The organism is Streptomyces deserti (genome assembly GCF_054782695.1).
The window spans coordinates 113,391-168,944 of record NZ_BAAGRZ010000005.1 but is presented as its reverse complement, the minus strand read 5'-3'; the positions used below and the strand labels follow the sequence as shown (position 1 = coordinate 168,944).

At 70.3% G+C, this 55,554-nt stretch carries 53 protein-coding genes, 2 tRNA genes and 1 riboswitch (2 of these 56 running past the window's edge); of the genes, 26 read left to right on the top strand and 29 right to left on the bottom strand.

The features are described 5' to 3' along the window. On the bottom strand, positions 1–659 hold the start of the coding sequence (locus ACYVMZ_RS12830; RefSeq protein WP_461078825.1) for a family 2B encapsulin nanocompartment shell protein. Its footprint begins 748 nt before the window's first position; the window shows 659 of its 1,407 coding nt (coding positions 1–659); it begins with the start codon at positions 657–659; its stop codon lies off the left edge, out of view. Positions 660–959: 300 nt separating this feature from the next. Between ACYVMZ_RS12830 and ACYVMZ_RS12825 the strand changes: the two genes are divergently transcribed. Both ACYVMZ_RS12825 and ACYVMZ_RS12820 read left to right on the top strand, forming a co-directional pair. Next, complete coding sequence (locus ACYVMZ_RS12825; RefSeq protein ID WP_461078823.1) at positions 960–1,550, top strand: N-acetylmuramoyl-L-alanine amidase; 591 nt, start codon at positions 960–962, stop codon at positions 1,548–1,550. Between the two features lie 60 nt (positions 1,551–1,610). Beyond that, on the top strand, positions 1,611–2,507 hold the full coding sequence (locus tag ACYVMZ_RS12820; protein ID WP_461078821.1) for a 1-aminocyclopropane-1-carboxylate deaminase/D-cysteine desulfhydrase: 897 nt from the start codon (positions 1,611–1,613) through the stop codon (positions 2,505–2,507). On the opposite strand, the gene fxsT is transcribed toward ACYVMZ_RS12820, so the two are convergent. Together fxsT and ACYVMZ_RS12810 are read right to left on the bottom strand one after the other, a co-directional pair. Beyond that, complete coding sequence (gene fxsT, locus ACYVMZ_RS12815; protein ID WP_461078819.1) at positions 2,508–5,384, bottom strand: FxSxx-COOH system tetratricopeptide repeat protein; 2,877 nt, start codon at positions 5,382–5,384, stop codon at positions 2,508–2,510. Positions 5,385–5,537: 153 nt separating this feature from the next. Beyond that, positions 5,538–7,136 (bottom strand): Na+/H+ antiporter, encoded by a 1,599-nt coding sequence (locus tag ACYVMZ_RS12810; RefSeq protein WP_461078817.1) that lies wholly within the window; start codon positions 7,134–7,136, stop codon positions 5,538–5,540. Positions 7,137–7,198: 62 nt separating this feature from the next. Between ACYVMZ_RS12810 and ACYVMZ_RS12805 the strand changes: the two genes are divergently transcribed. The 3 genes from ACYVMZ_RS12805 (at position 7,199) to ACYVMZ_RS12795 (ending at position 9,368) form a co-directional block, all read left to right on the top strand. Then, positions 7,199–7,459, top strand: a complete 261-nt coding sequence (locus ACYVMZ_RS12805; RefSeq protein ID WP_461078815.1) for a UBP-type zinc finger domain-containing protein — start codon at positions 7,199–7,201, stop codon at positions 7,457–7,459. 332 nt (positions 7,460–7,791) lie between these two features. Continuing rightward, entirely contained in the window at positions 7,792–8,205 is a 414-nt protein-coding gene (locus tag ACYVMZ_RS12800) for an ATP-binding protein (RefSeq protein ID WP_004925829.1), read from the top strand. Between the two features lie 17 nt (positions 8,206–8,222). Then, positions 8,223–9,368 carry a SigB/SigF/SigG family RNA polymerase sigma factor gene (locus ACYVMZ_RS12795; RefSeq protein WP_461078813.1) on the top strand — a complete coding sequence of 382 codons (1,146 nt, stop codon included), beginning with the start codon at positions 8,223–8,225 and terminating at the stop codon, positions 9,366–9,368. 22 nt (positions 9,369–9,390) lie between these two features. Here ACYVMZ_RS12795 and ACYVMZ_RS12790 read toward each other — a convergent pair whose 3' ends face one another. Then, positions 9,391–9,831: a hypothetical protein gene (locus ACYVMZ_RS12790; protein WP_461078811.1), complete on the bottom strand. Its 441-nt coding sequence runs from the start codon at positions 9,829–9,831 to the stop codon at positions 9,391–9,393. Between the two features lie 117 nt (positions 9,832–9,948). Here ACYVMZ_RS12790 and ACYVMZ_RS12785 point away from each other — a divergent pair, with 117 nt between their 5' ends. Together ACYVMZ_RS12785 and ACYVMZ_RS12780 are read left to right on the top strand one after the other, a co-directional pair. Then, entirely contained in the window at positions 9,949–10,917 is a 969-nt protein-coding gene (locus tag ACYVMZ_RS12785; protein ID WP_461078809.1) for a diacylglycerol/lipid kinase family protein, read from the top strand. 321 nt (positions 10,918–11,238) lie between these two features. After that, a complete protein-coding gene (locus ACYVMZ_RS12780) occupies positions 11,239–11,496 on the top strand; it encodes a WhiB family transcriptional regulator (protein ID WP_003992873.1) in 258 nt (85 codons plus the stop codon). Between the two features lie 183 nt (positions 11,497–11,679). Here the strand turns inward: ACYVMZ_RS12780 and ACYVMZ_RS12775 are convergent, their stop codons facing one another. Together ACYVMZ_RS12775 and ACYVMZ_RS12770 are read right to left on the bottom strand one after the other, a co-directional pair. Beyond that, complete coding sequence (locus tag ACYVMZ_RS12775; RefSeq protein WP_461079112.1) at positions 11,680–13,146, bottom strand: sensor histidine kinase; 1,467 nt, start codon at positions 13,144–13,146, stop codon at positions 11,680–11,682. Positions 13,147–13,533: 387 nt separating this feature from the next. Further along, a complete protein-coding gene (locus ACYVMZ_RS12770; RefSeq protein ID WP_461078807.1) occupies positions 13,534–14,196 on the bottom strand; it encodes a TetR/AcrR family transcriptional regulator in 663 nt (220 codons plus the stop codon). A gap of 96 nt (positions 14,197–14,292) precedes the next feature. Here ACYVMZ_RS12770 and ACYVMZ_RS12765 point away from each other — a divergent pair, with 96 nt between their 5' ends. Both ACYVMZ_RS12765 and nagB read left to right on the top strand, forming a co-directional pair. After that, positions 14,293–15,045, top strand: a complete 753-nt coding sequence (locus tag ACYVMZ_RS12765; RefSeq protein WP_461078805.1) for an SDR family oxidoreductase — start codon at positions 14,293–14,295, stop codon at positions 15,043–15,045. A gap of 210 nt (positions 15,046–15,255) precedes the next feature. After that, the gene (gene nagB, locus ACYVMZ_RS12760) at positions 15,256–16,041 is read left to right on the top strand and encodes a glucosamine-6-phosphate deaminase (protein WP_461078803.1); all 786 of its coding nucleotides are present in this window, start codon (positions 15,256–15,258) and stop codon (positions 16,039–16,041) included. 44 nt (positions 16,042–16,085) lie between these two features. Here nagB and ACYVMZ_RS12755 read toward each other — a convergent pair whose 3' ends face one another. The 6 genes from ACYVMZ_RS12755 to ACYVMZ_RS12730 form a co-directional block, all read right to left on the bottom strand. Further along, entirely contained in the window at positions 16,086–16,616 is a 531-nt protein-coding gene (locus ACYVMZ_RS12755; protein ID WP_461078801.1) for a hypothetical protein, read from the bottom strand. Next, positions 16,613–16,861: a helix-turn-helix transcriptional regulator gene (locus ACYVMZ_RS12750; RefSeq protein ID WP_461078799.1), complete on the bottom strand. Its 249-nt coding sequence runs from the start codon at positions 16,859–16,861 to the stop codon at positions 16,613–16,615. The genes ACYVMZ_RS12755 and ACYVMZ_RS12750 overlap by 4 nt, the downstream gene beginning before the upstream one ends. An 80-nt stretch (positions 16,862–16,941) precedes the next feature. Continuing rightward, positions 16,942–18,432 (bottom strand): glycoside hydrolase family 3 protein, encoded by a 1,491-nt coding sequence (locus tag ACYVMZ_RS12745; RefSeq protein WP_461078797.1) that lies wholly within the window; start codon positions 18,430–18,432, stop codon positions 16,942–16,944. Between the two features lie 9 nt (positions 18,433–18,441). Then, entirely contained in the window at positions 18,442–19,272 is an 831-nt protein-coding gene (locus ACYVMZ_RS12740; protein ID WP_461078795.1) for a carbohydrate ABC transporter permease, read from the bottom strand. Continuing rightward, entirely contained in the window at positions 19,269–20,267 is a 999-nt protein-coding gene (locus ACYVMZ_RS12735) for a carbohydrate ABC transporter permease (protein ID WP_461078793.1), read from the bottom strand. The genes ACYVMZ_RS12740 and ACYVMZ_RS12735 overlap by 4 nt, the downstream gene beginning before the upstream one ends. 81 nt (positions 20,268–20,348) lie before the next feature. Beyond that, complete coding sequence (locus ACYVMZ_RS12730; RefSeq protein WP_461078791.1) at positions 20,349–21,626, bottom strand: extracellular solute-binding protein; 1,278 nt, start codon at positions 21,624–21,626, stop codon at positions 20,349–20,351. Between the two features lie 343 nt (positions 21,627–21,969). Here ACYVMZ_RS12730 and ACYVMZ_RS12725 point away from each other — a divergent pair, with 343 nt between their 5' ends. The 8 genes from ACYVMZ_RS12725 to ACYVMZ_RS12690 all read left to right on the top strand — a co-directional run bounded on the left by ACYVMZ_RS12725 (position 21,970) and on the right by ACYVMZ_RS12690 (position 31,438). Continuing rightward, positions 21,970–22,734, top strand: a complete 765-nt coding sequence (locus tag ACYVMZ_RS12725; RefSeq protein WP_461078789.1) for a GntR family transcriptional regulator — start codon at positions 21,970–21,972, stop codon at positions 22,732–22,734. A gap of 91 nt (positions 22,735–22,825) precedes the next feature. After that, complete coding sequence (locus ACYVMZ_RS12720) at positions 22,826–24,967, top strand: carbon starvation CstA family protein (RefSeq protein WP_461078787.1); 2,142 nt, start codon at positions 22,826–22,828, stop codon at positions 24,965–24,967. Further along, complete coding sequence (locus ACYVMZ_RS12715) at positions 24,936–25,136, top strand: YbdD/YjiX family protein (protein ID WP_461078785.1); 201 nt, start codon at positions 24,936–24,938, stop codon at positions 25,134–25,136. Before ACYVMZ_RS12720 ends, ACYVMZ_RS12715 begins: the two co-directional genes overlap by 32 nt. Positions 25,137–25,233: 97 nt before the next feature. Next, positions 25,234–25,500, top strand: coding sequence for a DUF3311 domain-containing protein (locus ACYVMZ_RS12710; protein ID WP_461078783.1), 267 nt, complete (start codon positions 25,234–25,236; stop codon positions 25,498–25,500). Further along, positions 25,497–27,125: a monocarboxylate uptake permease MctP gene (mctP, locus tag ACYVMZ_RS12705; protein WP_461078781.1), complete on the top strand. Its 1,629-nt coding sequence runs from the start codon at positions 25,497–25,499 to the stop codon at positions 27,123–27,125. The genes ACYVMZ_RS12710 and mctP overlap by 4 nt, the downstream gene beginning before the upstream one ends. A gap of 124 nt (positions 27,126–27,249) precedes the next feature. Then, positions 27,250–27,756 carry a GNAT family N-acetyltransferase gene (locus ACYVMZ_RS12700; protein ID WP_461078779.1) on the top strand — a complete coding sequence of 169 codons (507 nt, stop codon included), beginning with the start codon at positions 27,250–27,252 and terminating at the stop codon, positions 27,754–27,756. Between the two features lie 52 nt (positions 27,757–27,808). Continuing rightward, a riboswitch (cobalamin riboswitch) is annotated at positions 27,809–27,932 on the top strand. Positions 27,933–28,058: 126 nt separating this feature from the next. After that, a complete protein-coding gene (locus ACYVMZ_RS12695) occupies positions 28,059–30,425 on the top strand; it encodes a ribonucleoside-diphosphate reductase subunit alpha (protein ID WP_461078777.1) in 2,367 nt (788 codons plus the stop codon). Then, entirely contained in the window at positions 30,425–31,438 is a 1,014-nt protein-coding gene (locus ACYVMZ_RS12690; protein ID WP_461078775.1) for a ribonucleotide-diphosphate reductase subunit beta, read from the top strand. Before ACYVMZ_RS12695 ends, ACYVMZ_RS12690 begins: the two co-directional genes overlap by 1 nt. On the opposite strand, the gene ACYVMZ_RS12685 is transcribed toward ACYVMZ_RS12690, so the two are convergent. After that, on the bottom strand, positions 31,351–31,593 hold the full coding sequence (locus ACYVMZ_RS12685; protein ID WP_461078773.1) for a hypothetical protein: 243 nt from the start codon (positions 31,591–31,593) through the stop codon (positions 31,351–31,353). The genes ACYVMZ_RS12690 and ACYVMZ_RS12685 overlap by 88 nt on opposite strands. 94 nt (positions 31,594–31,687) lie before the next feature. On the opposite strand from ACYVMZ_RS12685, the gene ACYVMZ_RS12680 reads away from it, so the two are divergent. Continuing rightward, positions 31,688–32,653 carry a GlxA family transcriptional regulator gene (locus tag ACYVMZ_RS12680; protein ID WP_461078771.1) on the top strand — a complete coding sequence of 322 codons (966 nt, stop codon included), beginning with the start codon at positions 31,688–31,690 and terminating at the stop codon, positions 32,651–32,653. A 3-nt stretch (positions 32,654–32,656) separates the two neighbouring features. Here the strand turns inward: ACYVMZ_RS12680 and ACYVMZ_RS12675 are convergent, their stop codons facing one another. The 10 genes from ACYVMZ_RS12675 to ACYVMZ_RS12630 all read right to left on the bottom strand — a co-directional run bounded on the left by ACYVMZ_RS12675 (position 32,657) and on the right by ACYVMZ_RS12630 (position 42,842). Beyond that, the gene (locus tag ACYVMZ_RS12675) at positions 32,657–34,027 is read right to left on the bottom strand and encodes a bifunctional albaflavenone monooxygenase/terpene synthase (protein ID WP_461078769.1); all 1,371 of its coding nucleotides are present in this window, start codon (positions 34,025–34,027) and stop codon (positions 32,657–32,659) included. After that, positions 34,024–35,109: an epi-isozizaene synthase gene (gene cyc1, locus ACYVMZ_RS12670; RefSeq protein ID WP_461078767.1), complete on the bottom strand. Its 1,086-nt coding sequence runs from the start codon at positions 35,107–35,109 to the stop codon at positions 34,024–34,026. The genes ACYVMZ_RS12675 and cyc1 overlap by 4 nt, the downstream gene beginning before the upstream one ends. 280 nt (positions 35,110–35,389) lie before the next feature. Then, entirely contained in the window at positions 35,390–36,040 is a 651-nt protein-coding gene (gene def / locus ACYVMZ_RS12665) for a peptide deformylase (RefSeq protein WP_461078765.1), read from the bottom strand. Between the two features lie 150 nt (positions 36,041–36,190). Then, positions 36,191–37,171 carry a tetratricopeptide repeat protein gene (locus ACYVMZ_RS12660; RefSeq protein ID WP_461078763.1) on the bottom strand — a complete coding sequence of 327 codons (981 nt, stop codon included), beginning with the start codon at positions 37,169–37,171 and terminating at the stop codon, positions 36,191–36,193. Between the two features lie 101 nt (positions 37,172–37,272). Beyond that, a complete protein-coding gene (locus ACYVMZ_RS12655) occupies positions 37,273–38,529 on the bottom strand; it encodes an HD-GYP domain-containing protein (protein ID WP_461078761.1) in 1,257 nt (418 codons plus the stop codon). A 32-nt stretch (positions 38,530–38,561) separates the two neighbouring features. After that, positions 38,562–39,896 (bottom strand): HD-GYP domain-containing protein, encoded by a 1,335-nt coding sequence (locus ACYVMZ_RS12650; RefSeq protein ID WP_461078759.1) that lies wholly within the window; start codon positions 39,894–39,896, stop codon positions 38,562–38,564. Positions 39,897–40,056: 160 nt separating this feature from the next. Beyond that, on the bottom strand, positions 40,057–40,386 hold the full coding sequence (rsrA, locus tag ACYVMZ_RS12645) for a mycothiol system anti-sigma-R factor (protein WP_461078757.1): 330 nt from the start codon (positions 40,384–40,386) through the stop codon (positions 40,057–40,059). Then, on the bottom strand, positions 40,383–41,069 hold the full coding sequence (gene sigR / locus ACYVMZ_RS12640) for an RNA polymerase sigma factor SigR (RefSeq protein WP_461079110.1): 687 nt from the start codon (positions 41,067–41,069) through the stop codon (positions 40,383–40,385). Before sigR ends, rsrA begins: the two co-directional genes overlap by 4 nt. Before the next feature lie 278 nt (positions 41,070–41,347). Continuing rightward, a complete protein-coding gene (locus ACYVMZ_RS12635; protein ID WP_461078755.1) occupies positions 41,348–42,025 on the bottom strand; it encodes an alpha/beta hydrolase family protein in 678 nt (225 codons plus the stop codon). 1 nt (position 42,026) lies between these two features. After that, the gene (locus ACYVMZ_RS12630) at positions 42,027–42,842 is read right to left on the bottom strand and encodes an SOS response-associated peptidase (protein ID WP_461078753.1); all 816 of its coding nucleotides are present in this window, start codon (positions 42,840–42,842) and stop codon (positions 42,027–42,029) included. A 50-nt stretch (positions 42,843–42,892) separates the two neighbouring features. Here ACYVMZ_RS12630 and ACYVMZ_RS12625 point away from each other — a divergent pair, with 50 nt between their 5' ends. From ACYVMZ_RS12625 to ACYVMZ_RS12610, 4 genes are all read left to right on the top strand, one after another. Next, entirely contained in the window at positions 42,893–43,615 is a 723-nt protein-coding gene (locus ACYVMZ_RS12625) for a M50 family metallopeptidase (RefSeq protein WP_461078751.1), read from the top strand. 134 nt (positions 43,616–43,749) lie between these two features. Beyond that, positions 43,750–45,090, top strand: coding sequence for a 3-phosphoshikimate 1-carboxyvinyltransferase (gene aroA, locus ACYVMZ_RS12620; protein WP_461078749.1), 1,341 nt, complete (start codon positions 43,750–43,752; stop codon positions 45,088–45,090). Positions 45,091–45,107: 17 nt separating this feature from the next. Next, positions 45,108–46,118, top strand: a complete 1,011-nt coding sequence (gene rsgA / locus ACYVMZ_RS12615) for a ribosome small subunit-dependent GTPase A (protein WP_461078747.1) — start codon at positions 45,108–45,110, stop codon at positions 46,116–46,118. A gap of 120 nt (positions 46,119–46,238) precedes the next feature. Then, positions 46,239–46,562, top strand: a complete 324-nt coding sequence (locus ACYVMZ_RS12610) for a DMT family transporter (RefSeq protein ID WP_184987901.1) — start codon at positions 46,239–46,241, stop codon at positions 46,560–46,562. A gap of 5 nt (positions 46,563–46,567) precedes the next feature. On the opposite strand, the gene ACYVMZ_RS12605 is transcribed toward ACYVMZ_RS12610, so the two are convergent. Further along, the gene (locus tag ACYVMZ_RS12605) at positions 46,568–47,176 is read right to left on the bottom strand and encodes a TetR/AcrR family transcriptional regulator (protein WP_461078744.1); all 609 of its coding nucleotides are present in this window, start codon (positions 47,174–47,176) and stop codon (positions 46,568–46,570) included. A gap of 240 nt (positions 47,177–47,416) precedes the next feature. On the opposite strand from ACYVMZ_RS12605, the gene hisN reads away from it, so the two are divergent. Continuing rightward, complete coding sequence (hisN, locus tag ACYVMZ_RS12600) at positions 47,417–48,217, top strand: histidinol-phosphatase (protein WP_461078742.1); 801 nt, start codon at positions 47,417–47,419, stop codon at positions 48,215–48,217. 111 nt (positions 48,218–48,328) lie between these two features. Then, on the top strand, positions 48,329–48,721 hold the full coding sequence (locus tag ACYVMZ_RS12595) for a CBS domain-containing protein (RefSeq protein ID WP_461078740.1): 393 nt from the start codon (positions 48,329–48,331) through the stop codon (positions 48,719–48,721). 70 nt (positions 48,722–48,791) lie between these two features. Here the strand turns inward: ACYVMZ_RS12595 and ACYVMZ_RS12590 are convergent, their stop codons facing one another. Then, positions 48,792–50,246 carry a catalase gene (locus ACYVMZ_RS12590; protein ID WP_461078738.1) on the bottom strand — a complete coding sequence of 485 codons (1,455 nt, stop codon included), beginning with the start codon at positions 50,244–50,246 and terminating at the stop codon, positions 48,792–48,794. Between the two features lie 155 nt (positions 50,247–50,401). Here ACYVMZ_RS12590 and ACYVMZ_RS12585 point away from each other — a divergent pair, with 155 nt between their 5' ends. Continuing rightward, positions 50,402–50,818, top strand: coding sequence for a Fur family transcriptional regulator (locus tag ACYVMZ_RS12585; protein ID WP_461078736.1), 417 nt, complete (start codon positions 50,402–50,404; stop codon positions 50,816–50,818). Positions 50,819–50,948: 130 nt separating this feature from the next. Here the strand turns inward: ACYVMZ_RS12585 and ACYVMZ_RS12580 are convergent. Beyond that, positions 50,949–51,022: transfer RNA gene (locus tag ACYVMZ_RS12580), tRNA-Met, on the bottom strand. Positions 51,023–51,326: 304 nt separating this feature from the next. Here ACYVMZ_RS12580 and ACYVMZ_RS12575 point away from each other — a divergent pair. Further along, a complete protein-coding gene (locus ACYVMZ_RS12575; RefSeq protein ID WP_461078734.1) occupies positions 51,327–51,986 on the top strand; it encodes a DUF1707 SHOCT-like domain-containing protein in 660 nt (219 codons plus the stop codon). 206 nt (positions 51,987–52,192) lie between these two features. On the opposite strand, the gene ACYVMZ_RS12570 is transcribed toward ACYVMZ_RS12575, so the two are convergent. From ACYVMZ_RS12570 to ACYVMZ_RS12560, 3 genes are all read right to left on the bottom strand, one after another. Next, positions 52,193–54,010, bottom strand: coding sequence for a tetratricopeptide repeat protein (locus ACYVMZ_RS12570; RefSeq protein ID WP_461078732.1), 1,818 nt, complete (start codon positions 54,008–54,010; stop codon positions 52,193–52,195). A gap of 206 nt (positions 54,011–54,216) precedes the next feature. Further along, positions 54,217–54,290, bottom strand: a tRNA-Met gene (locus ACYVMZ_RS12565). Between the two features lie 57 nt (positions 54,291–54,347). Then, positions 54,348–55,554: the final stretch of a UPF0182 family membrane protein gene (locus ACYVMZ_RS12560; RefSeq protein ID WP_461079108.1), read on the bottom strand. 1,709 nt of this gene lie beyond the right edge of the window; the window shows 1,207 of its 2,916 coding nt (coding positions 1,710–2,916); its start codon lies off the right edge, out of view; its stop codon occupies positions 54,348–54,350.

Here is a 55,554-nt window from a genome sequence, read left to right as displayed (position 1 = left end):
GTGGGCTGCTCGGGGGCCGAGCGGCGCTGTTCGAGCTGCTCGCGCAGGGAGTCGGAGCGCTCCGCGACCTGCTCGACGTGGTCGCGGGACAGCACGAGCACCGTGCAGGCGGTGAGCGCGCGGGCCGTGTACTCCCAGATGGCGTCCTCGTCGAGGAGCGCCCGGTCGCCGAAGTAGGCGCCGTCGGCGAGGACTCCGAGGGACTCGTCGTCCCCGTAGGGTCCCGTGCCGATCTTCTCCACCCTGCCGTGCGCCAGCAGATACACCTCGTCGTTCTGGCTGCCGAACGAGGCGATCAGCTCCCCCGGGGCGAACCAGCGCTGCTCGCAGCGCCGGGCCAGTTCCGAGAGCACCTCCTCGTCCTCGTACGACCGCAGCGCCGGCAGCTCCCCCAGCTCGCCGGGGATGATCTCGACGCGGTCGCCGGTCTTCACGAACGTCATCCGTCCGTCGCCCACGGCGTACGTCAGCCGTCGGTTCACCCGGTACGTACCGCCCTGGATGTCCACCCAGGGCAGCATGCGCAGCAGCCAGCGCGAGCTGATCTCCTGCATCTGCGGCACGGACTTGGTCGTGGTGGCCAGGTTCCGCGCGGCCTCCGTGCCGAGGCTCTGCTGCGGCCTGGCCTCCTCCGTGCGGACCTCTTCGCCTACCGACATAGAGAATTGCCCTCCCAGTCATGCCCCGCGCCATCTGCGTCGGGCATCGATGTGCACGCACAAGCCTTTCTCACGCGGCGTGCTCGTGCTATTACCCGAAAGGGCGGGAATGGATCTTCGACGGGTTGGGCACACATGGGCATCCCGTCCGGCCGCGTCCGCGCGTACGGGCCTCGTGCGGACCTTGTCCGGATCGCATCGCACACGGCCCGAACGAGTAGTTCAAGGGGCTCCGATTCGGTACAAGCAGCGGTACGAGGCGGCTGCGACGGGCGGCCGCGCAGTACGAAGGAGGCGGTCATGGCCTCACCCATGTCCGCGAACGCATTCCTGAAGGCGCTGAGGGCGGAGGACCTCACCGTCGTCGAGGTCGGCGACTGGCGTAATCACAACCGCAACCACAAGGGACCGTGGGGCCCGGTCCACGGCGTGATGATCCACCACACCGTGACCAAGGGCAGCGCCCGGACCGTGGAGATCTGCCGCAAGGGCTACGCGGACCTGCCCGGGCCGCTGTGCCACGGGGTCATCACCAAGGACGGCAGAGTCCACCTCGTCGGCTACGGCCGCGCCAACCACGCCGGGCTCGGTGACGACGACGTGCTGCGCGCGGTGATCGCGGAGAAGCGGCTGCCGTCCGACAACGAGAAGAACACCGACGGCAACCGGCACTTCTACGGCTTAGAGTGCGAGAACCTGGGCGACGGCCTGGACCCTTGGCCCGCGGTCCAGCTGGAGGCGATCGAGAGAGCGGCCGCCGCGGTCTGCCGCCACCACGGCTGGACGGAGCGGTCGGTGATCGGGCACCTGGAGTGGCAGCCGGGAAAGGTCGACCCGCGCGGGTTCACGATGGCGGCGATGCGGGAGCGGATCCGCGACCGGCTGAGGTGACCGGTCGGCCTGGCCGGTCGCGTGACCGGCTGAAGTGACCGGTTGTTCGACAATGGGGCCGTGACCAGCCTGGACGCCCTCCGCCCCCGCCTGCCCTCCCCGCTGCAGGAGGTGCGGGACGACCGCTTCGAGCGGCGCGGGGTCCGCCTGCTGCTGAAGCGGGACGACCTGATCCACCCGGAGCTGATCGGCAACAAGTGGCGCAAGCTGGCGCCCAACCTCTCGGCGGCCGCCGGGCGCCCGGTCGTCACCTTCGGCGGCGCGTACTCCGACCATTTGCGCGCCACGGCCGCCGCCGGCCGCCTCCTCGGCCTGCCCACGATCGGCGTGGTGCGTGGTGAGGAGCTGGCGGACCGCCCCCTGAACCCCTCCCTGGCCCGCTGCGTCGCCGACGGCATGCGGCTGCACTTCGTCGACCGGGCGACGTACCGCAGGAAGGCGGAGCCGCAGACCCGGGCGGTGGTACTGCGGGCGGCGGGCGCGGAGGACGCGTACGTCGTGCCCGAGGGCGGCAGCAATGCGCCGGCTGTACGGGGATGCCGTGCGCTTGGTGAGGAGTTGCGCGGGCGCGCGGATGTCGTCGCTGTCCCCTGCGGAACGGGTGGGACGTTGGCGGGGCTGGCAGCCGGACTGGGGCCGGGGCAGCGGGTCTTGGGTGTACCGGTACTCAAAGGGGGCTTCCTGGAGGCCGAGATACGCCGGCTCCAAGAGGCCGCCTTCGGCGGACCGCGCGGTGCGTGGGCCCTCGACGAACGGTTCCACTTCGGCGGGTACGGCCGTACGACGCCCGAACTCCATTCCTTCGCCGAGGACTTCGAGGCTCGGCATGGGCTGGGGGTCGAACGTCTCTATGTGGCCAAGATGTTGTTCGGGCTTGTGGCCCTGGTGGAGGAAGGGGCGTTCGCGAAGGGGGCGACGGTGGCTGCCGTGATCACCGGAGCGCCCTTTACCGGGTGATCAGCGGGTCTTGCGGCCGAACTTGCGCTTGGGCTTGTTCTTGGCAAGGAGCTTCTGGGCCTTGAACTTCTTGCCCATGGCTGTGTACGCGGCGGCGAGTGAGCGGGTCGTGAGCAGCGTGTCGGGGTGGTCGTCGCCCAGGACGCGGCGCTGGCGGCTCAGGGTGTCTTCCAGAAGTTGGGCGGCCTGCGCATGGGCACGGAGTCCGCCCAAGGTGACGGCGAGGCCGTGGGCAGACCTGAGCGTGCCTTGATGATCGTCGCCGAGAATGCGGCGCCGACGCTCCAGCGTGTCCTCGAGCAGGGGGCGCGACTCGCTGAAGCGGCCCAACACACGCAGATCCGCGGCGAGGTTGTGGGCGGACATGAGCGTGTCGGGATGATCGTCGCCGAGAATGCGGCGCCGACGCTCGAGCGTGTCCTCATGCAAGGCGCGTGACTCGCTGAAGCGGCCCAACGCATGCAGATTGGTGGCAAGGTTGTGGGCGGACGTGAGCGCGTCGGGATGATCGTCGCCGAACAGTCGGCGCAGACGCTCCAGCGTGTTCTCGTCCAGTCGACGCGCCTCCTCGTGCGCACCCATTTCGTACAGCACGGCGGCCAAACCGTGTGCAGCATCCAACGTGTCGGGATGCTCGTCGCCGAGTACACGACGACTGCGCTCCAGAGTTCCCTCGGCCAGTCTGCGCGCCGCCGCAGCCTCACCGAGCCTCGCCAGGACATTCGCCACGGTGATGGATGTTCTCAAGGTGGTGGGGTGGTCATCCCCGAGCACACCGCGGCAGCGTGCGAGGGCGTCCTCACCTACGGTGCGGGCCCTGGTGAGTTCCCCCACCGCCATCAGTCCAGCGGCCAGGTTGTGAGCGGAAAGCAGGGTGTCCGGGTGATCCTCCCCGAGCTTGCGGCAGCGGCGCGCCAGAATGTCCTCCTGAATACGCAACGATTCCGCGAATTGGCCGAGCCGACCGAGAATCGCCCCGAGATCGTTCGCGGAGTGAAGCGTGTCGGGGTGGTCGTCCCCGAGAATGCGGCGGCGGCGCGCAAGAGCGTCCTCGATGATGGGCCAGGCACCCAGAACATCACCACAGTCGGATGTCGCATGGCCGAGATACTGCATGCACGTCAGGACATCGGGATGGTCGGGCCCCAGCTGACCGGTCCACTCCTCGCGCAAAACGGAGGCAAGCTCCACGGCGTTCCTGGGCCGGCCGCTGCGAATGAGAAAGTGCACCGCACCCACCAGCGTCCTCCGCAGCTCAGGAAGACCGGCGAGGTCGAGATGCGGCGCCGTCAGGTGGGACGCAAGGCTTGCCCAGACAGGCCAGTTGGCCGGATTCTGCGGTTCCCCCGGCGTCACCCCGGCCAGCACAGCCGCCACGTCGTCATGGATCGCCCGCACCCGCCCCGGCTCCGTATGGTCCCGCAACACCGCCTGAGTCAGCCGATGCACCTGGAACGCCTCATGGTCGATCCGGGCCAGCCCGAAGCGGCTCAGCTGCTTCAGCGCGGCCTGGGCCCACATCAGGTCGTCGGGATCGCCGGGCAGCGTCCCCAGGCGCGGACGCGCATCCTCCAGCCAGGCCGTGGGGATCGGTTCCGGCCCCAGGAACGCCGCCAGCCGCAGCAGCGCCACCGCTTCGGGGTGGTCGTCGCCCAGGCGCTCCGTGGCGATGGTGACGCTGGCCGCCAGCGGGGCCGGATAGCCCGGCGCCTCCCCTTCCTGCAGGATCCGTGCCGTGCTGTCGCTCAGCAGCCGCCGGTACCGCTCGACCGTCATGCCGTTGCCGATGACCCCGGCCGCCTGCGCGAGGGCCAGCGGAAGATCCCCCAGGTCCTTCGCCAGCACCTCCGCCTGCTCCAGGGCGATGCCGTGCTCGCCGAGGTAGGCGAGGGAGTCGGCCCGGGTGAACACGTCGAGGCCCATCGTGCGGGCGGTGCCCCGCCAGTTGGGATTGCGGGAGGTGATCAGCACGTGGCCGGGGCCCTCCGGCAGCCAGCGCTCCAGCTGCTCCGGCTCCTCCGCGTTGTCGAGGATGATCAGCCACCGGGACCGGGTGCGCAGGTGCTGCAGCAGCGTACGGGCGTTGTGCTCGGCGCTCGCCTCGGCGCTCGCGAGGCCGAGGCGGTCGGCCAGCTCGGTGTAGTGGACCGGGAGCTGGTCCGTCTGCTCCGCGTCGATCCACCACACCAGGTCGTACTGGCCCGCGAAGCGGTGGGCGTACTCCAGCGCGATCTGGGTCTTGCCGATGCCGCCCATGCCGTGCAGCGCGTACACCACACTGTGCCGGCCGGCGAGCAGGTTCTCCCGGAGGGAGACGATCACCGCCTCGCGGCCCGAGAAGTCGGCGTTCCGCCGTCGTACGTTCCACATCTCGGGCCGCTCGGTCGTTCCGGGCAGCCGGGGCCCCTCGTCGCCGGGCACCGGCGGCGCCGTGGGCGCGTCCCCCGGGAACGGTGGCGGGGCGTCCGGGCGTACCCCGCCGTTCACCGCCTTCCGCAGGGCCGCCAGCGCGGCCGGCTCGGCCAGCCCGTGGAGGTCCGTGCGCACCTTGGCGGCGAGCAGGGGTGGCAGGTCGGTGTTGGCGAGGGGTTCCAGCGCGAGCGGGATGATGTGGTCCCGGCGGGCGAGGGTGGCGGTCCGCTCCTCGGCCGTCCACCGCCCGGGTTCGAAGTACGACGTGGACAGCAGCGCGACGACCGCGTCCGCCTCGGCCAGCCCCTGGTCCATGCGCGCCACGAAGTCGTCGCCCGCGCGCCAGTCCCACACGTCGAGCAGGGCACGGTGACCCGCCTGTTCGAGATGCCAGGCCACCCACTCCGCCCAGGGGCGGTCCGGGCCCGCGTAACTGATGAAGAACCGTTGTGCGGCGTCGGCCACCGGACCCCCCGAGCTACCAAGTCTCTTGCGTAACAGGTCAATGATCCCCCGTCGGGCGCCCCCACGGACCCGAACGTCTCGCACCCGATCGCCTCGCACCCGATCGCCTCGGACTCGACCGTCTCGGAGTCGATCGCCTCGGGCCCGAACGCCTCACCCGGCCTCCCGGTACGCCGCCGCCTCCTCCAGGTCCAGCCTGCGCAGCAGGGTGCGCAGCATCTCGTCGTCGATGTAGCGGGCGTCCCGGAGCTTGACGAACACCTCGCGTTCCGCGCTGATCACCTCGCGCGACAGCCGCCGGTAGGTGTCGTCGACGGTTTCCCCGGTGACTGGGTTGGCCTGGCCGAGGCGTTCCCAGACGGCGTTGCGGCGGCGTTCCACGACGGTGCGCAGGCGGTCGGCGAGCGGGGAGGGGAGGGCGTTGCGCTCGTCGGAGAGGAGCTCGTCCAGGCGCTGCTCGGCGGCCCGGGAGGCCTGGGCCTGGGCGTTGGCCTCCGCGAGCGTCTCGGTCTGGGTGTCGTGCGCGGGGAACTTCAGCAGGCGGATCAGCGGGGGCAGGGTGAGGCCCTGCACGACCAGCGTGCCGATGACCGTCGTGAAGGTCAGGAAGAGGAGCAGGTTGCGCTGGGGAAACGGCTCGTCGCCGTCGTGCAGGGTGAGCGGGATCGAGAAGGCGATGGCCAGGGAGACCACGCCGCGCATCCCGGCCCAGCCGATGACGAACGGTCCCTTCCAGGTCGGGTTCGCCTCGCGTGCCCTGATCCTGGCCGAGACCATCCGCGGCAGGAAGGTCGCCGGGTACACCCACACGAACCGGGCCGCGACGACCACCAGGAACACGGCCAGCGCGTACCAGGCGGCGTCGGCGCCCTCGTACTCCCCGAGACCCCTGAGGACGATCGGCAGTTGCAGTCCGATCAGCGCGAACACGGCTGATTCCAGGACAAAGGCGACCATCTTCCACACGGCCCCCTCCTGGAGGCGGGTGGCGAAGTCGACCTCCCACGCGCGGTGTCCGAGGTACAGGGCGACGACCACGACCGCGAGGACGCCGGAGGCGTGCACCTGCTCGGCGACGGCGTACGCGGCGAACGGGATCAGCAGCGAAAGCGTGTTCTGCAGCAGGGCTTCCTTGACGTGCGTGCGCAGCCAGTGGAGCGGCACCATGAGCACCAGCCCGACCCCGACCCCGCCGATCGCCGCGATCAGGAACTCGGCGACTCCCCCGGCCCAGGTGGCGCCCTCGCCGACCGCGGCCGCCAGGGCCACCTTGTAGGCGGTGATCGCGGTGGCGTCGTTGAACAGGGACTCGCCCTGCAGGATCGTCGTGACCCGCGACGGCAGCCCGAGCCGGCGCGCCACGGCCGTCGCCGCGACCGCGTCCGGCGGCGCCACCACCGCGCCGAACACCAGCGCCGCGGTCAGCGGCAGGTCCGGCACGATCACGTACAGCGCCCAGCCGACGGCGAAGGTCGCGAACAGCACGTACCCCACCGACAGCAGTGCGACGGGCCGAAGTTGCGCGCGCAGGTCGAGGTAGGAGCTGTCGGTGGCCGCCGTGTACAGCAGCGGAGGCAGCAGGAGCGGCAGGACGATGTGCGGGTCGAGGGTGTAGTCGGGCACCCCGGGGACGTAGCTGATCACCAGGCCCGCCGCGACCAGCAGCAGCGGCGCCGGCACCGGGGTGCGTCGCGCCGCCGCGGCGATCGCGGCACTGCCCGCTGCCAGCAACAGCAGCGGCATCACATCCATCGCCCTCGCCCGCCCCTCTTTTTCCGCGCGGCCATCCGCACGCCCGTCGTAACCTGGCAATCATGAAACAGTGCACGCACGCCGAGGCGCTGCCGCATCCGGAACCCGAGCCGCTCAGCGAGAGCTGTCCGGAGTGTCTGCGGGACGGCACGGACCCGGTGCAGCTGCGGCTCTGCCTCAGCTGCGGTCGCGTCGGCTGCTGCGACTCCTCGCCGGGACGGCACGCCACGGAGCACCACAAGGAATCCGGTCACCCGGTGATGCGGACCTTCGAGCCCGGTGAGACCTGGCGCTGGTGCTTCGTCGACCACGTCCTCGTGTGACGCCGTGCGACCCTGGTTCCGGACGAACCGTGCGACCCTGGATCCGGACGGCGGTGCGACCCTGGATCCGGACGGCGGTGCGACCCTGGATCCGGACGGTTCGACGGCCTGACGTCTGGGTACGTCAACCCGGCGCCCCCTCTTCCCATTTGGTCTCGCAGACCCCCTAGACACGGAGCGTGTCCGGAGTTTTACTGTGAGTGACGACAAGGGGTCGGGGTCCCGGGGACAGGAACGCTGAGAGCGCGATAGCGTCACCGCTGAACCACGTATCGCGTTACCCCGGGGGCGACCCCCGGCCCTGAAACGCTTGTACCACCATGGAGGTGAGGGTGTCCCAGATCGCAGGCGAGCCCGCGACCCAGGACTTCGTCGAAGTCCGGCTGCCGGCCGCGGGTGCCTACCTGTCGGTGCTGCGTACGGCCACGGCCGGCCTCGCGGCCCGTTTGGACTTCACCCTCGACGAGATCGAGGACCTGCGCATCGCGGTGGACGAGGCCTGCGCGATCCTGCTCCAGCAGGCCGTGCCCGGCTCGGTGCTCAGCTGCGTCTTCCGGCTCGTCGACGACTCACTCGAGGTCACCGTCTCGGCGCCGACCACGGATGGTCACGCCCCCTCGCGGGACACCTTCGCCTGGACCGTCCTGTCCGCCCTGGCGGGCAAGGTCTCCTCCGCCGTGGACGAGGACAAAACCGTTTCGATCAGCCTCTACAAGCAGCGCGGCGCGGGACCCGGGCCGGCGTGAGGAACGGGGACGGGCCGGTGCGGGACGAAGAGCGCGGCACACGGGAGCTGCCGGCAGACGGCACGGGCGCGAGCGCGAGCGCAAGCGGCCCGGGCGGATCCCGGCACATGGCGGACGGCATCGACGGCATCCCCGAGCAGGCCCGGCCGCATCCGGAGGACGACCCCACACAGGCCGTCCCGGGCGGCGGGCAGCGGAATCGGACGGACGCCGTGCGCAACGCGCCTCCGGGAGGGCGTACCGAGGTCTCCCCCGTCCAGGGGGGTCCCCCCACTCACGCGCAGCCGAGGGTGGCGGAGGAGGCGAGGGCTCGGGGAAGGGCGACGGGCGGGACGATGAGCGAGCACGAGCGACACTCCGAGGACGAGGCGCTGAGGGCGCACAGTGCGCAGAACACGTCGCACGGCCCTCAGGACCGCAGCGAGGCACGCGCCATGTTCCTCAAGCTGCGCCAGCTGGAGCAGGGCAGCCCGGAGTACGCGGAGCTGCGCAACCAGCTGGTCCGTATGCACCTGCCGCTCGTCGAGCACCTCGCGCGCCGCTTCCGCAACCGCGGCGAGCCGCTGGACGACCTCACCCAGGTCGCCACCATCGGGCTGATCAAGTCCGTCGACCGCTTCGACCCGGACCGCGGCGTGGAGTTCTCGACGTACGCGACCCCGACGGTCGTCGGCGAGATCAAGCGGCACTTCCGCGACAAGGGCTGGGCGGTACGGGTGCCCAGGCGCCTGCAGGAGCTGCGCCTGTCGCTGACGACGGCCACGGCGGAGCTCTCGCAGCTGCACGGCCGCTCCCCCACGGTCCACGAACTCGCCGAGAAGCTCGCCATCTCGGAGGAGGAGGTCCTGGAGGGCCTGGAGTCCGCCAACGCGTACTCCACGCTGTCCCTGGACGTCCCCGACACCGACGACGAGTCCCCGGCGGTCGCGGACACCCTCGGCGCCGAGGACGAGGCGCTGGAGGGCGTGGAGTACCGGGAGTCGCTCAAGCCCCTGCTGGAGGACCTGCCGCCGCGCGAGAAGCGGATCCTGCTGCTGCGGTTCTTCGGCAACATGACCCAGTCGCAGATCGCGCAGGAGGTCGGCATCTCGCAGATGCACGTCTCGCGGCTGCTGGCCCGGACGCTGGCCCAGCTGCGGGAGAAGCTGCTGGTCGAGGAGTGACCCCTCCGGTAACCCCCAGAGGCTACTTCTGCGCGTTGCCGGGTCCTCGGATCCCGAGGGCCCGGGTCGTCTCGCCGTTGATGAGCAGGACGAGCGCCGTGACGGCCACGACGGCGAGCCCGATCCCCGCCGGGATCGAGATGCTGTCGGCCCGCAGCAGGTTGTAGGCCACCGGCAGCGCCATGAGCTGCGTGATGACGGCCGGGCCGCGGCTCCAGCTGCGGCGGGCCAGCAGCCCGCGCGCGGCGAGCAGCGGCAGCAGCGCCAGCACGATCAGTGTGATGCCCCCGGTCACGGCCTGCTGCCGGTCGTCCGGATGACCCGTGACACCGAGGACGAGCATCCACACCCCGCCGGCCACCAGCGCGAGCCCCTCCAGGGCGGCGAGTGCCGCCGCGTACGTCAGGCGCCGCGGGCGGGGGCCGGTGGTGTCCGGGGTGGCGGGGGTCTGCTCACTGCTCACTCCTGCAGGGTAGCCCTCCCCCCGTACGCTCCCCGTGTCGAGGTTCACCCCGTGATCTCTTACCGGATCCCTACCTCGCCCTGTGCCCGGTACCGCCCAGTAGGTACTCTGCAACCCATGCGTGCACTTCTCGTGGTCAATCCGGCGGCAACCACCACAAGTGCGCGCACGCGCGACGTTTTGATCCACGCGCTGGCGAGCGAGATGAAGCTCGAGGCGGTCACCACCGAGTACCGCGGCCACGCCCGCGACCTTGGCCGGCACGCGGCGGACAGCGCGGACATCGACCTGGTGGTGGCCCTCGGCGGCGACGGCACGGTCAACGAGGTGGTCAACGGTCTGCTGCACGCCGGCCCCGACCCGGAACGCCTGCCCCGTCTCGCCGTGGTCCCCGGCGGCTCCACCAACGTCTTCGCCCGCGCCCTGGGCCTGCCCAACGACGCCGTGGAGGCCACCGGCGCCCTGCTGGACGCCCTGCGCGAGGGCGGCGAACGCACCGTCGGCCTGGGCCTCGCCGCCGGAACACCGGGCTCCGAGGACGAGGCGGTCCCCGCCCGCTGGTTCACCTTCAACGCGGGCCTCGGCTTCGACGCCGGCGTGGTCGGCCGCGTCGAGCAGCACCGCGAGCGCGGCAAGAAGTCCACACACGCTCTTTACATACGCCAGGTGGTACGCCAGCTCCTCGGCGAACCGAACCGCCGGCACGGCACGATCACGCTGGAGCAGCCGGGCGAGGAACCGGCCACCGATCTGGTGCTCTCCATAGTCTCGAACACCTCTCCGTGGACGTTTCTGGGCAATCGCCCGATCTACGCGTCACCTAAGGCCTCGTTCGATACCGGCCTCGATCTCTTCGGCCTCAGCCGCCTGTCCACGGCCGCGGTTGCCCGGTATGGCACCCAGTTGCTCACTTCGTCCCCCGAGCGCGGACCCCATGGCAAGCACGCGGTCTCGCTGCACGACATGGACCAGTTCACCTTGCATTCGAAGGTGCCGCTACCCCTCCAGATGGACGGTGACCACCTGGGGCTGCGTACGAGCGTGACGTTCACAGGCGTACGCCGTGCACTGCGTGTGATTGTGTGAGCAGAAGGGGCCAAAGTCCTTTCACTCGAACGTTTAGGCCAGGATCCACCCCATGGAAGTACGGCTGTGACCTAGTCGACACCGAAGAATCAAAAAAAACTTTCCGGAAGGGGTTGTATCCGCCGCTGAGGTTTGCGAGTCTCTACGTGGCGATCGGGACGGCCCGCAACACCGGCCTCCACAGATCACCGGAACCCCTCTTCAAATCACAGGACCACGCCGGGTTACCCGGTGGTCGGCCCTTCACTTGTTGAGGGATTCGTGAAAGCGTTCACATTCACAAGCAAGCCCTGCACGTAATACCAAGGAGAGGTAGCAGCCATGGACTGGCGTCACAACGCCGTTTGCCGCGAGGAAGACCCCGAGCTCTTCTTCCCCATCGGCAACACCGGTCCTGCGCTGCTGCAGATCGAGGAAGCCAAGGCCGTCTGCCGTCGCTGCCCGGTGATCGAGCAGTGTCTGCAGTGGGCGCTCGAGTCCGGCCAGGACTCCGGCGTCTGGGGTGGTCTCAGCGAGGACGAGCGCCGCGCCATGAAGCGTCGCGCCGCCCGCAACCGGGCCCGTCAGGCCTCCGCCTGACAACCCACCCCTGCTGACAGCCTGAGCTTGGCGGCGCGTACAGCGAGTACGCATCTCCCGCCCCCGAGCCGCAGCGCGCAGTTCCCCCGATGCGCTTAACAGCAGCAACGAGCTTTAAGCCCCGGGCCACTTGGTGGCCCGGGGCTCAATGCTTTGCACGGCCCGCCCGCAGCAGGCCGTCTCCTACTTCTGCGCCCGCACCGGGATGTCCAGGATCACCCGGGTCCCCCGCTCCGGCGCCGGGACCATGTCGAAGGTGCCGCCCAACTCGCCCTCGACGAGGGTCCGTACGATCTGCAGGCCGAGGTTGCCCGCGGTCTGCGGGTCGAAGCCCTCCGGCAGTCCGACGCCGTCGTCCTGGACGGTGACCAGCAGGCGGGCCTCCTTGGTCGTGCCGCCGCGCACCGCCGACACCTCGACCGTGCCGGTGTCGCCCTCGCGGAAGCCGTGCTCCAGGGCGTTCTGCAGGATCTCGGTGAGCACCATGGACAGCGGGGTGGCGACCTCGGCGTCGAGTATGCCGAAGCGGCCGCTGCGCCGGCCGGTGACCTTGCCCGGGGAGATCTCGGCGACCATGGCGAGGACGCGGTCGGCGATCTCGTCGAACTCCACGCGCTCGTCCAGGTTCTGGGAGAGCGTCTCGTGCACGATCGCAATCGACCCGACCCGCCGCACGGCCTCTTCGAGGGCCTCGCGGCCGCGGTCGGACTCGATGCGCCGGGCCTGGAGGCGGAGCAGGGCGGCCACCGTCTGGAGGTTGTTCTTGACGCGGTGGTGGATCTCCCGGATGGTCGCGTCCTTGGTGATCAACTCGCGTTCACGGCGCCGGAGTTCGGTGACGTCCCGGAGCAGGACCAGCGAACCGATGCGGGTGCCCTTGGGCTTGAGCGGGATCGCCCGGAACTGGATGACGCCGTCGTGGGCCTCGATCTCGAACTCGCGCGGCGCCCAGCCGCTGGCGACCTTGGCGAGCGCCTCGTCCACCGGCCTGCGGGACGGGGCGAGTTCGGCGGTGGTCTGGCCCAGGTGCTGGCCGACCAGGTCGGAGGCGAGGCCCATGCGGTGATAGGCGGACAGCGCGTTCGGGGAGGCGTACTGGACGATGCCGTCCGCGTCGAGGCGGATCAGGCCGTCGCCGACGCGCGGCGCGGCGTCCATGTCCTTCTGCTGGTTCGCGAACGGGAAGGAACCGGCCGCGATCATCTGCGCGAGGTCCGAGGCGCTCTGCAGGTAGGTGAGCTCCAGGCGGCTCGGGGTGCGCACGGTGAGCAGGTTGGTGTTGCGCGCGATGACGCCGAGGACGCGCCCCTCACGCCGTACGGGGATCGACTCGACCCGGACCGGGACCTCCTCGCGCCACTCCGGGTCGCCCTCGCGCACGATCCGGCCCTCGTCCAGGGCGGCGTCCAGCAGGGGGCGGCGGCCGCGCGGGACGAGGTGGCCGACCATGTCGTCCTGGTAGGAGGTCGGGCCGGTGTTGGGGCGCATCTGGGCGACCGAGACGTACCGGGTGCCGTCGCGGGTGGGGACCCACAGGACCAGGTCGGCGAAGGAGAGGTCGGAGAGCAGCTGCCACTCCGAGACCAGCAGGTGGAGCCACTCGAGGTCGGTGTCGTCGAGGGCGGTGTGCTGGCGTACGAGTTCGTTCATGGAGGGCACGTCAGCGAGCGTACCTGGGGGTTTGTACGGCCCTGAAATGTACGGGAGTGGACGGCCCCGGAGACACCCGCGGGCCGCGGCGCCTGGGAGGGACCCTCAACCCTCCCGGCACCGCAGCCCGGAGCAATATCGGCCGTGGGGTGTGCGGTCCCGGTCGGCCGAAGGATGAGGAGCCGGGGCAGTCAGGGCAGAGAGCTCCGGATCCTCGGTCCGCCTTCCTGTGCGGGGAAGACGGAGGCCTGTGCGTGCCTCTCAGTGGTTCTGAGTGGCTCTCGTTCGCATTGTGGACTAGACCACTGCGGGGTGTCCATGCGTCGGAGGCTGTTCGTTGTTGTTATTTCTCCGACTGCTCGGAGGCCCTGGAAACCACAACGCAGCCTAACCCGTGTGGGTTCCTGTGCGGGGCCAGATGGCCATGGCAATTTCCGCGAGTGCCTCCAGTTCCTCCCGGCTCGCCCCGTCCCGCGCCTGTTGTGACATGCCCTGGATCATCGCGCCGGCGTGCCGGGCGAGCGCGGCGGCGTCGGCGTCCGCGGGGAGCACGCCGGCGGCGATGTCGGCACGTATCCGGCTCTCGATCGCGGCGATGTTGGCGTTGCGCCGCTCCCGCAGGGACTGCTCGACCTCGGGGGTCGAGCAGTTGGCGGCGGCGTGGACGACGAGGCAGCCGTGCGGGTGGCCGGGTTCCGTGTAGGCGGTGGCGGCCTCGCGCAGCATGCGTTCGACGGCCGCCCGGGCGGTGGGTTCCTCGGCGAGGGCACGGCCGGTGAAGGAGCCGTACCGCGTGCCGTACTCGCGCACGACCTCCTCGAAGAGGGACCGCTTGTCGCCGAAGGCGGCGTAGAGGCTCGGGGCGCCGATGTCCATGACGCGCGTGAGGTCCGCGACCGACGTGGCCTCGTAGCCGTGCTCCCAGAAGGCCATGAGCGCCTTCTCCAGCGCGGTCGCGCGATCGAAGGAGCGGGGGCGGCCCCGGGGCCTGCCCTTCGCCCTGGCCTGCGCGACCTTCCCGGTCTCCTCGCTCTGCTCGCTGCTCACCATGGAGTGCATTTTATAGCGGGCACTAGATAAATGTCGGCGGGCTGGGGTACGGTCTTTCTGTAGCGACCGCTAGAGAAATATGGAGGGGGCGCCGACATGGGCGTGCTCACGGGCAGGACGGCACTGGTCACCGGGGCGAGCAGGGGGATCGGGCGAGGGATCGCCGAGCGGCTGGCGCGCGACGGAGCGCGGGTCGCGGTGCACTACGGAAGGAACGAGACGGCGGCGAAGGAGACGGTCGCCGCGATCGCGGCGGCCGGCGGCTCCGCGTTCGCGATCGGCGTGGAGCTCGGGACACCCGGAGACGCCGAGGCGCTGTGGGAGGAGTTCGACCGGCACGCGGACGGGCTGGACATCCTGGTGAACAACGCCGGGATCGGGACCGCGCACCCGATCGAGGAGATCGACGAGCGGCATTACGACCGGGTCTTCGCGGTGAACGTGAAGGCGCCGTTCTTCCTCGTCAAGCACGGCCTGGACCGGCTGCAGGACGGAGGCCGGGTCATCAACGTCTCGTCGGGGCTGGCCCGCACGGCGGTGTTCCCGCACCTCATGGCGTACGCGATGACGAAGGGTGCGCTGGACGTCTTCTCCCGGGACCTGTCGAAGGTGCTGGGCCCCCGGGGCATCACGGTGAACTCGGTGGCGCCGGGGATCATCGACACCGACAACACGGCCGACCTGCTGTACGGGACCGAGGACGGCTGGGCGCGGGCCGCCGCGATATCGGCGCTGGGCCGGGTGGGCGAGACCGCCGACGTGGCGGACGTGGTGGCGTTCCTCGCCTCGGACGCGGGTCGGTGGGTGACGGGGAGCTGGGTGGACGCGACGGGGGGTTCGCTGACGTAGGCACCGCGGGTTGGCGGGGCGGGCCGGAATGGTATGGCAGGCCGGAATGGGCACGGCAGCTTGGAAGGGCACGGGCACGGGCACGGCAGCCCGGGATCGGCAGTGCGGCTCGGGAGGCCCCTTCGGAGGCCTCTCTGCTAGATTGGTCTAAACCACACATGCCCTTCCGGGTCCAATCAGAGCCCCTCTTCTCAGATCGGCAGGCCCAGCGTGGAAGTTGTCATCGTTCCGGACGCCAAGGCGGGCGGCGAGCTCATCGCCGAGGCCATGGCTCAGCTGCTCCGGCGCAAGCCCGACGCCCTGCTCGGCGTGGCCACCGGCTCGACGCCGCTGCCCGTGTACGAGGCGCTGGCGGCCAAGGTGCGCTCCGGTGCCGTGGACACCGCACGGGCCCGGATCGCCCAGCTCGACGAGTACGTGGGGCTGCCCGCCGACCACCCGGAGTCGTACCGTTCGGTGCTGCGCCGCGAGGTGCTGGAGCCGCTCGGGATAGGGATGGACCAGTTCATGGGGCCCGACGGCACGGCGGAGGACGTCCAGGGGGCGTGCGAGGCGTACGACCAGGCCCTCACGGACGCCGGCGGGGTGGACCTGCAGCTGCTCGGGATCGGGACCGACGGGCACATCGGGTTCAACGAGCCCTGCTCCTCGCTCGCCTCGCGCACCCGGATCAAGACGCTGACCCAGCAGACCCGGATCGACAACGCCCGCTTCTTCGACGGCGACATCGACCAGGTGCCGCACCACGTGATCACCCAGGGCATCGGCACGATCCTGGAGGCCCGGCACCTGGTGCTGCTCGCCACCGGCGAGGGCAAGGCGGACGCGGTCGCCGCGACCGTCGAGGGACCGGTCGCGGCGATCTGCCCGGCTTCCGCGCTCCAGTTGCACCCGCACGCCACCGTGGTCGTCGACGAGGCCGCCGCGAGCAAGCTGAAGCTCGCCGACTACTTCCGGCACACCTACGCCAACAAGCCGGAGTGGCAGGGAATTTAGGGCTGCCCCCGCAGGGCTTCCACGGGGTCCTCGTCGCAGCCGTCCTAGACCGCGGCTGCCTCGTCCTCCGTCGGCTCGTCCCGGGCCGTCAGGCCGGCCACCCACAGCGGCATCAGCAAGTGCACGACCAGGACGGCGATGAGCACGGGCGCCGCGTAGGCCTGCACGGCGTCACGCTCGGTCACACCCCCCGCGAGCAGGCCGACCACGGCCACTCCCAGCAGCACGGCCATCACCCGGTGGGCCCGGGCCACGACCCGGCTGCGTTCGGCCGACTGCCGCTCGTCCAGGACGTGCCGGCGCAGTTCCAGCAGGCCGCGGATGGCGCTGTTGATCACCCCGGTGGCGATCACCCAGGGCAGCAGGAGCAGCACCACGGCGACGGCGGCCCAGGTCGGCTCCGCCTCCTCGTACCAGAAATGGGTGATCAGTCCCCCGATGGCCACGGTGAGGGCGACATGCGCGGACACGGCCAGGCGGCGACGCGCGGCCGTGGCGTGCAGCGCACGCCCTCGGGGGTCGTTCATCACCCGCAGCATGGTCCGGTCGTAGTGGGTCATCCGCGTCGTCGTCATGGCTGTTTCCTCCCGTAGACCTCGTCCGTGAGCGGCCGGAACGGTTCGAGGGAGAACAGCGCCTCGACCGGCAGACCGAAGAACTTCGCGATCTTCAATGCCAGGTCGAGGCTCGGGTTGTACTGCCCCCGCTCGATGTAGCCGATGGTCTGGTAGTGGACTCCCACTGCCTCGGCCAGGCTTTGGCGCGACACCTTCCGCTCGGCGCGCACCATCGCCAATCTGTTGTGCACCTGCTCGCTCATGTATAAGAAGTACTACATTCACGAGCAGGTCTGCAACCGGCTTCCTGCATGGGCGGCTTTCTGACGAGGCATCGGCGGTCCTAGGCCCCCGCGATGACCTCCGCCGCCGCACGGCCGCAGACGCGGGCCGCGCCGTGGGTGGCGATGTGCAGGGCGCCGCAGGGCGGGGCCTGGGGGACGCCCATCTCCACCACGATCGTGTCGGGGCGGGCGGCCAGCAGGGTGTCGAGGGCGGATGCCATCCAGGGATGCCGGTGCACGTCGCGGACGACGGCCACGATGCGGCGCGGGCCGGCCGCTTCCAGCGCCGCGCGCCCGGCCTGCGCCCCGTTCTGCCCGGCGAAGCTGCCCGTCTGCGTGCCGGGGAGGAGGTGGCAGAGCTCCGCGGCCACGCCCCACGGGGTCTCGTCGCCCACCGCGATGTTCGCGACCGGGGTGAAGGCGGCGACGTAGGGCGGTTCGGTGAGCGGGGTGAAGCCGTCCGCGCCGGTCACCGTCAGGGCGCTGCGGGCGGCCCGCAGGCCGATCTCGCCGTCGGAGACAGCCCGTGGAGCGGTGTTCGCGGTGGCCCAGCGGGCGAGCCTGCGGACGCGTTCCGCCGCGTCCGCCAGGCGCTCCTCGGGCAGTTCGCCCGAGCGCACCGCTGTGACCAGGGCGTCCCGCAGGCGCCGTACGGTCTCGTCGTCGGCGAGGCCGCCGCCCACGCAGATCGCGTCGGCGCCGGCCGCGACGGCCAGGACGCTGCCGCGTTCGATGCCGTAGGTGTCGGCGACGGCCCGCATCTCCATGCCGTCGGTGACGATCAGGCCGTCGTAGCCGAGTTCGTCGCGCAGCAGGTCCGTGAGGATGCGCCGGGAGAGGGTCGCCGGGCGGTCCGGGTCCAGGGCGGGGACGAGGATGTGCGCGCTCATCACGGCCCGGGTGCCGGCCTCGATGGCCGCGCGGAACGGGGCCAGCTCACGGTCGGTGAGCACCGCGGTCTCCGCGTCGATGCGGGGCAGGGCGAGGTGGGAGTCGACGGCGGTGTCGCCGTGCCCGGGGAAGTGCTTGGTGCAGGCCGCGACGCCCGCCGATTGCAGGCCGGTGACGTAGGCGGCGGTGTGCCGGGCGACCAGGTGGGGGTCGGCGCCGAAGGAGCGGACCCCGATGACCGGGTTGCCGTGGTTGGAGTTCACGTCGGCCGACGGGGCCCAGTTGAAGTTGACTCCGCAGACCGCGAGCCGGCGGCCCAGTTCGGCGGCCACCTCCCGCGTCAGCTCCACGTCGTCCACCGCGCCCAGCGCGTGGTTGCCGGGGAAGGAGGAGCCGGTGCGCACCTCCAGGCGGGTGACGTCACCGCCCTCCTCGTCGACGGCGACCAGGACGTCGTCGCGCTCGGCCCGCAACTGGGCGGTCAGGGCGGCCAGTTGGCCGGGCGAGGCGATGTTGCGGCCGAACAGGCCCACCGACGCCAGGCCCTCGCCGAGCCGGCGCAGCAGCCAGTCGGGGGCGGTGGTGCCGGTGAAGCCGGGCTGGAGAACCGTCAGCGCGTCGCGCGTGAGGGTGTCTGTGCCGCTGGCGAATGTCGTCATCGGGTGGCGTTATCCCTTCACGGCGCCGGCGGTCAGGCCGCCGACGGCCCTGCGCTGGAGGAAGACGAAGAGGATCAGGACGGGGATCGCGAAAAGGGAGGACGCGGCCATGGTCGCACCCCAGTCGTTGCCGAACACGGTCTGGAAGCGGGTCAGCCACAGCGGCAGGGTCTGTGCCTCCTCGTCCTTGTTCAGCACCAGGACGAGGGCGAACTCGTTCCAGGCGGTGATGAATCCGAACATCGAGGTGGACATCAGGCCCGGCGCGAGCAGCGGCAGGATGACCCGGCGGAACGCCGTCACGCGGGTGCAGCCGTCGACCATCGCGGCCTCCTCCAGTTCCCGGGGCACGGCGGCGACGAAGCCGCGCAGCGTCAGGATGGTGAAGGGCAGGATCATCATCATGTAGAAGACCGTCAGCGGCACGAGGCTGTTCAGCATCGACGCGTCCCGCACGATCATGTACATCGCGATGATCATGACTTCCCAGGGCGCCATCTGGGCGAGCATGAAGCCCACGACGAAGCCCCGCCGCCCCTTGAAGCGCATCCGCGCCAGGGCGAAGGCGCCGGCCAGCGCGATGATCAGCGAGAAGACGACCGCGAGGACGGTCACGGTCAGCGAGTTGGTGACGAACGTCCAGAAGTGGTCGACGTCGGTCGCGGTCCCGAAGTGCTCGAAGGTGATGTCGGTCGGGAACCAGACCGGGTCCTCGGAGACGATGTCGCCGGTCGGTTTGAAGGCCGTGGCGAACATCCAGTACACGGGGAAGACGAAGCCGACGAACAGGACGACGGCCGTGACGTTGGGCCACAGGCGGCCGAAGAGTGAGCGCTTCACAGCTCGTCCTCCTCTTGCTTGAGCACGATCCTGAGGTAGTAGGCGGTCAGGCCGAGCAGGATCAGGATGGTCAGGACGGCGATCGCCGCGCCCATGCCGTAGTGCTGGTTGCCGACGCCCTCGATGTAGGCGTAGACGGGCAGCGTCTCGGTGAGCCGGTCGGGGCCGCCGCCGTTGATGGTGAAGACCTGCACGAACGCCTTGAAGACCCAGATGATCTCCAGGAACGTGGTCGCGTAGAGGAACGGCCTGAGGAACGGCAGGGTGACGGTCGTGAAGCTGCGCCAGGCGCCCGCGCCGTCCAGGGCGGCGGCCTCGTACAGCTCGCCCGGGATCGTGGTCGTCGCCGCGTACAGGTTGATCGCGACGAACGGAATGGACATCCACACGATGAGCACGGTGACGACGAAGAACGTCGACATCTGGCCGCTGGTCCAGCTGTAGTCGGCCATGGAGTGCCAGCCGAGCTTGTCGAGCACCCAGTTGACGACGCCGAAGCGCTGCGCGAACAGCCACTGGTAGACGGTGGTCGCGGCGACCACGGGCATCGCCCACGCCAGCACGAGCCCGATCATCAGGGTGACCCGCATCCGCTTGCCGAGGCGGGCCAGCAGCAGGCCGACCAGGGCGCCCAGGATCATGATCAGGACGACGTTGACCGCCGTGAACAGGATCGAGCGGACGGTGACGCGCCAGAAGTCCTCGCCGGTGAGGACCTCCTTGTAGTTGTCGATGCCGTTCCACTCCGTGACGTGCTGGATCAGCTGTGCCATGTTGAGGTTCTGGAACGACAGCAGCACGTCCTTCAGCAGCGGCCAGCCGAGCAGCAGCACGGTGGCCACGCAGGCGGGCAGCAGCAGGAGGTACGGGGCGAGCGCGCCGGCGCGCGACGCGGCTCGCGGGGTGGTCCGGCCGGGTCCTGAACCGTCCGGCTTGCGGACGTCCGAAGGACCTTCCGCCGGGCCGGAGGGAGTCCGTTCGGTCTGCACGGTCATGCTCGCGCTCTCTCTTCTCGACCTGCGTACGGTCGCCGGGGCGGGACCACGGCAAGGCGATCCCGCCCCGGCCCGGCGTCCTCAGCTCTGCTGCGCCAGGCGCTTGTTGAACTCGTCCTCGACCTGCTTCGCGGCCGCGGCCGGGGACTTGCCGTTCAGGACGGCGGTCATGTACGTCTTGATCGGGTTGGGCGCGTTCTCCACCGCGGCCCACTCCGGGATCAGCGGCGTGGTGCCGCCACCCGCGGCGGCCGGTGCGGCGGCCTCGGCGGCGGGGTTGCCCTTCAGGTTGCTCTGCAGCGACTCCTTGTTCGGGATCACGCCGTTGAGCTTGGCCAGCCGGCCCTCGTGCTGGTCGGACAGGGCGATCTTCAGGAACTCCTTGGCGAGCTCCTGCTTCTCGCTGCCCGCGGCGACGGCGAGGTTGGAGCCGCCGAGGAAGACGCCCTCGGGCTTGTCGGCCGTGGCCCCGGGGATGGTGAAGTAGCCGATGTCCTTCTCCAGCTTCGGGTTGGCCTTGGTGGCGATGCCGGCCTCCCAGCCCATGCCGATGAAGGCGCCGACGTCGCCCTCGGCGAAGACCTCGCCCTGCTGCGGGGTGGCCTCGTCCTTGTCCTTCGGGGCCTTGGACAGCGCCTGGAACTTCTTGTACGTCTCCATGGCGGCGGCGACCTTCGGGTCGTCGAGGTTGGAGACGTACGTGTCGCCGTCCTTCCTGACGAGCTCTGCGCCCTCGCCGATCACCAGGCCGACGAAGTGGTACCAGTTCTGGCCGGGGAGGTAGATCGGCTCGGCGTCGGTCTTCTCACCGATGGTCTTGAGGTCGGCGTAGAACTCGTCCCGGGTCTTCGGGGTGTCCTTGATGCCGGCCTCGGCCCAGATCTTCTTGTTGTAGAGGACGACGCGGTTGGCGAAGTACCAGGGCGCCGCGTACTGCTTGCCCTCGTAGATCGAGGACTCGTTGAGCGACTCGGTCCAGTCGGCGCCGATCTCGGCCTTCAGGTCGGCGAGGTCGGCCAGGCCCCCGGTCTTGGCGTAGGCCGGGGTCTGGGTGTTGCCGATCTCGAAGACGTCCGGCGGGTTCTCCTCCGACAGGGCGGTGGTCAGCTTCTGCTGGATGCCGTTCCACTGCTGGACCTCGAACTTCACCTTCGCCTTGGTCTTCTTCTCGAAGGCGGCGGCCACGTCCTTCTGCCACTGGTCCGGGGAGGAGCCGTCCATCACCCACACCGTGAGGGTCTGGCCGGCGTAGCCGTCCGCCCCGGCCTTGCCGTCGCCGCTCCCGTCGTCGCCCCCGCACGCCGCGATGGAGAACATCATGCCCGCGACACCGATCGCGGATATCAGCTTGCGCTTCACGCCACCCTCCTCAGGGATGCCACCCCCCTGCCCATGGGCCGGGACCTGGACCAATGGTGTAGACCAGTACGGGGAGCTTGGACCAGACCAGGGAGGGTGTCAAGGGTGCTCGAATAGCCTCTGACCAGCCGTTATGGGACCTACATATGCAGGAACCTTTAAGTAAGAAGCCATCGAAAACACCGGGCGAGCGAGGCACACTGCCACTGGACCACTCAAGATATGGACTAGACCAGAAGAGAAGGCGCCGGTATACAGAAGGGGTCACGGAGCGTACAGAGAACATCCCGGTACGCTGCCGTGCCACGATGTGAGCCGCATAGGGAGCCTGGGAAGGCGGAGCATGAGCACCGATGTCAGCAGTGCGGAGAACGAGAACGGGGCGACTGTCCGTACCGCACGCGTGCCCAAGTACTACCGCCTGAAGAAGCACCTCCTCGACATGACGGAGACGCAGGCGCCGGGCACACCGGTCCCGCCCGAACGCACGCTGGCCGCGGAGTTCGACACCTCCCGCACGACCGTGCGCCAGGCCCTTCAGGAACTGGTCGTCGAGGGCCGTCTGGAGCGCATCCAGGGCAAGGGCACCTTCGTCGCCAAGCCGAAGGTCTCCCAGGCGCTGCAACTCACCTCGTACACCGAGGACATGCGCGCCCAGGGCCTCGAACCCACCTCGCAGTTGCTGGACATCGGCTACATCACCGCCGACGACCGCCTCGCCGAGCTCCTCGACATCGCGCCCGGCGGACGCGTCCTGCGCATCGAGCGGCTGCGCATGGCCAACGGTGAGCCGATGGCCATCGAGACGACCCACCTGAGCGCGAAGCGCTTCCCGGCCCTGCGGCGTTCGCTCGTGAAGTACACGTCCCTGTACACCGCGCTCGCCGAGGTGTACGACGTCCATCTCGCGGAGGCCGAGGAGACCATCGAGACGTCCCTGGCCACCCCGCGCGAGGCCGGCCTGCTCGGCACCGACGTGGGCCTGCCGATGCTGATGCTCTCCCGGCACTCGATCGACCGGGAGGGGCAGCCGGTGGAGTGGGTGCGGTCCGTCTACCGGGGGGACCGCTACAAGTTCGTGGCCCGGCTCAAGCGCCCTCAGGAGTAACCAGGGGCGCACGCGGTGTAGCGGAACGCCTGTTCCTGCTCTACGGTCCATCCCGTCGCCGTGTTGACGGTAGGGACGGGAGGACCGCCCGGTGCGTACCGCGAACGTCCGAACCATCGTCGTCTGGAGTCTTGTCGCGCTGGTCGGCACGGTGGGCTGGGCGGTGCTCGCGCTGTCCCGGGGCGAGGAGGTGTCCGCCGCCTGGATGGTGGCGGCCGCCCTGGGCAGTTACGCGATCGCCTACCGCTTCTACGCGAAGTTCATCGCGTACAAGGTCCTCAAGGTCGACAAGACCCGGGCCACCCCGGCCGAACGGCTCGACAACGGCATCGACTTCCACCCCACCGACCGGCGCGTCCTGCTCGGTCACCACTTCGCGGCGATCGCGGGCGCGGGACCGCTGGTCGGGCCGGTGCTGGCCGCCCAGATGGGCTATCTGCCCGGCACCATCTGGATCATCGCGGGCGTCATCTTCGCGGGCGCGGTCCAGGACATGGTGGTGTTGTTCTTCTCCACGCGCAGGGACGGGCGGTCGCTGGGCCAGATGGCGCGGGAGGAGATCGGCCCGTTCGGCGGCGCGGCGGCCCTCATCGCCGCGTTCGCCATCATGATCATCCTGCTCGGGGTGCTGGCCCTGGTCATCGTCAACGCCCTCGCGGCCTCGCCCTGGGGCACCTTCTCCATCGGCATGACCGTCCCGATCGCCCTGCTGATGGGCTTCTACCTGCGGGTGCTGCGGCCGGGCCGGGTCGTCGAGGTGTCGCTGATCGGCGTGGCGCTGCTGCTGTTCGCGCTGGTCGCCGGGCGGTGGGTCGCCGAGTCGTCGTGGGCCGACACCTTCACGCTCGCGCCCTCCACGCTGGTCATCTGGCTGGTGGCGTACGGCTTCATCGCCTCGATCCTGCCGGTGTGGATGCTGCTGGCGCCCCGCGACTACCTGTCCACCTTCATGAAGATCGGCACGATCGTCCTGCTCGCGCTCGGCGTGGTCATCGCCCTGCCGACGCTGAAGATGGACGCGGTGACGGACTTCGCCTCACGCGGCGACGGGCCGGTCTTCGCGGGTTCGCTCTTCCCCTTCGTCTTCATCACCATCGCCTGCGGCGCGCTGTCCGGCTTCCACTCGCTCATCTCGTCCGGCACCACGCCGAAGATGATCCAGAAGGAGACGCAGGTCCGGATGATCGGCTACGGCTCCATGCTGATGGAGTCGTCGGTCGCCGTGATGGCGCTGGTCGCGGCGAGCATCATCGACCCGGGTCTGTACTTCGCGATGAACGCGCCGGCCGGGGTCATCGGCACGACGGTGGAGAACGCCTCGCAGGTGGTGAGCGGTTGGGGGTACCAGATCTCCCCCGAGGACCTCGCCCAGGCGGCGAAGAGCGTCGAGGAGTCGACCCTGCTGTCGCGTACCGGCGGCGCGCCCACCCTCGCCGTCGGTGTCTCCGAGATCTTCTCGCAGGTCACGGGCGGGAGCCTGAAGGCCTTCTGGTACCACTTCGCCATCATGTTCGAGGCGCTGTTCATCCTGACCGCGCTGGACGCCGGCACGCGCGTGGGCCGGTTCATGCTCCAGGACATGCTGGGCAACGCCTACCGGCCCTTCAGGAACGTGAGTTGGAAGCCGGGCCTCGTCATCACCAGCGCGATCGTGTGCGGGCTGTGGGGATACTTCCTGTGGGTCGGCGTCCACGAACCCCTCGGCGGCATCAACCAGCTGTTCCCCATCTTCGGCATCTCCAACCAGCTGCTGGCGGCCGTCGCCCTCGCGGTGTGCACCACGCTGCTGGTGAAGTCGGGACGCCTCAAGTGGGCCTGGATCACCGGGGTCCCGCTCGCCTGGGACGCGACGGTGACGCTGACGGCGAGCTGGCAGAAGGTCTTCTCCAGCGACCCCAAGGTCGGCTTCTTCAAGCAGCGCGAGGTGTTCCAGGACGCCATCGACCGCGGCGAGGTCCTGCCGCCCGCCAAGACCATGGACGACATGCACACCGTGGTCACCAACTCCACGGTGGACGGCGTCCTTTCGGCGATCCTGGCCCTCCTGATCGTCGTGGTGATCGTCGACGCGGCCCGCGTGTGCGTCCGGCACATCCGCCGCCCGGCGCTGTCGTCACTGAGCGAGGCACCGTACGTCGAGTCGAAGATCGTCGCTCCGGCCGGGCTGATCCCGACGAAGGAGGAGAAGGAGGAGGCGCGCGATGCCGTCGGCACTCAGGCGGGTGTTCCGTAGCGTGCGCTGGTACCTGCGCGAGCTGACCGACGAGTCGGCGTACGACCGCTATGTCGCGCATCTGCGCCGCGAGCACCCGGACGCCCAGGTGCCGTCACGGCGCGCGTTCGAGCGGATGCGCACCGAGCGGCAGGAGGCCGACCCGCGGCAGGGCTTCCGCTGCTGCTGACGACCGATATACGGACGAGGGGTTCCGTTTTCGCCATGTCCTGACCTAGATTTCCTGCGCATTGCACAGGTGATCAGTGAGGGGACGGAGCCACCCGATGTCGCAAGCCCCAGAAGTCAGCAGCGGGCCGGTGGTGACGCCTGTGCGCGTCGTCATCGCCTTCTGCCTCATAGCGCCTTTCGTGGCCATGCTGTGGGTCGGTTCCTACGCCAAGACCGACCCGGTCTTCATCGGCATCCCGTTCTTCTACTGGTACCAGATGGCCTGGGTGCTGATCTCCACGGTGCTGACCGGCATCGCGTACAAGCTCTGGCAGCGTGACCAGCGCGCCCGCTCGTCCGCCAAGGGGGGTGCGGCCAAGTGAAGGACGGCGTGAACGGCGTGGCACTCGCCGTCTTCATCTTCTTCTTCCTGCTCGTCACCGTCATGGGCTTCCTGGCCGCCCGCTGGCGCAAGGCCGAGAACGAGCACAGCCTCGACGAATGGGGCCTGGGCGGGCGGTCGTTCGGCACCTGGATCACCTGGTTCCTGCTCGGCGGCGACCTCTACACGGCGTACACCTTCGTCGCCGTACCGGCGGCGATCTACGCGGCGGGCGCGGCCGGCTTCTTCGCGGTGCCGTACACGATCCTGGTGTACCCGCTGATCTTCACCTTCCTTCCCCGCCTGTGGTCGGTCTCCCACAAGCACGGCTACGTGACGACGTCCGACTTCGTGCGCGGCCGGTTCGGCTCGAAGGGCCTGTCGCTGGCGGTGGCGCTCACCGGCATCCTCGCGACCATGCCGTACATCGCGCTCCAACTCGTCGGCATCCAGGCCGTGCTGGACGTGATGGGCATCGGCGGCGGCGAGAACACCCACTGGTTCATCAAGGACCTGCCGCTGCTGATCGCCTTCGGTGTGCTCGCGGCGTACACGTACTCGTCGGGTCTGCGGGCCCCGGCGCTCATCGCCTTCGTCAAGGACACCCTCATCTACATCGTCATCGCGGTGGCGATCATCTACATCCCGATCAAGCTGGGCGGCTTCGACGACATCTTCAAGGCGGCGGGCGAGGCGTTCGGCCAAACCAACCCGGCGACGGGCGCGCCACGCGGTGCGCTGGTCCCGGCGGAGGCGGGCCAGTGGACGTACGCCACGCTGGCGTTGGGCTCGGCGCTCGCGCTGTTCATGTACCCGCACTCGATCACGGCGACCCTGTCCTCGCGCAGCCGTGACGTGATCCGCCGCAACACCACGATCCTGCCGCTGTACTCGCTGATGCTGGGCCTGCTGGCGCTGCTCGGCTTCATGGCGATCGCGGCCGGGGTCAAGGTCACCAACGCGCAGCTGGCGATCCCGCAGCTGTTCGAGACGATGTTCCCGGACTGGTTCGCGGGCGTGGCCTTCGCGGCGATCGGCATCGGCGCGCTGGTGCCCGCGGCGATCATGTCGATCGCGGCGGCGAACCTGTTCACCCGCAACATCTACAAGGACTTCATCAAGCCGGACGCGACGCCGGAGCAGGAGACCAAGGTCTCCAAGCTGGTGTCGCTGCTGGTGAAGGTGGGCGCGCTGGCCTTCGTCCTGACGATGGACAAGACGGTCGCCATCAACTTCCAGCTGCTCGGCGGCATCTGGATCCTGCAGACCTTCCCGGCCCTGGTCGGCGGCCTGTTCACCCGCTGGTTCCACCGCTGGGCACTGCTCGCCGGCTGGGCGGTCGGCATGATCTACGGCACGGTCGCCGCGTACGGGGTCGCCTCGCCGACGCAGAAGCACTTCGGCGGCTCGGCGAAGGAGATCCCGGGCATCGGCGAGATCGGGTACATCGGCCTCACGGCGTTCGTGCTGAACGTCGTCGTGACCGTGGTCCTGACCTTCGTCCTGAAGGCGCTGAAGGCTCCGGAGGGCGTCGACGAGACGAAGCCGGAGGACTACACGGCCGACGCGGGCGACCCGGGCGTGCAGGTGGAGCTGCCGCCGGCCACGGCCGGATCGGCGCACTAGGCCCCGTCGTCAAACGCCGCGGAGCAGGCGGGAGTTTGACGACAGGGCCTGGGGGTCCTGCGTCGACGGGCCGCCGGAGAGATCCGGCGGCCCGTTGTCGTACCCGTCCGGCACACTCGGCCTCATGGACATCGTGATCAGGCAGGCGACCCCTGACGAGTACGACACCCTCGGCGAGATCACCGCCCAGGCCTACCTCCAGGACGGCCTCCTCGACTTCGGCGAGAGCGACGAGTACCTCGGCGAACTCAAGGACGTGGCCAAGCGGGCGGCCGCCGCGGACGTGCTGGTCGCTGTCGGTAGCGGGCAGTTGCTGGGCGGCGTGACCTTCGTACCTAGCGGCGGCCCCATGGCCGACATAGCCCGGCCCGGTGAGGCCGAGATCCGCATGCTCGCCGTCGCCCGCGCCGCCCGCGGCCGGGGCACCGGCGAGGCCCTGGTCCGCGCCTGCATCGACCGGGCCCGCGCCACGCCCGGCTGTGTCCGCATCGTGCTGTCGACCCAGCGCACCATGCGCTCCGCCCACCGCATCTACGCACGCCTGGGCTTCACCCGCACCCCCGAGCGCGACTGGAACCCGATCCCGCACCTGGACGACATCACGCTCCTCACCTACGAGTTGCCCCTCTGAAACCAGCACGACACAACATCTGGGGGTGCCACCGGAACCCGGCACAAGATGTATGCTCATGCTCGCTGTCGCCGCAGGGGAATCCGGTGCGAATCCGGAACTGTCCCGCAACGGTGTACTTGCGTGTATCTGCACGCTTGTTCAGTCCGAGGACCTGCCGACAGCGCGCCCGGCCGCCCGGTCCGGGTGCCCCTGACGTCCGGGCCTCGTGGAATGGGCCGGTGGACGCGACGCCGCGTGCGCTCGTGTGCCGCCCCCTGCCCTCGGCGAGGCCCCCGTGCCCGAGCGAGGGAGAGCCCCACGTGACCATCGCGCCAGCCGAACCGGCTTCAGCAGCCGCCGCAGCGGACCACGACGGTCCCGGTGCCGCGCTGCTGCGGACCCTGACCGAGCTGACCGCCGACCTCCCCGACGCCGACCCCGGCCGGGTCGCCGCCGCCGCGCTGCGCGGCCGGTCGGCGCAGGCGGACGAGACGGAGTTGCGCGAGCTGGCCACGGAGGCGGCGGCCGGCCTGATCTCCGAGGACCCCGCCTACTCGAAGCTGGCCGCCCGGCTGCTGACGATCTCCATCCGCGCCGAGGCCGCCTCGCAGGGCGTCACGTCCTTCACCGAGTCCGTCGCCGTCGGGCACCGCGAGGGACTCATCGCCGACCGGACCGCCGAGTTCGTGCGCCTGCACGCCGAGCGCCTGGACGCGCTGATCGACACCCGGGCCGACGACCGCTTCGGCTACTTCGGCCTGCGCACCCTGCACAGCCGTTACCTGCTCCGGCACCCGATCACCCGCAAGGCCGTCGAGACGCCCCAGCACTTCCTGCTGCGCGTCGCCGCCGGCCTGGCGGAGGACGACACCCACCGGTCCGTCGACGAAGTCGCCGCGCTCTACCGGCTGATGAGCCGCCTCGACTACCTCCCCTCCTCCCCCACCCTGTTCAACTCCGGCACCCGGCACCCCCAGATGTCGTCCTGCTACCTCCTCGACTCCCCCAAGGACGAGCTGGACTCCATCTACGACCGTTACCACCAGGTCGCCCGCCTCTCGAAGCACGCCGGCGGCATCGGCATCGCCTACTCCCGCATCCGCTCCCGCGGTTCGCTCATCCGCGGCACCAACGGGCACTCCAACGGCATCGTCCCGTTCCTGAAGACCCTCGACGCCTCGGTCGCCGCCGTGAACCAGGGCGGCCGGCGCAAGGGCGCGGCCGCGGTCTACCTGGAGACCTGGCACTCCGACATCGAGGAGTTCCTGGAGCTGCGCGACAACACCGGTGAGGACGCCCGGCGGACCCACAACCTGAACCTCGCGCACTGGGTGCCGGACGAGTTCATGCGCCGGGTCAACGCCGACGAGCAGTGGTCGCTGTTCTCGCCGTCGGACGTGCCCGAGCTGGTCGACCTGTGGGGCGAGGAGTTCGACGCGGCATATCGCAAGGCCGAAGCGGCAGGGCTCGCCAAGAAGACCCTCCCGGCCCGCGAGCTGTACGGCCGCATGATGCGCACCCTCGCGCAGACCGGCAACGGCTGGATGACCTTCAAGGACGCCGCCAACCGCTCCGCCAACCAGACCGCCGAACCCGGCCACGTCGTCCACTCCTCCAACCTCTGCACGGAGATCCTGGAGGTCACCAGCGACGGGGAGACGGCGGTCTGCAACCTGGGGTCGGTCAACCTCGCCGCCTTTGTCGACCCGGCCTCTCAGGACATCGACTGGGAGCGGCTCGACGAGACCGTCCGCACGGCCGTCACCTTCCTCGACCGCGTCGTCGACATCAACTTCTACCCGACCGAGCAGGCGGGCCGCTCCAACGCCAAGTGGCGCCCGGTGGGCCTGGGCGTGATGGGCCTGCAGGACGTCTTCTTCAAGCTGCGTCTGCCCTTCGACTCCCCCGAGGCCAAGCAGCTGTCCACGCGCATCGCCGAGCGCATCATGCTCGCCGCGTACGAGGCCTCCGCCGACCTGGCCGAGCGCAACGGCCCGCTGCCGGCCTGGGAGAAGACCCGTACGGCCCGGGGCATCCTGCACCCCGACCACTACGACGTCGAGCCGGCCTGGCCGGAGCGCTGGGCGGCCCTGCGCGAACGCATCGCGGCCGTCGGCATGCGCAACTCCCTGCTCCTCGCGATCGCGCCGACCGCCACCATCGCCTCCATCGCGGGCGTGTACGAGTGCATCGAGCCGCAGGTGTCCAACCTGTTCAAGCGCGAGACGCTGTCCGGCGAGTTCCTCCAGGTCAACTCCTACCTGGTGCAGGACCTGAAGGACCTCGGCGTCTGGGACGCCCGCACCCGCGAGGCGCTGCGCGAGGCGAACGGCTCGGTGCAGGACTTCACCTGGATCCCGGAGGACGTACGACGGCTCTACCGCACGGCGTGGGAGATCCCGCAGCGCGGCCTGATCGACATGGCCGCCGCCCGTACGCCGTTCCTGGACCAGTCCCAGTCCCTGAACCTGTTCATGGAGACGCCGACCATCGGCAAGCTCTCCTCGATGTACGCCTACGCCTGGAAGTCCGGGCTGAAGACGACGTACTACCTGCGCTCGCGCCCGGCGACGAGGATCGCCCGCGCGGCCCAGGCGCAAGCCACCGTCCCCGTTCAGCAGCCGGCTCCCGACGAAGCCGTCGCCTGCTCCCTGGAGAACCCCGAGTCCTGCGAGGCCTGCCAGTGATGACCGCCCGAACCCAGAACCTCCTCGACCCCGGCTTCGAGCTGACTCTGCGCCCCATGCGCTACCCCGACTTCTACGAGCGCTACCGGGACGCCATCAAGAACACCTGGACCGTGGAGGAGGTCGACCTCCACTCGGACGTCGCCGACCTGGCGAAGCTGACCCCGGGTGAGCAGCACCTGATCGGCCGTCTGGTGGCGTTCTTCGCGACGGGCGACTCGATCGTGGCGAACAACCTCGTGCTGACCCTGTACAAGCACATCAACTCCCCCGAGGCGCGCCTGTACCTGAGCAGGCAGCTGTTCGAGGAGGCCGTCCACGTCCAGTTCTATCTGACGCTCCTGGACACCTACCTGCCCGACCCGGACGACCGGGCGGCGGCCTTCGCGGCCGTCGAGAACATCCCCTCCATCCGCGAGAAGGCCGAGTTCTGCTTCAGGTGGATGGACTCGGTGGAGGAGATCGACCGGCTTCAGACCAAGGCCGACCGCCGCCGGTTCCTGCTCAACCTGATCTGCTTCGCCGCGTGCATCGAGGGCCTGTTCTTCTACGGCGCCTTCGCCTACGTGTACTGGTTCCGCAGCCGGGGCCTGCTGCACGGCCTGGCGACCGGCACCAACTGGGTGTTCCGCGACGAGACGATGCACATGTCCTTCGCGTTCGACGTCGTCGACACCGTCCGCAAGGAGGAGCCGGAGCTCATCGACGACGACCTCCAGCAGCAGGTCACCGACATGCTGCGGGAGGCCGTCGAGGCCGAGCTGCAGTTCGCGCGCGACCTGTGCGGGGACGGCCTCCCGGGCATGAACACCGACTCGATGCGGCAGTACCTGGAGTGCGTCGCCGACCAGCGCCTCACGCGCCTCGGCTTCGCGCCGGTGTACGGCTCCGAGAACCCCTTCTCCTTCATGGAGCTGCAGGGGGTTCAGGAGCTGACCAACTTCTTCGAGCGGCGTCCGTCCGCGTACCAGGTGGCGGTGGAGGGCACCGTCGACCTGGACGAGGACTTCTGACGATCCTCGGGCCCGCGGTTCTCCTGGGCCTGCCTGATCTGGCGGTCGATGCGCCGGTCGCGCACGATGCCGACCACCGAGGGCAGGACCAGGAGGACCAGCATGCCGAGGACGGTGATCATGGCCATCAGTGCCTCCGCGTATGTCGTATCCATGGACACCACTGTCACGCCGTTTACTCCTTACTGACAGTGGCAGGACTGCCGTAGACCCTCGAATTACTGCCACCGATGGGGCACACTGGGGGGCATGCTGAAAAACGTGGCCGCTGTCCTGCTGGACGGCGTGCATCCCTTTGAACTGGGCGTCGTCTGCGAAGTGTTCGGCATCGACCGCAGTGACGAGGGCCTGCCGGTCTACGACTTCGCGGTCGTCTCGGCGGAAGGGCCCACGCTCAGTACCCACATCAAGGGGTTGATGGTGTCCACCGCCTACGGCCTCGACCGGCTGGAAGAGGCCGACCTGATCGCGGTGCCGGCCGGGGACAACTACATCGGGCGGGAGTATCCGCCCGAGCTGCTCGCCGCCCTGGTCCGGGCCGTCGACCGGGGCGCGCGGGTCCTGAGCGTCTGCTCCGGGGTCTTCGCCCTGGGCGCGGCAGGGCTGCTGGACGGGCGGCGCTGCAGCGTGCACTGGCGGCAGGCGGAGGAGCTCGCCCGGCGTCATCCGCGGGCGATCGTCGAGCCGGACGTACTCTACGTCGACGAGGAGCCGGTGATCACCTCGGCCGGCACGGCGGCCGGGATCGATGCCTGTCTGCACATCGTGCGCAAGGAGCAGGGGCCGGAGATCGCCAACAAGATCGCCCGGCGGATGATCGTGCCGCCGCACCGGGACGGCGGCCAGGCCCAGTACATCGAGCGGCCGCTGCCGGCCTCCGAGGGCGACACGATCAGCGAGGTGCTCGTGTGGATGGAGCGGCATCTCGACGAGGAGGTCACCGTCGAGCAGCTCGCCGCCCGCGCCCACATGTCGCCGCGCACCTTCGCCCGCCGCTTCCACCAGGAGACCGGCACCACGCCCTACCGCTGGATCCTGCGACAGCGCGTGCTGCTGGCCCAGCACCTGCTGGAAGCGACGGACGAGACGGTGGACGCGATCGCGGGCCGAACGGGGTTCGGCACAGCGGCCGCGCTGCGCCACCACTTCGTACGGGCGGTGGGCACCACCCCGAACGCCTACCGGCGGACGTTCAGGGGCCCGGAGGCCGCCTGAGCGTCACCTGGGCACCGGCGTCAGCAACAGCCTGTGCGGACGCAGCGTGATGCCGACCCGGGTGCCGTCGTTGGAGCCGGGCACCTGCTCGAAGCGGTACTTGGTGGCCACCGCCGCCGTGATCAGCGTCAGCTGCGCCATCGAGAAGTGGTCGCTCGGGCACTTCCGGTTGCCCACGCTGAACGGGTTCATGGCGTATTTCGGCACCTCCTTGACGCGCTCCGGAAGCCACCGGTCGGGGTCGAACTGGAGGTGGTTCCCGTACGACTTCGGATCGCGCTGGATCGCGTACGGGCTGTAGACGATGTCGGCCCCGGCCGGAATCCGATACCCGCCGAGTTCCGTGTCGGTCACCGCCCGCCGCGTCAGAATCCATACGGCGGGGCGCAAACGCATGGCCTCGACGACGACATTGTTGGTGTGCGTGAGCTTGCGGACGTCCTCGAATGCCACCGGACGCCCACCGGTAACGGCCTGGACTTCGTCACGCACCTTGTCCGCGTGTTCCGGGTGCTCGGCGAGCACCTGCAGCAGCCACATGATCGTGGAGGCGACGGTTTCGCTGCCGGGGGTGAGGATCGCGACGACCTGGTCGTGGATCTCCTGTTCACCTATGGGGTCGCCATTCTCGTCCTTGGCCTCCAGCAATGCCGTCAGCAAATCGTCCGGCTTTTGACCGGATGCGCGCCGCTCGGCGACGATCTCGTCGACGAGGAGATGTAAATCGGCCAGCGCACGGTTGAATGCGCGGTTGGCCGGAAGCGGCAGCTTGTAGAGCGGCCCGAGCGGCACCACCATCCGCCGGTACATGCCCTGGAAGACGACGGCGAGCGCGTTGCACAGCCGCTCCGCCCGCTCGTCCATGTACTCGCCGCGCAGCAGGCAGCGGGCCGCGATGCGCACGGCGACACGGAAGGACTCCGAGGTGCAGTCGATGGTGTGCCCCGGCTGCCAGCGCTCGGTCAGCGCGTGGGCCTCCTCCTCCATGATCGGGCCGTAGGCGGGGATGGCGGCGAGCCGGAAGGCGGGCTGGATGGTGCGCCGCTGGCGGCGGTGGCGCGGGCCGTTCGCGGTGGCCACGCCCTCCTTGCCGAGGAGGCCCTCCAGGGACTCCCACAGCAGCCCGTCGATCTTGTAGTCGGGGCTGAGGGCCAGGGCGCCGGTGAGAGCCGGCGTGGTGACCGCGTACACGGTCTTCGGTCCCAGTTCGAGGCGTACGACGTCGCCGTGGTCCCGCAGCCGGGACATGAAGGCCAGCGGGTCGCGGACCAGCTTCCAGCCGTGGCCGAGGACGGGGACCGCACCACCCGCCAGGGGCGGCTCACGCAGCTGAGCTGTCAGAGGGGCTTCGGGTTCGACTGACTCGACGGTCATTTCTCACCTGCCGCTTCGTTGGTGACGTACGGGGGCGTGGACCGGTCGTCCCAGCTGTCGACCATGTACCGGCCGGACTCGTGGTGGAACCAGTAGACGGAGCTGAACCAGTTCCGCATATTGCCGACACAGGCGCGTACGGCGGCGCTCAGTTCCTTTCCCCGCACGGTGCCGTCGGCGAGGTCGTCGGCGAACCGCAGGGCGTCCTCTTCGACGTCGAGGAATTCCGTGATGCATTCCTCGACGCGCCGCCGGACTTCGCCGATCGCCTCTTCCAGCGTCAGTCCCTCATGGGTGATGAGACTGATGCCGAGATTGTGCACCTCGTCGCCCGCAATTTCCTTCGGCAGCGAGCAGAGGTCGTTGTACCAGGCGGCGAATTCCTGGCTCAGCAGCGCCGCCCGCCGGTACGCCGGGTGTTTCCGTACGGCGTCCGGGAGTTCGCAGCCCGCGCTCGGCTCCAGCAGATCGGTCCAGATCCAGTGCGCGAACGTGAGCCGGCGCAGTTCGAGGTATTCCCCGACGGTCGGGATGATGCCCTCGGTGCGGTTTCGGAACTCCCGGTCGTACGCCTCGATCACCCTGTGGAAGTGCCGGGCGAACCGGGCGTTCCACGTCTGCGGCAGGAACGAGTACAGCCGCAGCACGCTGTCGGCGAGCCCGGCGACCACGGGGTCCTCGTGGTGCAGGTGGTCCCGGGGGGAGTCGAGTGCCGTGTGCAGCCGGTCCCGCAGCCGCCGCCAGGCGGCCGGCCGGCCGTGGACGATGTCGCGGTCGTGCCGGTCGTCCCAGACGAAGAACCACGCGCTGTAGTCCCCTATCGCCTGCAGGACGTCGTCCGGCGCGCCCACGTAGTAGCCCGCCATCAGGTCGGTGTAGCACAGGCCGTCGGCATGTTCCTCCACCTTGTCCGCCGGCATGAGCCGCTTTTCCAGGAGCCATGCACGGGTCTTCTCCTGGAGCCTTGGCCAATACGGGTGGAGTTGCCGCGGAAACGCCGCCTCGATCACCGGCAGTGCGAGCGACGGTGGAACTGCGATCGTGGTCGGTGACGATGTGGTGCCGTGTGACAAAGCATGCACGAACAAACCCCTCTCAGCCGCCAGTTGGCCCACGCCCCTTCCGCCGTGCCGGGCGTGCGCCGTTGCGTAGCCCCGCTCATCCCATTCAGCACTACAACTGACCGTCCTGGGAACGGATTTGCTCCATCCGCAACCCTGGGTGCCAAGAACCTCCCCTTGCGTGACTGGATGTGGATCACTGGAGGAGCGGAGGGGATCGAACGTGCGACGGACAGACGAACGGCGCCTGGTCAGGAGGGGAATCCTGACCAGACGCCGTGCGTGAGGGGGCTGTGAGATCTCAGTCGTTGGCGACCACGGGGTACCGGGGCTCGTTCTCGGCCATCTGCCGCAGCGCGTCCTTGCGTTCGCGCTTGGAGAGCCGGTCGATGTAGAGGTAGCCGTACAGGTGGTCGGTCTCGTGCTGCAAACACCGTGCGAAGTAGCCGGTGCCGCGCACCTTGATCGGGTTGCCCTTCTCGTCCTGCCCGGTGACCTCGGCGTAGTCGGGCCGGGCGAGCGGCGCGTACGCGGTGGGCACCGACAGGCAGCCCTCGTTGCTGTCGTCCAGGCGGCGCTTGTCGGCGGGCAGGTCGACGAGCCTGGGGTTGCAGACCACGCCGACGTGCCGGACGCCCTCGTCGTCCGGGCAGTCGTAGACGAAGACCTTCAGGTCGACACCGATCTGGTTGGCGGCCAGGCCCACGCCCTCGGCGGTGCGCTGGCTGGCGAACATGTCGGCGACCAGCTGCTGGAGCTCCTCGCCGAAGTCGGTGACGTCCTTGCACTCCTTGTGCAGCACCGGGTTCCCGACCACCGTGATCGGCCGCGAGGTGCCCTTCTCCCGCCAGGCCGACTCGCGCTCCTCGCAGTCCTCCGTGTCGATGACGTACCCCTCGTCGTCGACGGGGAGCACGCCCGCGTGCTGCTGATCGGTGTCCTGCTGCGCCATGACCGACGTACGCCTTCCTCGCAAAACTGGGATTGATGCTGATACAGGGTACGGGGGAACGCGCTCCTGTAGGGGCGCGGGACTGTGTCCGTATGCGGCTGTGCCGCGGGGCGCGACCAGCCACAACCAGCCCGCACTGGGCAACGGCGACTAGCAGACCTCTTCCAGATCCCGCCAGTCACGAGAATCCGGACTGTCCGCGACCCACCCGTCCAGCAACCCCCTCACCAGCGAAGCCGGCGCAGCCACCCCGCACTCCCGCTCCGGCATCCACAGCTGCCCGTCGGTCCGGTGCCCCAGCGGCCCGGGATGCCCCGGCTCGCTGTGATCATGCGGGTCGAGATGCTCCCCGTCCCCCTCGTCCGACGGCATCCGCGACTCGGAACACATCCGGCACAGCAACCGCACCGACGACGACCAGTCCTCCGCGGCGAACCCGGCGTCGGCGGCCAGCTGCTCCAGGGCGTCCCGGTCGGCCTCCGTCTCGGCCTCCAGCAGCACGACCCAGGTGGGCACGGGCGAGGGCGCCCACAGCTCGATCTCGTCGAAGACGGGGTAGGTGTGCCCGGCGGCCGTGGTGCGCTCGCCGTGCGGGACGCCGTCGTGCAGCACGACCTCGCCCCAGCGCCGCCCCGAGGAGGGCAGCGGGATCGACAGCACCTCGATCCGGGCGGGGTCGAGGCGTCGCCCCCACACGACTTCCGCCTCCCCCTCCGGGGACAGCCGTACGGCCGCGCTGCCGAGGTCCATGCCGACGGGCTCGCCGGAGTCGGTGGCACCGCCCGGCATCCGCAGTCCGTAGGCCTGCCAGGCCCGGCGGGCCAGCGGCCAGTCCTGCAGGGCGGTCGCGGCGATGCCGACGTTCCACCAGTCGGGCGCCCCGGTGTCGCGGTCGAGCAGGGCCACGGCCCGCAGGCCCGCCGCGCGCGCCTGCTCCCAGTCGTGGCGGAACTTGTGCAGCAGGGCCAGGTTGAACCAGGACTCCGACAGCCAGGGCTCCAGATCGGCGGCCCGCGTCAGCAGCGCGCCCGCGTCCTCGTACCGCCCGTCGCCGATCAGCGTGAACGCGCGGTCTGTGGCCTGCCGCCAGGAGGCGGAGGGCCGATGTCGTCCCTTGCCGAAGATCCTCACGATTCCCGCCTGCCAGTTCCGTGTGGTGGGCTGGCTGTGCCTTTCCGCCCCCGGACACCCTCTCCTTCGCATCCAACCACGTACGGCCGGAAGGGCGCTCATTACCCATGGGTTACCCAGCGTCGGGCGGGGTCAGACCCCCGGGCGAGCACCCGGACGAGGGACTCGACCACCTCGGGCGCGTACTCCCCGCCGGTGGCCAGCCGCAGCTCCTCCAGCGCCGTCAGGGGCCCGCCGGGACCGCGGTCCCGGGCCTTCTCGTCGTACGCGTTGACCGCCCGCACGATGCGTGCGGCGAGCGGTTGCTCCGGGTACGGGTCGGCCTGGCGTTCGACGACCATGGCCACCCGCGGGTCGACTCCGGTCTGGCGTACGACGGCCCCGCCGAGCAGGGCGATCCGGCGCTGCTCGGCGGCGGGCAGGCCGGCGGTGGCCCCGGCGGGCACCGGGTCGACGAGGCTCAGCTGCCCGATGTCGTGCATGAGGGCGGCGTACTCCAGCACGGTCAGCTCGGGCTCGGTCAGCCCCAGGTCCCGCCCGACCGCCTGGCTGAGCGCGGCGACGCGCCGGGCGTGCCCGGACGGGGTGTACCCGGCGATCTCGGTGGCCCGCGCGAGGGAGGCGATGGTCTGCCGGTAGGTGGCGCGGACGGCGGCGTACCGCCGGAAGGACAGCTGGGCGAGCAGCAGGGGCGCGGAGAAGACGGGCAGTGCCCACAGCCCCACCACGGCGACCGCGAGCGACATCACCGCCCCGGTCGCGATGACGGCCGTCCCGATGCCGGGCACCGCCCGCAACTCGTCCCGCAGCACCGGCGCGAAGGGCCACCCGGTGCGGGCGTGGGCCAGCGCGGCGGCGAGCACGGCGTCGCACAGCGCGGTCAGGGACAGCAGCGCGAGCAGCAGCAGCGCGTAGGCGGGGCCGATCCAGTCGTCGAACGTCCCGAGGTTGTACAGCGGCTGGAAGCACACGGCGACGAACCCGACGGTGAGCACGCGGCGCGCCAGGTGGTCGAGGGTGGGCCCCTGCCCGCGCGCGATGTGCGGCACGGACCCCAGGAGCGACGCGGCCAGGACGACGACGAGGACCTGGGTGGCCCCGTGCTGGGTCGACCGCCCGGCGTTCTCCCCCAGCAGGGCGTACGACAGGGCCCCGGCGGCGGCGAGCGGCGCGGCCTCCCGGACGCCGGCACCGGTGCGCCGGGTCAGCTCTCCGACGGCGACGAGTGCGCCGAAGGCGAGGGCGACCTGACGTTCCCGCAGGCCCGTCCAGAGGGTCAGGACGAGGCAGACGGCGGCGAGGAGGGCGGCGCAGGCGTGCACGAGGGTGAGGAGGAAGCGGGGGCGGGGAGAACTCATCGGCGCGCCCCGGGCGGGCCGGCGGGGAGAACTCATCGGCGCGCCCCCGGCGGGCTGGAAACGGGCGGACCGGGCGGCAGAACGCGAGGGGCGTGGACGTCGTCGGCGGTCACGGCCGGACGCCAGCCGCCGCCCCGCCCCAGGGCCCGCACCAGCGCCGCGACCATCCGCGGATCGAACTGGCTCCCCGCACAGCGCTGAAGCTCCTCCAAGGCGGCCGCGACAGGCCGCCCCCTGCGGTAACACCGGGTGGAGGTCATCGCGTCGAACGCGTCGGCCACGGCCACCACCCGGGCCGACTCCGGGATCTGGCGCCCCACCAGCCCGTACGGATACCCGCTGCCGTCCAGTCGCTCGTGGTGGTGCAGCACCGCCGCCCGGGCCTCCCCGAGGAAGGAGATGCCCCGCACCATCTCGTGCCCGTACTCGGGATGCAGCTCGATCACCCGCCGCTCCTGGGGAGTCAGCGGCCCGTCCTTCGTGAGCAGCCGGGTGGGCACCCCCAACTTGCCCACGTCGTGCAGGATTCCGGCGAACCGGATGACCTCGACCCGTTCGTCGTCCATGCCGAGCTCACGGGCGATCATCATCGAGGCCTGCCCGACCCGCTCACTGTGCCCGCGCGTGTACCCGTCCTTGATGTCGACGGCCTGCACGAGCGCCCGGATCGTCGCCTGATGGGCGGCCCGCTCCCGGTGGTACTGCGCGAACGCCCACCAGGACACGCACATCGGCAGCAGCACGAGCAGCGCGGCGACGGGCCCGTACGGGCTGCGCCACAGGACGGCCATCATCAGCCCGGCGAGCCCGTGCACGGCGATCGGGGCGAGCGACCGGGCGATCAGACCCCGCCAGGCCCGCCGCACCGGCACCCGCTCGGCCAGCGCGAGGATCCCGCCGTCCAGCAGCGTGAGCACCAGGCAGAACGCCAGCACCGCGGCCCCGGCCGGCCCGAGCGCGTACGGCACGTCGCCCGCCGCGACCGCGCCCCGCCCGCCGAGCGCCCCGTGCACCCGGGACGCGGCCCACACACCGAGGGCCAGCTGGGCGGCGCGCCAGATACGGCGCAGCAGGACGGGCCGCTGCTCGACGTGCGACAGCAGCGCTCCCGGCAGGGCGACGAGCGCGGCGGCGGGCGCCGGCAGCAGGAAGGCCCCGGCGAGCAGGACCGGGTAGAAGGTGCCCGCCGGGGAGGAGATCCCGACGAACCGGGACCGGGCGAGGCGCTCGCAGCCGGCGTACAGCACGGCGAGCAGCGCGGCCGCCGACCAGGGCGTGCGGACCGCCGGCAGCGGCAGCAGGCAGAGCACGGCGGCGACGACGACGCAGACGATGTACGTACGGGCGCGTGACGGTACCGCCTCCATGAGCCCCTCCCCGACCGTGCCTGCCGGATACGACCTGCCTGTCAGGCTCCGGAGCCTAGGGCGGCGGCGGGGGGCTGCGTGGGCCGATAACCCGCGGATTAGCACGTTCGAGTGACGACTACCCGGCCGGGGGCCGGGTAGGAGGGGAGAGGCCGGAGTCTCAGGACTCCTGGGGTGCGGCAGGCGTCGCACCGGGCGCGGGCGCGGCCGTGACGTCCTGGTCGGGCACGGCCTGGCCGGAGCGGATCAGCTCGATCCGCCCCATGACCTTGTCGCGCAGGTCGCGCGGCACGTCGTCATGCCCGCAGCACCGCTTGACCAGCTTCTTCACGGCCTGTTCGAGCCCGTACTTCTCCAGGCACGGCGAGCATTCCTCGAAGTGGTGCTCGAACTTCACGCAGTCCGCATCCGGCATCTCACGGTCGAGGAACTCGTAGAGATGATCGAGGATTTCGCTGCAATCCGTCTCGTGCGGCTCTCCGCAGCTCATGACCCCGAGCCTTTCGCTTCGTTCGACTCTCCGGCGCCGGCCGGGACCAGCCCACGCTCGCGGGCGTAGTCCTCGAGCATGCCGCGCAGTTGACGGCGGCCCCGGTGCAGCCGGGACATCACCGTACCGATGGGTGTCCCCATGATGTCGGCGATCTCCTTGTAGGCAAAGCCCTCAACGTCCGCGAGGTACACGGCGATGCGGAACTCCTCGGGGATCGCCTGGAGCGCTTCCTTCACGTCCGAGTCGGGCAGGTGGTCGAGCGCCTGCGACTCGGCGGAGCGCAGACCCGTCGACATGTGCGACTCGGCGCGGGCGAGCTGCCAGTCCTCGATCTCCTCGGCCGCGCTGCGCTGCGGTTCACGCTGCTTCTTGCGGTACGAGTTGATGAAGGTGTTGGTGAGGATCCGGTACAGCCACGCCTTGAGGTTGGTGCCTTCGCGGAACTGGTGGAAGGACGCGTACGCCTTGGCATACGTCTCCTGCACCAGGTCCTCGGCGTCGGCCGGGTTGCGCGTCATGCGCAGCGCGGCCGAGTACATCTGGTCGAGGAACTCGAGCGCGTCCCGCTCGAAGCGCGCGCTGCGCTCGGCGGTCGTCTCCGCGCCCACGCCGCCCCGGCCCTCGGGCTGCTCCGCCTGGCCGTGTTCGGTCCCTGCGTCGGTACCGGGAACCGGACCCACCTCCTCAAGATTTTTTGCGGGGCCGAAACCGGTCCCACCCGAATCGGAGGATAGACGACGATCCGGCCCGCCCGCCGCCCGAATAGGGGCGGTCTTCGCCGCATGCAGCACCGTCCAGTCCAGGTCGGCGCGGCTGCTGCGGCTCGGGCAGTAGATCGAACCCATGCGGCGGACTTCCTCTCCTACGGCGTCGTCGCTGGTGGCCGACGCGGTCGCGGCCGGCTGCCAGCACATACGTCCGCCACAACAGCGGTCGGTGCCCCGACATTCCCGAAGCTTTACCCCAGTGACCCGGTCCACTTCACGACCGCGTCCGTGATCACCGCTAGGGCCTCGTCCTGCGTGATCTCGGCGCGTTTGGGCACGGCGAAGCCGTGGTCGCCGTACGGCACCTCGACCAGGTCGTAGGGCCCCTCGGGGAACTCATCGGGCCCGCCGAACGGGTCGTTCCCGCCCTGGACGACGAGAGTGGGCACCCCGGCCCCGAGCAGCTCCTCGGCGCGGGACTTCTCCGGCTTGCCCGGCGGGTGCAGCGGGAAGCTGAGGGCGAGGACGGCGTGCGCGCCGAGTTCGGCGGCGGTACGGCAGGCCACCCGGGCCCCGGCGCTGCGCCCGCCCGAGATCACCGGCAGCCCCGGCTCGGCGAGCGCGGGCCACACTCCGCGCCAGCCGGTGTCGAGTGTCTTCGGCGCGGGCGCGACCTTCTTCCCCGCCACCCGCCAGGGCTGCTCCACGAGGGCGACGGTCACGCCGTGGGCGGGCAGGACGGCGGCCAGGGCCTGAAGGTCGCGTGCCTGGATGCCGCCGCCGGCGCCGTGGCCCGCGGCCAGGACGAGCCGTGCCTTCTTCTTCGCCCGGTGCCAGGTGATGCGGGCGGCGCCGGCGTCCGTCTCGATCGTCTGGGTCTTCTGGGTCGTCTGGGTCGTCTCGCTGGTCACATCGGTCACATCGCTCACATCAGAAGAGTGTGCTCTCTTCCGGGGCGGCCAGCTCCTTCAGCAGCTCCGGCCCGTTGTTGCGGACGTCGCTGACCGCCGTCGGCACGGGGTACGCCCGCATCAGCCCGGGCGGCGGCGGGGCGAGCAGCTCGCGCAGGTCGTCGGGGTCCGTGCGGGACGGGTCGAGCCAGGCGTCCCAGCGGTCGGGGGTGAGCATCAGCGGCATCCGGGGGTGGATGTCGGCCAGCGCGCGCGGCCCCTCGGCGGGGGCCACGGCCAGCGGGGTCCTCTCCGCCTCGGTGGTGATGACGGAGCACGTGACCCACCAGGCCTGCGGGTGGTCGTCGGGCAGCGTCTTGTCCCGCCAGAACTCGTACAGCCCGGCCATCGCGAAGACGGACCCGTCGGCGGGCAGCACGAAGTACGGCTGCTTGCGCGGCCGCTTCTTCTTCCCCTCGACCTCCAGGTCCCGCTCCTGCTTGCCGGTGACCCACTCGTAGTAGCCGTCGGCGGGCAGGATGCAGCGCCGGGTGGCGAAGGCGCGGCGGTACGACGGCTTCTCGTGGACGGTCTCCGCGCGCGCGTTGATCATCCGGGCGGCGCCCTCGGGAGTCTTCGACCAGGAGGGGACCAGCCCCCACTTCAGCTTCCGCAGCTGCCGAACCGGTCGCGGGTCGTCCACGTCTTTCAGAGGGCGGTCGAGGACGGCGTAGACCTCTTTGGTGGGCGCCACGTTGTAGTCGGGCTCCAGGGTCTCCTCCGGCTCCCACTTGTCGATCTCAAAGATTCCTGCGAGATCCTCTGGCCTACGACTCGCTGCATACCGTCCGCACATACGTGCCACACTGCCAGATTCCACGTGACCACAGGGAGCCATCGCCACACATGGACAGCACCGCAACCGCCTCCCTCGCCTCCCTCTGGGACGAGGTCTCCGGCACCCAGCCCGACCCCGACCTGTGGGTGGTGATCGCGACCCTGGCCGCCGCACTCGCCGTGGTCGTCCCGCACGGCCTGTGGCGGCTCTCCCGCAACGCGATCACCATCGCCCACGAGGGCGGCCACGGCCTGATCGCGCTGCTCACCGGCCGCACCCTCACCGGCATACGCCTCCACTCCGACACCAGCGGCCTGACCGTCAGCCGCGGCAAGCCGCACGGCCTCGGCATGATCCTCACCGCGGCCGCCGGCTACACCGCTCCCCCGCTGCTGGGCCTGGGCGGCGCCGCCCTGCTGGGCTCGGGCCGCATCACCCTGCTGCTGTGGCTGGCCACGTTCCTGCTGGTGGCGATGCTGGTGATGATCCGCAACGCGTACGGCGCACTGACCGTGTTCGTCACCGGCGGCACGTTCGTGCTGGTGTCCTGGCTGACCGGACCGCAGGTGCAGGCGGCGTTCGCGTACGCGGTGGTGTGGTTTCTGCTGCTGGGGGGCGTACGCCCGGCGTTCGAACTGCAGGCGAAGCGGGCCCGGGGTGGGGCGGGCGACTCGGACGCGGACCAGTTGTCACGGCTGACGCATGTGCCGGCGGGGTTGTGGCTGTTCCTGTTCCACGCGGTGTCGTTGTGCTCGTTGATCGGCGGGGGCAGGTGGCTGCTGGAGATGTGACTCGCCCCGAAGCGGCGCCGTCACAGGGCGCGGGGTTGTGTCGATGTGCGGCTCCGCCGCGTGGGCGCGACCAGCCACAACGGGGCCACCCCCGAACAACGGCCTCCCCACCCCCCTCCTTATAAAGTGGGGCCATGGCCTCGAACCCCGCACACACCGCCCTCTGGCCCGCCCCGCACGCGAGCGGAGCCGTCGACGCGACGGTCCACGTGCCCGGGTCCAAGTCGGTCACCAACCGTGCCCTGGTGCTCGCCGCCCTCGCCTCCGAGCCCGGCTGGCTGCGCCGCCCGCTGCGCTCGCGCGACACGCTGCTGATGGCCGGTGCCCTGCGGGCGATGGGCGTCGAGATCGAGGAGACAGTGTCTTCGAGCTCCTCCGTCGCGGGCGGCCCGGACGGCACCGGCGAGGCCTGGCGCGTCCTGCCCACGGGCCTGCGGGGCCCGGCCACGGTCGACGTCGGCAACGCCGGCACGGTGATGCGCTTCCTGCCGCCGGTCGCCACGCTCGCCGACGGCCCCATCCGCTTCGACGGCGACCCCCGGTCCTACGAGCGTCCCCTGAACGGCGTCATCGACGCGCTGCGCCGGCTCGGCGCCCGCATCGACGACGACGGCCGCGGCGCGCTGCCGATGACGGTGCACGGCGGTGGCGCCCTGGACGGCGGCACGGTCTCGATCGACGCGTCCTCGTCCTCCCAGTTCGTCAGCGCCCTGCTGCTGTCCGGCCCGCGCTTCAACCAGGGCGTGGAGGTCCGGCACACCGGCGCGACGCTGCCCTCGATGCCGCACATCCGCATGACCGTCGACATGCTGCGCGCGGTCGGCGCCCAGGTGGACACCCCCGAGTCCGGCGGTGAGCCCAACGTCTGGCGGGTCACCCCGGGCGCCCTGCTCGGCCGGGACCTGGTCATCGAGCCGGACCTGTCCAACGCCCAGCCGTTCCTGGCGGCGGCGCTGGTGACCGGCGGCAAGGTCGTCATCCCGGACTGGCCGGCCCGCACCACCCAGCCCGGCGACCGGCTGCGCGAGATCTTCACCGAGATGGGCGGCTCCTGCGAACTCACCGACTACGGGCTGGTCTTCACCGGCTCCGGGTCCATCCACGGCATCGACGTGGACCTCGGCGAGGTCGGCGAGCTGACGCCGGGCATCGCGGCGGTCGCCGCCCTGGCCGACTCGCCGTCGACCCTGCGCGGCGTGGCCCACCTGCGCCTGCACGAGACGGACCGCCTGGCCGCCCTGACGAAGGAGATCAACGAGCTCGGCGGCGACGTCACCGAGACCGCCGACGGCCTGCACATCCGCCCGCGCCGCCTGCACGGCGGGATCTTCCACACCTACGAGGACCACCGCATGGCCACGGCCGGCGCGATCATCGGCCTCGCGGTCGACGGAGTGCAGATCGAGAACGTGGCGACGACCGCGAAGACCCTGCCGGACTTCCCGGAGCTGTGGGCCGGGATGCTCGGGGCATAGGGCGCGAGGAACACGTCATGCGCCGCTACGGCAAGCACACCGACGAGGACGACATCCGCACCCGCCCGGGCCGCCGGAACACCCGGCCCCGTACGAACATCCGCCCCAAGCACGAGGACGCGGCCGACGGCATGGTCCTCACCGTGGACCGCGGCCGTCTGACCTGCCTCGTCGAGGACCGCGTGGTGCTGGCGATGAAGGCCCGCGAACTGGGCCGCAAGGCGGCCGTGGTGGGCGACCGGGTGGCGCTCGTCGGTGACCTGTCGGGCCAGAAGGACACGCTGGCGAGGATCGTCCGCATCGAGGAGCGGACGTCGGTGCTGCGCCGGACCGCGGACGACGACGACCCGTACGAGCGGGTGGTCGTCGCCAACGCCGACCAGTTGGCCATCGTCACGGCCCTGGCCGACCCGGAGCCGCGCCCGCGCCTGATCGACCGCTGTCTGGTCGCGGCGTACGACGGCGGCCTGGACCCGCTGCTGGTGCTGACCAAGTCGGACCTCGCCCCGCCCGACAAGATCCTGGAGCTGTACGGCGACCTGGACATCCCGTACGTCGTCACCAGCCGCGAGGAACTGGAGAACGGCGACGCGGCGGACCGGGTGCGCGAGCAGCTGGACGGCAAGATCACGGCGTTCGTCGGGCATTCGGGCGTGGGCAAGACGACGCTGGTCAACGCACTGGTCGCGCAGGACAGGCGTCGTGTGACGGGCCATGTGAACGCGGTGACGGGCCGCGGCCGTCACACGACCACCTCCGCCCTCGCGCTCCCGCTGGCGGGCGCGGCGGGCTGGGTCATCGACACCCCGGGCATCCGGTCCTTCGGCCTCGCCCACGTCGATCCGTCCCGCGTGATCAACGCCTTCCCCGACCTGGTGCCGGGTACGGAGGGCTGCCCGCGCGCGTGCAGTCACGACGAGCCGGACTGCGCGCTGGACGCGTGGGCGGCCGAGGGGCACGCGGATCCGGCGCGGCTGTACTCGCTGCGCAGGTTGCTGGCCACGCGTGAGCGGAAGGAAGGCGACTGACCTCCGCGTTGTTTGTCATGGCGTGCGGACGGTAAGTGCATAATCGCACCGAGCCGGAGCCAAGCGCGAGCAAAGTACGACGAAGCGGTCACATGGCGTGGCACTACGGGAGGACGACACATGGCTTGGCTGCTGGTCATCGTGGCCGGGTTGCTCGAGACCGGCTTCGCCGTATGCCTGAAGCTGTCACACGGCTTCACGCGCCTGTGGCCGACGATCGCGTTCTGCGTCTTCGCCATCGGCAGCTTCGGTCTGCTGACCCTTGCCCTGAAGAAGCTCGACGTGGGGCCCGCCTACGCGGTGTGGACCGGCATCGGGGCGGCGGGCACGGCGATCTACGGCATGGTGTTCCTCGGTGACCTGGTGTCGACGTTGAAGATCGTGTCGATCAGCCTCGTGATCATCGGCGTGATCGGTCTGCAGTTGTCGGGCTCGGCCCACTGACGTCGTCAGACGGCCTGCCGGTGCAGTGCGCTGCGCACCAGGTCGGCGACCCCGCCCTCGCCCGGTGGGGCTGCCACGCAGGACAGGGCGAGACGGACGACCAGTTCGCAGCAGCGGGCCAGGTCGGCGGTGTCCGACCTGGGCGTGCCGGGACCGGACAGCACGGCCACGGCACGGTCGCGGACCAGCGCGACGAAGTCGTCCGGCGAGGGCAGCGGGCCGTCGGCGCGGCGCTGGGCCGGTACGGCGGAGGAGGACGGTACGGCCGACAGGGTCGGTGCGGGCAGACGTTCGCTCCAGCAGCCGGTGAGCATGGCGCGTACGAGGGCGTTCTCGCGAGCCGCCGACATCATCCACTCGGCGGTCGCGGTCAGCCGCTCATGGGGATCGCCGTGCTCGGCGAGGGCGCGGTCGACGCCGGCGAGATACCCGTCCGCCTCCCTGCGGACGAGCGCCCGGGCGAGCCCGTCCTTGCTGCCGAACTCGTTGTACAGCGTCTGCCGGGACACTCCGGCCGCCGCGGCCACGTCCACCATCCGCACGGCCGACCACGGCCGGCGCGCCAGCGCCGTGTAAGCGGCGTCCAGTAGGGATTCCCGCGCTGCAGGCATCATCGCCTCCCCTTGGGGCAAGCGGCTCTGCGCCCAGATTTGACGCGCCCAGAGGCACTGTCAAGGGTTCGCGAGAGCATGCGGGGGCGCCCTGCGTCCGGTTCAGGCGGGTGCCTCCGGCTCAGCCGCGAGCAGCCCCGAACGCGCCGCCCCGGACACCCCGCCCCCGCCCGGCACCCCCGCACACCCGTCCCGCCAGCCCCCTGTAGCCCCGCCCCACCCCCGGCGGATACCGTTCATCACATGCCCGACTACCTCGATGACCTGCGTCTCGCCCACGTCCTCGCGGACGCCGCCGACGCCGCGACGATGGACCGGTTCAAGGCCCTCGACCTCAAGGTCGAGACCAAACCGGACATGACGCCGGTGAGCGAAGCGGACAAGGCGGCGGAGGAACTCATCCGCGGCCACCTCCAGCGCGCCCGCCCCCGGGACGCGATCCTCGGCGAGGAGTACGGCGTGGAGGGCACCGGCCCCCGCCGCTGGGTGATCGACCCGATCGACGGCACCAAGAACTACGTACGCGGCGTCCCCGTCTGGGCCACCCTCATCGCCCTCATGGAAGCAGCGGAGGGCGGCTACCAGCCCGTCGTCGGCGTCGTCTCCGCCCCCGCCCTCGGCCGCCGCTGGTGGGCCGCGAAGGGCCACGGCGCCTTCTCCGGCCGCAGCCTCACCAAGGCCTCCCGCCTGCAGGTCTCCCGTGTCTCGAAACTCACCGACGCCTCCTTCGCGTACTCCTCGCTCAGCGGCTGGGAGGAGCAGGGCCGCCTGAACGGCTTCCTGGACCTGACCCGCGAGGTGTGGCGCACGCGCGCGTACGGCGACTTCTGGCCGTACATGATGGTCGCCGAGGGCTCCGTCGACATGTGCGCCGAGCCCGAGCTGTCCCTGTGGGACATGGCGGCCAACGCGATCATCGTCACCGAGGCCGGCGGCACCTTCACCGGCCTCGACGGCCGCCCCGGCCCGCACAGCGGCAACGCGGCCGCGTCGAACGGCCTGCTGCACGACGAGTTGCTCGGATACCTCAACGAGCGCTGCTGAGCGCCCTCTTGTTGACCTCCGCTTGACCTGCCACCCTGAGAGTCCCCCCACTTGTGAATTTGTGAAACGATGAACAAACGGCGGGGACACTCCAGGAGGTGGCTCCATTCCATGCTTGTCCGAGACGCCATGAGCACGGTGGTCCTCACCATCGGCCCCGACCACACCCTCCGCCAGGCAGCCGCACTGATGTCCGCACGGCACGTCGGTGCGGCCGTGGTCCTCGATCCCGACGCCGACGGCATCGGCATCCTCACCGAACGCGACATCCTCAACTCCGTCGGCCTGGGCCAGAGCCCGGACGCGGAGCGTGCCCACGCCCACACCACCACGGACGTCGTGTTCGCCGCGCCGGCCTGGACCCTGGAGGAGGCGGCCGGCGCCATGGCGCACGGCGGCTTCCGTCACCTGATCGTCCTCGACCACGGCGAGCCCGTCGGCATCGTCTCGGTCCGCGACATCATCCGCTGCTGGGCACCCGCACGGCAGCAGGTGCCGGCCTGAGCATGCCAGTGGGCCGGGTCCCCGAAGGGACCCGGCCCACTGTCCACGACAAGCGGTCCAGTGCTGGTGATCAGCCGCGCAGGGCCTGGACCGCGGCCTCCAGCCGCTTGCCGAAGTCACCGTCGGCCTGACGGAAGTTGCCGATCGCGCGCTCGACGATGTCCTCGCGCGAGACCTGCGAGAGGGAGCCGGCCAGGTTGTCGACCAGGCGCTCCTTCTCGTCCTCCGACATCAGCCGGTAGAGGTTGCCCGCCTGCACGAAGTCGTTGTCCTCGGCGTGCACCGGGGCCGGGTGGTTGCCGGTGCCGCCCGTGAAGGAGTCGAACGGCTGCCACAGCGGACGACCGGTCTGCGCCGGGCCCCCGAAGCTGTTCGGCTCGTAGTTCTTCGCACCGCCGTGGCGGCCGTCGTACAGGTGGCCGTCACGGGAGTTGGTGCGCGCCTCGGTGGCGTGCGGGCGGTTCACCGGCAGGTGGTCGGCGTTGATGCCGACGCGGTAGCGGTGGGCGTCGCCGTACGCGAAGAGGCGGCCCTGGAGCATCTTGTCGGGGGACGGGCCGATGCCCGGCACGAAGTGCGCGGGGCTGAAGATCGACTGCTCGACCTCGGCGAAGATGTTCCGCGGGTTGCGGTTGAGCTCCAGCTTGCCGATCTCGATGACCGGGTAGTCCGCGTGCGGCCACACCTTGGTCAGGTCGAACGGGTTGAAGCGGTACGTCGCCGCCTCGGCCGCCGGCATGATCTGCACGCCCACGGTCCAGGTCGGGTACTCACCGCGCTCGATGGCCTCACGCAGGTCCCGCTGGTGGGAGTCGGGGTCCTTGCCCGCGAGGATCTCGGCCTCCTCGGCGGTGAGGTTCTTGATCCCCTGGTCGGTCTTGAAGTGGTACTTGACCCAGAAGACCTCGCCGGCCTCGTTGTTCCACTGGAAGGTGTGCGAACCGAAGCCGTCCATGTGGCGGTACGAGGCGGGGATGCCACGGTCGCCGAACAGCCAGGTCACCTGGTGCGTGGACTCGGGGGAAAGGCTCCAGAAGTCCCAGACGTTGTCCGCCTCCTGGCTGCCCGTGTACGGGTCGCGCTTCTGGGTGTGGATGAAGTCCGGGAACTTGATGGCGTCCTTGATGAAGAACACCGGGGTGTTGTTGCCGACGAGGTCGTAGTTGCCCTCCTCGGTGTAGAACTTCACCGCGAAACCGCGCGGGTCGCGGACGGCGTCCGCCGCGCCCAGGTTGCCGGCCACGGTCGAGAAGCGCAGGAAGACCTCGGTCTGCTTGCCGACCTCGGAGAGGAACTTGGCGCGCGTGTACTTGGTGACGTCGGCGGTGACCGTGAAGGTCCCGTAGGCACCGGCGCCGCGGGCGTGCACCACACGCTCCGGAATGCGCTCCCGGTTGAAGTGCGCCAGCTTCTCCAGAAGGAGCTGGTCCTGGACGAGCACCGGGCCGCCGACGCCCGCGGTCTCGCTGTTCTGGTTGTCGGCTACCGGAGCACCGGCCTCCGTCGTAAGCGGCCCCTGCGTCACGTATGCCTCCTGCGTCACTTCTGTCTGTCCTGTCGCTCTGCCCTGTACCTCAGCCAAAGCCAAATTCGATCCTACGTTAGACATCGTCTAAGTCAAGTTGAGCTCCAAAGTCACACCTGTTCGGGATCTGGTCCCTTGCTGTTAAGCTGGCCTGTATGAGTGACCTTCTGGAACGGCTGCGCGGACGCGGATGGCGGATGACCGCGCAGCGGCGCGTCGTGGCCGAGGTCCTCGACGGCGAACACGTCCATCTGACGGCCGACGAGGTCCACGCCCGGGCCGTCGCCAAGCTGCCCGAGATCTCCCGGGCGACCGTCTACAACACGCTGGGCGAGCTGGTCTCGCTCGGTGAGGTGCTCGAGGTCACCACGGACAAGCGCGCCAAGCGGTACGACCCGAACGCCCACCGTCCGCACCACCACCTGGTCTGCGGCCAGTGCGGCGCGATCCGCGACGTCCACCCGGAGGGCAACCCGCTGGCCGACCTCCCGGCCTCGGAGCGCTTCGGCTTCACGGTCTCGGACGTCGAGGTGACGTACCGCGGCATCTGCCCGAACTGCGCGAAGGCGTAAGCCACTCGACCACTGAAAAGCCCCGGCACGGATGCGTGCCGGGGCTTTCTGCCGTGCCGGGGCCGCAGACGGCCTACCGCGAACACACCGAGGGCCGGAACCCTTTCGGATTCCGGCCCTCGATCTTCAGTAGCGGGGACAGGATTTGAACCTGCGACCTCTGGGTTATGAGCCCAGCGAGCTACCGAGCTGCTCCACCCCGCGTCGGTGAATGCAACGTTACGTCAAGGGCGCGCACAGAAGCAAATCGCTGGTCGACGGGTGCAGGCCATGCGCCCCCTGACGCACTGAAGCGGCCCCGGGGAACGCTGTGAACTGGCCCCTGGCATACGGTTGTTGTCACGACCGGGCCCCGGCATGCTGGATGCCGCATGCCGTGAATCGCCGCTGACCATCGCCTCTCCGCGAGAGGGCCCAGCCGGGATCCATGTCGCGATATAGCGTTAGTCTTCTACTCGCGCCGCTGCCTGCGTCGCGCGGAGACGTGCGACAGGACCAGGACGGAAGCATGTCGGGAGAGATTTCGCCCACCGGGAAGCACTCCGGCCCCGGCTCGTCGCCCGAGCTGCGAGCCTCTCATGCCGACCGGGACCGGGTGGTGGATGTGCTGCGTATCGCGGCGGGGGACGGCCTGCTGACCGCGGACGAGTTGGACGAGCGCCTGGAAGCTGCCCTGTCGGCGCGGACTCTGAGCGAACTGGCCACGCTCACCGCTGACTTGCCGCCCGTATCGGCCACGGCCGGCGCGACTGCGGCAGAGGTCAAGGACGTAGTTCGGATCGAACAGGCCCACAGCGGCCCGGTCGAGCGCGTGGGGCGCTGGGTGGTACCGCGGAGGATGGAGCTCGCGGTGACGTACTGCGAGGTGACGCTTGACTTCACTGACGCAGTGATCACGCACGGCACCCTGCGGATCGACGTGAGCATGACGGGGAAGACCCTGAAGCTGGTCACGAGGCCGGGCATCGTGGTCGATACCGATGGTCTGCAGCTGGTACACAGCAGAATCACGTACCGTCAGACTCCGGCGAATCCTGATACGCCGGTCACTCTGCGTGTAGAGCTGGTCGGTCAGAAGATCTACGGCCGCGTGGTGGTGCGGCCCTCGCGTCGGAAATTCGGGCAGTGGCTGTTGCGCAGGCCCACGTCCCATTCTGCAGGCGCTTGACGCCATCGCTCTGCACGGTCGGCGGCGGTCGCTGAGGTCTCCTGGACTCGGTGACGCTCCGGTGTTGCGGGTGCGGCCGCTGCCGAAGTGAGCCTACTGAGCTCGACCGGCTTGGCGGAGGCACCCCGCAGCGCCGGGCTGCACACCCGCCCCTCGCTCCGCCGTAGCCGCGGCCGGCCCGAGAACCGGCCCGGCACAGCGCAGCGTCACGCCGACAGCTCCTGCCGCAGCGCGTCCCGCAACCGCGCCGCCCGCTCCGCCACCGCCCCCGGTCCCAGTTCCACCGCCCGGTCCGCCCACCGCTGCCCCTCGGCCAGCTCTCCCCGACGCGCGTAGACGAGGGCCAGCCGCAGCGCCGCCCGCCCGTGCCCCGCCTGGGCCGCCCGCGTCCACCACACGACCGCCTCCGGCTCGCTCCCCTCCCGGGCCAGCAGCAGCCCCAGATTGAACGCACCGTTGCGGGAGCCGGCCTCGGCCGCCTCCCGGTACCACCGGGCCGCCTCGACCACATCACCCCGGGCCGCGGCGAGCATCCCCACCCGCACCTGAGCCCGCCGATGCCCCTGGGAGGCCGCCCGCTCGTACCACTCCTCGCACTCGCTGCGCTGGTGCACGGGCTCCCCCAGCTCGTGCGTGGGCTCGGGCGGCCGCCGTGCGTCCAGCAGCGTCGCCAGCCGGTACGCGGCCTCCGCGCTGCCGCCCCCCGCCGCGCAGCGCAGGTACCGCTCCGCCTCCTGCTCGTCCCCGTCCCGCAGCCGCGCGATGCCGACCTGCAGCGCCGCCTCCGTGTGCCCGGCGGCCGCGGCACGCTCGTACCACCGCAGGGCGGCCTTCTCCTCGCCCCGCCCGGCGTACAGGATCCCCAGGTTGAAGGCGGCGTCCACGCTGCCGGCCTCCGCGGCCTTGGAGAACCAGGGTTCCGCGCCCGTCTGGTCCCCGCCCTGCAGCAGCAGGATCGCGAGCGCGTTCGCCGCCTCCCGGTGCCCGGCGTAGGCGGCCCGGCGGTACCACTGCTCGGCCTGCGCGGTCCGCCCCTGCTCGGCGCAGAGCAGGCCCAGGTTGTACGCGCCGTTCACGTCGCCCGCGTCCATCGCGGCCCGGTACCACCGCTCGGCGGTCTGCGTCTCACCGCGCTCGGCGTGCAGCGCGCCCAGCGCGTTGGCCGCGTTGCCGTCGCCGTCCTGCGCGGCTCGCAGCCACCACACGGCGGCGTTCTCGCTGTCGCCCGCGTCCCGCAGCAGGAACCCGAGCGCGCAGGCGGCCCGCGCCTCCCCGTCCTTGGCGGACGTCAGGTACCAGCGGCCCGCCTCCTTGAGCTCGCCGCGCTTCTCCAGGATCGCCCCGAGGTGCAGGGCGGCCCGGCGGTGACCGCGCGCGGCGGCCTGCCGGTACCACTGCTCGGCCTCTTCCAGCAGAGCGACACCGTTGTCACCGTCGGCTTCCCGCGCGGCTCTGCGGTCCAGCGTTCGCGCCAGCCGGTACGCCGCCTCCCGGTGCCCGCGTTCGGCCGCGGCCCGCATCCACTGCTCGGCCCCGGCGTCCCCGCGGTGTTCCAGCAGGTCGGCGAGGGCGTACGCGCCGAGGGCGTGGCCCTGTTCGGCGGACTGGCGCAGCCAGTACTCGGCGGCGGGCTCGTCGCCGCGCTCGCGGTGGTGCCGGCCGAGCGCGTGCGCGGCCGCGGCGGACCCGGCGACGGCGGCGATCCGCCACCACCCGGCGGCCTCGTCGGCGTATCCGCGCTGGTACAGAAGGACCCCGAGGTTGTTGGCGGCGGCGCGGTCGCCCGCGGCGGTGGCGGCACGCAGGTGGGGTTCGGCTCCGTCGAGATCGCCACGGCGCAACAGCATGGCGCCGAGGACGCTCATCGCCTCGACGTCACCGGCTTCGGCGGCGAGCCGCTGGCGCAGCTCCTCGGCCGCCTCGTCGGCGATTTCCCCGGCTTCGTCCGGAGTGTCCTCCCGGCTGGAAGGCTGCACAAAACACCCTGTCTCGAACAGATTTGCCTTGTCCCCCATAACGTCCATCGTCGCACCACCTGCAACCTGGGTACACCTGGTATACCGCAGCCAGTGAGGTCACTTCAGCGTTTTGTCGACATGCCCACAGAGAGACAAGTCAAACACAAATTTCCCAACTCCCCCCGGCGGCGTGGCCGTCGAGCGCCTCAGCACATGCGTTCACACATCACGAAGGCCCGGATTCCTTGTGGAATCCGGGCCTTCGTCTTCAGTAGCGGGGACAGGATTTGAACCTGCGACCTCTGGGTTATGAGCCCAGCGAGCTACCGAGCTGCTCCACCCCGCGCCGTTGTGTTTGCAACCGTATCACGGCGCGGGGAGGGCCGCTTGATCAGCCTGTGCCCTAACTGCTCGGACTGGGACTGGGACTACCGCCTCCGGAGCCCTGCGTCCGGTCGGCCTGGGTCTGGGCCTCCTCGGCTCGCCGCAGCGCGTCCTCGAGGTCCTTCTGCGCCCGGCCGTACGCCTCCCAGTCGTTGTTCTTCAGGGCTTCCTGGCCGGCCTCGAAGGCCTTCTGGGCGTCGTTCAACGCCTCCTCCACCGTCGGGTTGTCGGACGTCGGTGGTGGCGTCGTGCCCTCGTCCTCGCCCGGTGGCTCGGGCGGCGGTGTCGCGCCCTTGGCTCCGAATACCTTGTTGAGGGCCTCCTCGAGCGTGTTCTCGAAGGCGGTTTCGCCTCCGTAGGTCACCAACACCTTCCGCAGCAGCGGGTACTTGAGTCCACCACCGCGTACGTAGACCGGCTCCACGTACAGCAGTCCTCCGTCGAGCGGCACCGTCAGCAGGTTGCCGTACTCGACCTCCGAGTCACCGCCTCTCAACAGCCTGATGGACTCGGCGATCTCCTCTTGGGAGTTGAACTGGCTCTGGACCTGCTTGGGTCCGTTGACCGTGGTGTTGGTCGGCAGTTTCAGGATTCTGATCGTGCCGTAGTCGGGTGTGCCGGCCTCGGCGTCGACCGACATGAAGGCGCTGAGGTTGTCCCGGCCGTTGGGTGTGAAGGTCGTCGTCAGCGAGAACGCCTGTGCCTTCTGGTCGGGCATCTTCATGCTCAGGTAGTACGGCGGCACCGCGTTGCCCGCCCGGTTGGTCGGGTCGTCCGGCACCTGCCACACCTCGCTGCCGCTGAGGAACGTCGTGGCGTCCTTCACGTGGTAGCGGGTGAGCAGCTCCCGCTGGACCTTGAACAGGTCCTGCGGGTACCGCAGATGCGCCATGAGCGAGTCGGAGATGTCGCTCTTGGGCTCCACCGTGCCCGGGAAGGCCTTCATCCAGGTCTTCAGGACCGGGTCCTGGGTGTCCCACTGGAAGAGCTTGACCTCACCGGTGTACGCGTCGACGGTCGCCTTCACCGAGTTGCGGATGTAGTTGACCTGGTTCTGCTGCGCCACCACCGCGCGGTTGTTGTTGGTGGCGGTCAGCGAGTCGGCCGTGGTGTCGCCGAGGGTCGTACGGGAGGAGTACGGGTATCCGTTCGTCGTCGTGTACGCGTCGACGATCCACTGGATACGGCCGTCCACGACCGCCGGGTAGGCGTCGCCGTCGATGGTC

Bases quoted from the DNA above. Each gene is read 5' to 3' on its own strand.
- ACYVMZ_RS12680 (WP_461078771.1), top strand. From the start codon at position 31,688: ATGCTGAAAAACGTGGCCGCTGTCCTGCTGGACGGCGTGCATCCCTTT.
- ACYVMZ_RS12775 (WP_461079112.1), bottom strand. From the start codon at position 13,146: ATGAACGAACTCGTACGCCAGCACACCGCCCTCGACGACACCGACCTC.
- ACYVMZ_RS12575 (WP_461078734.1), top strand. From the start codon at position 51,327: ATGTCGGGAGAGATTTCGCCCACCGGGAAGCACTCCGGCCCCGGCTCG.
- ACYVMZ_RS12675 (WP_461078769.1), bottom strand. From the start codon at position 34,027: ATGACCGTCGAGTCAGTCGAACCCGAAGCCCCTCTGACAGCTCAGCTG.
- rsgA (WP_461078747.1), top strand. From the start codon at position 45,108: ATGCGCCGCTACGGCAAGCACACCGACGAGGACGACATCCGCACCCGC.
- ACYVMZ_RS12685 (WP_461078773.1), bottom strand. From the start codon at position 31,593: ATGGATACGACATACGCGGAGGCACTGATGGCCATGATCACCGTCCTC.
- ACYVMZ_RS12745 (WP_461078797.1), bottom strand. From the start codon at position 18,432: ATGACGACATTCGCCAGCGGCACAGACACCCTCACGCGCGACGCGCTG.
- ACYVMZ_RS12750 (WP_461078799.1), bottom strand. From the start codon at position 16,861: ATGAGCGAGCAGGTGCACAACAGATTGGCGATGGTGCGCGCCGAGCGG.
- ACYVMZ_RS12655 (WP_461078761.1), bottom strand. From the start codon at position 38,529: ATGAGTTCTCCCCGCCCCCGCTTCCTCCTCACCCTCGTGCACGCCTGC.
- ACYVMZ_RS12735 (WP_461078793.1), bottom strand. From the start codon at position 20,267: ATGACCGTGCAGACCGAACGGACTCCCTCCGGCCCGGCGGAAGGTCCT.
- ACYVMZ_RS12825 (WP_461078823.1), top strand. From the start codon at position 960: ATGGCCTCACCCATGTCCGCGAACGCATTCCTGAAGGCGCTGAGGGCG.
- ACYVMZ_RS12700 (WP_461078779.1), top strand. From the start codon at position 27,250: ATGGACATCGTGATCAGGCAGGCGACCCCTGACGAGTACGACACCCTC.
- ACYVMZ_RS12805 (WP_461078815.1), top strand. From the start codon at position 7,199: ATGAAACAGTGCACGCACGCCGAGGCGCTGCCGCATCCGGAACCCGAG.
- ACYVMZ_RS12630 (WP_461078753.1), bottom strand. From the start codon at position 42,842: ATGTGCGGACGGTATGCAGCGAGTCGTAGGCCAGAGGATCTCGCAGGA.
- ACYVMZ_RS12690 (WP_461078775.1), top strand. From the start codon at position 30,425: ATGACCGCCCGAACCCAGAACCTCCTCGACCCCGGCTTCGAGCTGACT.
- ACYVMZ_RS12715 (WP_461078785.1), top strand. From the start codon at position 24,936: ATGCCGTCGGCACTCAGGCGGGTGTTCCGTAGCGTGCGCTGGTACCTG.
- ACYVMZ_RS12625 (WP_461078751.1), top strand. From the start codon at position 42,893: ATGGACAGCACCGCAACCGCCTCCCTCGCCTCCCTCTGGGACGAGGTC.
- ACYVMZ_RS12610 (WP_184987901.1), top strand. From the start codon at position 46,239: ATGGCTTGGCTGCTGGTCATCGTGGCCGGGTTGCTCGAGACCGGCTTC.
- ACYVMZ_RS12605 (WP_461078744.1), bottom strand. From the start codon at position 47,176: ATGATGCCTGCAGCGCGGGAATCCCTACTGGACGCCGCTTACACGGCG.
- ACYVMZ_RS12770 (WP_461078807.1), bottom strand. From the start codon at position 14,196: ATGGTGAGCAGCGAGCAGAGCGAGGAGACCGGGAAGGTCGCGCAGGCC.
- ACYVMZ_RS12710 (WP_461078783.1), top strand. From the start codon at position 25,234: ATGTCGCAAGCCCCAGAAGTCAGCAGCGGGCCGGTGGTGACGCCTGTG.
- ACYVMZ_RS12585 (WP_461078736.1), top strand. From the start codon at position 50,402: ATGAGTGACCTTCTGGAACGGCTGCGCGGACGCGGATGGCGGATGACC.
- rsrA (WP_461078757.1), bottom strand. From the start codon at position 40,386: ATGAGCTGCGGAGAGCCGCACGAGACGGATTGCAGCGAAATCCTCGAT.
- ACYVMZ_RS12765 (WP_461078805.1), top strand. From the start codon at position 14,293: ATGGGCGTGCTCACGGGCAGGACGGCACTGGTCACCGGGGCGAGCAGG.
- ACYVMZ_RS12595 (WP_461078740.1), top strand. From the start codon at position 48,329: ATGCTTGTCCGAGACGCCATGAGCACGGTGGTCCTCACCATCGGCCCC.
- ACYVMZ_RS12650 (WP_461078759.1), bottom strand. From the start codon at position 39,896: ATGGAGGCGGTACCGTCACGCGCCCGTACGTACATCGTCTGCGTCGTC.
- hisN (WP_461078742.1), top strand. From the start codon at position 47,417: ATGCCCGACTACCTCGATGACCTGCGTCTCGCCCACGTCCTCGCGGAC.
- ACYVMZ_RS12785 (WP_461078809.1), top strand. From the start codon at position 9,949: ATGCGTGCACTTCTCGTGGTCAATCCGGCGGCAACCACCACAAGTGCG.
- ACYVMZ_RS12755 (WP_461078801.1), bottom strand. From the start codon at position 16,616: ATGACGACGACGCGGATGACCCACTACGACCGGACCATGCTGCGGGTG.
- ACYVMZ_RS12810 (WP_461078817.1), bottom strand. From the start codon at position 7,136: ATGGATGTGATGCCGCTGCTGTTGCTGGCAGCGGGCAGTGCCGCGATC.
- ACYVMZ_RS12570 (WP_461078732.1), bottom strand. From the start codon at position 54,010: ATGGACGTTATGGGGGACAAGGCAAATCTGTTCGAGACAGGGTGTTTT.
- ACYVMZ_RS12725 (WP_461078789.1), top strand. From the start codon at position 21,970: ATGAGCACCGATGTCAGCAGTGCGGAGAACGAGAACGGGGCGACTGTC.
- ACYVMZ_RS12780 (WP_003992873.1), top strand. From the start codon at position 11,239: ATGGACTGGCGTCACAACGCCGTTTGCCGCGAGGAAGACCCCGAGCTC.
- aroA (WP_461078749.1), top strand. From the start codon at position 43,750: ATGGCCTCGAACCCCGCACACACCGCCCTCTGGCCCGCCCCGCACGCG.
- def (WP_461078765.1), bottom strand. From the start codon at position 36,040: ATGGCGCAGCAGGACACCGATCAGCAGCACGCGGGCGTGCTCCCCGTC.